This window comes from Herbaspirillum sp. GW822-FHT03A08, assembly GCF_058801885.1.
Map to the genome: position 1 here is coordinate 803547 of NZ_JBXANR010000003.1, position 56017 is coordinate 859563.

Below are 56017 nucleotides of genomic sequence, written 5' to 3' on the forward strand. Positions count from 1 at the left end.
ACACTGAATCGGCAGCGCCATGCCTTCCGGCGCGTGCTGCGAGGTCAGGATTCTGACCAGCTTGCCGTTTTGCAGATCATCTTTCACCACATGCTGCGGCATGTATCCCCAGCCCATGCCGGCGCGCAGCAGGGCGTGTTTGGTGCCGAGATCGCTCATGCGCCAGGACAGGCGGGAGTGCACCGAGAAGTCCTGGCGGGCCGTCAGCTCGCTGCGGTCGCTGAGCACCAGTTGCGTTTGTTGCGCCAGCAGCTTGTCCGGAATCCTTCCCTTGACTGCCGCCAGCGGATGCTGGGGCGAGACGACGCCGACCACCATCACACTGGGCAGGCTTACGCGCAGCAGATTGGGGGGCGTGGTGGGCAGGGTGCCGAGGATGCCGAGCATGGAGCGGCCGTCGAGTACACGTTCTGCCACTGCGCCCAGCGCTTCGATCTCAAGCCGCACCGTCACCGCCGGGAAGGCGTCGCGAAAGCGCCGCAGCAGATCCACCAGGCAGTCGGTGGGAAAGAATACGTCCACCGCCAGCGCCACTTCCAGTTCCTGCCCCTGCGCAAACGCGTTGGCGCGCACCTGCAGCGAATCCACCTGATCCAGTACCTGGCGCGCGTCGCGCAGCAAGGCTTCGCCGGCGTCGGTTAGTTGCGGGCGGTAGCCGCTGCGGTCGAACAAGGAGACATTGAGCTGGCTTTCCAGCGTGCCGATGGCGTAGCTGACCGCCGACTGGGCGCGGGCGAGGATGCGGGACGCCGCCAGAAAGCTGCCGCTGTCGGCAACCTGGACGAACACGCGCAACTGGTCGAGGGAGAAGCGTTCTATGTTCATGATGGCAACATTATCTATTTATTAGATATTGATTATAGAAAAATAATCAATTTCATGTGGCGCTTATTCGCATTATTCTGACTGTGCTTTCTGATTCATCTTAGTTTCAGAGTTTTAAAAGTTACTAACCAAACACATACGCCGTTATCCAAAACAATTTTTAGGGAGTTTTATCATGACCATTTCCAAATCCACTTATACCTTCGGCCGCATCCTGCTGGCTTCGCTGTTCGTCGTATCCGGCATCTTCAAGATCATTGGTTTTACCGGCACGGTCGGTTTCATGGCAAGCCTCGGCCTGCCGGTGCCGACACTGGCCGTCATCGTGACCATCTTCGTCGAAGTCGGCGCTGGCCTGGCACTGATGAGCGGCAGCCGTCTGGCGCGTCCAGCGGCCTTGCTGATCGCGATCTTCACCGTTGGCGCGACATTGGCAGCTCACCGCTTCTGGGCTGTCGATCCAGCCGCCATGCAAGGCCAGCTGACCAATTTCCTGAAGAATCTCTCGATCATCGGCGGTCTGCTGGTTTTCTGGTCGATCAAGCCAACCGAATAATTGAATCGGATAGTCCGATCGAGCAGTACCGCAGGTGTAGTTGAATAAGCAGTAAAAGCATTTTCAGACCATCAGGCGGCGGCAGTTGATTTCAACTGCCGCACCTCAACAGGAGAAATACCATGAGCACCACTTTTACCCGCCAGCTGGAACGGCTGGTCAACGGCATCCCGACTCAGGATGGCGCAGGTGTCAGCCTTACCCGCGTGCTGACCCATGATTTGCAACGCCGGTTGGATCCTTTCCTGATGCTGGATGCTTTTCACTCGGATAAGCCGGACGACTACCTGGCCGGTTTTCCCGACCATCCTCATCGCGGCTTTGAAACGGTGACCTACATGCTGCAAGGACGCATGCGTCACCGCGACAATGCCGGCAACGAAGGTTTGCTGGAGCCGGGCGGCATGCAATGGATGACCGCCGGCCGCGGTCTGGTGCATTCGGAGCTGCCGGAACAGGAAGACGGGCTCATGAGCGGCTTTCAGCTGTGGGTGAACCTGGCGGGGCGCGACAAGATGACGACGCCCGCCTATAGCGACATTCCGTCGGCTGGCATTCCGGAAGTCTCGCCGCAAGATGGCCTGCACGTGCGAGTGCTGGCCGGCGAAGCCTTCGGCACCAAGGGCGCGGTAGAGCGTCCGACCACGGCGCCGCTGTATCTCGACCTGCATCTGGAGGCCGACAAACAGGTAGCCTTGCCGATTCCTGCGACGCATAATGCCTTCCTGTATGTGTACGAGGGCGAGTTGCAGATAGGTCAGGGTGGTGAGCAAAATCGACGCGTGGCAGCCGCAGGCCGCATGGCGATCCTGAGCAATACGCCCGGCGCCGAAGGTGTGGAAATCCACGCCAGCAAGGACAGCCGTTTTCTGCTGATTTCCGGCCAGCCGTTGAATGAGCCGATTGCGCAGTGGGGACCGTTTGTCATGAACACGCGGGAAGAAGTCGAGCAGGCTATCGACGATTTCCGCGCCGGACGTTTTTAATTATTTCTGAAAAGGACCGCCATGAGCAGCATTCGTCATCTGATCCACGGCCTGGTGCGGGATATCGGTTTCCCGGTGCGCCGCCTGTTGCCGGCAGCAGCCGTCCGCACCGTCGGGCCCTTCGTGTTCTTCGATCACATGGGACCGGTGGAATTCGACAGCGACACCACTGAAGGCGACGTCCGTCCGCATCCGCATATCGGCCTGGCGACGGTGACGTATCTGTTCTCCGGCGCGATGATGCACCGCGACAGTCTCGGCGTCGTGCAGCGCATTACGCCGGGGGCTGTCAACTGGATGGCGGCCGGGCGCGGCATCGTGCATTCGGAACGTGTTCCCGAAGACATCCGCAATGACAAGGTGCCGGTGCACGGCTTGCAGATGTGGGTAGCGCTGCCTAAGGATCAGGAGCAGGGTGATGCCAGCTTCCATCACTATCCGGAAAACGACATGCCGCGCATCGAGCTGAATGGCGCCAGCCTGCATCTGCTGGCCGGCAAGGCCTTCGGGCAGCAGTCGCCGGTCAAGACGTCCAGCCCGACGCTGTATCTGTCGGGCCGCATCAAGGCCGGTGCGACACTGACGCTGCCGGCGGACTACAGCGAGCGCGCCGTCTATGTGGTGACCGGCGCCGCTTCGCTTGACGGCGAGGCGCTGGAAGCCGGCGTACTGGCGGTGCTGGAGCCGGGTGGTGAAGTGACGCTGACGGCGCAGAGCGACACGCTGTTCATGCTGCTCGGCGGCGAGCCGATCGACGGTCCGCGCTTTGTCTGGTGGAATTTTGTGGCCAGCAGCAAGGAAATGATCGAAAGTGCCAAGCTGTCCTGGCGGGCGCAGGATCGGTCGGTGTTTCCGGCGATACCCGGCGAAGTCGAATGGATCCCGCTGCCGGAGAAGTGAAACGGAGCGGTTCCATGTACGTAAAAAAGGCCTGATGTCGTCATCAGGCCTTTTTTGTTTTGAGATGCTGCTGTTTCTTATCCGGCGGGTTGCGTGCCGCGGATGATCCAGACCGGCAACGGACACTGATGCATGACTTTTTCTGCAACGCTGCCGAGCACCATCTTGCGGAAACCCTTTTGTCCGTGCGAGCCGATGACGACCAGCTCGGCGCTGCTTTCCTTGGCCGCGTGCAGGATGGTTGCGGAAATGTCGCCCGGCGCCACCGGGCTTTCGATGATGCGCGTGTTGCCCGGCAGGCCGGCGGCTTCCACGCGTTTTTTTGCGTCGTCGAGGATGTTTTGCCCGGCGCTGATGAAGTCGTTGTGCAAGCCGGCCGGTGGCTGATAGCCGGTGTCGTAGAGGATGTAGCTGTTGTCGACGACGTGGATGACCTCGATTTTGCTGCCTAGCGTTTTCGCCAGTCTGATGGCTTCATCCAACGCCTGGTTGGCGGTGGGGCTGCCGTCGACGGGGACGAGGATTTTTGCATACATTGCCGATATCCTTCTTTGAGAGAAACAGAAATTCAGATAATCAGATCATCCCCAGGATTCGGCCAAGTTCGGCGACATAAGGGCTGTCCTTGAGAATTGCGCCTTCCACCGAATCCATCAGGTTCATTGCAGAACTCTGGGTCTTGCCGATATGCTCGCGCAGGACGCCGGCCTCGACTTCAGGTGTATTCAGGTGACTTTTCAGGATGGCGAAATCGTTCTTCAGCGTTCTCGCTTCGGGATTGTCGACGTCGATGTTCTGGATTTCCAGCTCCAGTTCGGCCAGGATCTGTTTCAGCCGCACATGGTGGGAATCGTCTTGACGCAGGATGGGATCAGACATATCGGCTCCAGCGGTTAGGGGAGTTGGGGAAATTGGCAACCAGCACTGCCGCCTGGGCGGATGCTGCGATGGTATTCACTATTGTTGTGTTCACTATTGTTGTGTTCACTGCTGTTGTATTCACTGCTGTTATATTCAATATAACACCCTCATCATAAGAGAAGTTTCGATCTTCTGCAGGGGGCTGCTTCGGACATTTTGTTACACTGCGCCATGCAAAACCATAACGAAAGTAGCAGCATGAGCGATCACCCCCTTATAAGCTGGACCGAAGCAGGGGAAATTCGTTCCGCCCGCTGGCGTTCCGAAGCCGGCAATCCGGCTCCAAAAAACGTCACCGTGGCGGATGACCGCATGCCCGCTGATGTTGCCTACAAACTGGTTTGTGAAGGCACCGGCCTGCTGTGGCGCGGCGATTATCAAAACGCCCGTCAATTGCTGCAAGCCCTGGCCCGTCGCATCGACAAGAAATCCGAACGCAAGAGCGGCAAGGCGGCCGATAAAGCTGCCTCTGACAAAGCCGCAGGTAAAAGCGCTGCGAAAACGGCTGCCCAACCAGCAACTACCATCACGCAGGCATTTCACTTGCATCGCCAGGCGCAGGCGCAACGTGCGCGCATTCTCGGCATGCTGCTGCTGCCGCTGGAAGCCGATTACAGCGTTCCCTTGCGCCGTGCGCCCGATCTGGTACAGGCCTGCACCGAAGTGTACGGGCCGGGGGAAGAAGCCAGCGTCGTCTCTATGCGTGAAGTGCTGGGGCTGGTCGGCGCGCATGAGTGGCGCAAGAAGGGCGTGCCGATCCCTGCACTGGGCGGCAGCATTCATCCGTACTACGGCGTGTTCTCGCCGGTGCGCGGCGAATATGTGGACCTGATCGCGCAAGCGGTGTTGCCGACGGTCGATCTGGCCTTCGATATCGGTACCGGCACCGGCGTGCTGGCCGCACTGCTAGCCAAGCGTGGCGTTAAACGTATTGTTGCCACCGACCAGAGCGAGCGTGCGCTGGACTGCGCCGCCGAAAACCTGAAACGCCTGGGTGTGAACAAGCAGGTTGAGTTGACGAGCGCCGATTTGTTTCCGGCCGGACGCGCGCCGCTGGTGGTGTGCAATCCGCCCTGGGTGCCGGCCAAACCGACTTCGGCGATCGAGGCGGCCGTCTACGACCCCGACAGCCGCATGCTGCGCGGATTTATCGAAGGCTTGCCGGAGCATCTGACGCCGGGCGGCGAAGGCTGGCTGATCATGTCCGACTTTGCGGAACATCTGGGTTTGCGGCCACGCGGCGAAATACAGGCGCTGATCGACAAGGCGGGCTTGCAGGTAGTCGGCAAGACCGACATCAAGCCGCGTCATCCTCGTTCCAGCGATGCGGAAGATCCGTTGTCCGCCGCCCGCATGAAAGAAGTGACGTCGCTGTGGAAGCTGAAGGTGAAGAAGGCTTAAGCAGCATGAAGGGCACGGGAGCTATGCAAAAGGACTGTTTATGAAATCATCTCTTTCGTCCGTCTTTCCGTCTTTCGGCGCAATGCTCTTGCTGACCACGCTGTGGGTCGGCACGGCGTCGGCGCAGTTGATCGAGCGGCATCCTTTCGGCTATCCGCCGCCGGTGCCTGACAAGCCGGTGGTGACTACCAGCGCCAATACCTGCAAGTGCGAGGTAGCGGACACCAGCGGCAGCGCCTGCATGATTTATATGCGGACCAATGCCGCCGACTGGCTCGCCCAGAACGCACCGCAGACACGCTTGCGTTCTTCCAACGACGGCCGCTACTACGACACGCCGTTCGCGCTGGCCGCCAGTGCCTGCGCCGGTCGCAAGGTCAATGCATCGACCGTCAAAGTGCATTGGCTGGACAAGAAAAATGCCATTCTGGAGTGGAAGTAATTTCTCAGGTTTGGCTTCCAGTTACTTGATTTTGTTGATGTAATCCTGCCTGACTGAAGAGCCAGTCGCGGAAGCGGACGATGTTCTTGCTATTCTTCTCCGCTTCGCGATAGCTCAGAAAATGCGTTTCCCGCCAGACCGATTTCAGTGCGCCGCCGCTGAGCGGCACCAATTCTCCGCTGGCAATTTCCTGCTCCGCCAGCCGCGTACTTTCCAATGCAATGCCGACCTGATTGACCGCAGCCGCCAATGCCAGCGACGCGCGGTCGAAAGATGGCATGGGCCGTCCGGGAGGCAGCTTCATGCCGTTCAGGGCGAACCAGTCGCTCCAGCGCACCGGGTTCAGCGTCGACTGGATCAGTGTCATTGAGGCGATGTCGGCCAGCGCCGGCACTGCGCGGTCATGCAGCAAGGCCGGCGAGCACAGCGGGACGATGGTTTCCGATCCGATGGCTTCGCTGACGATGCCGGCCCGTTGCGGCGCGCTGCCGTAGGCAATGGTCAGGTCGAGTTCTTCGTGGCGCAGCAAGTCCATCGGCTCGGCGCCGGAGGACATGCTGATATTGATGTCTGGATACTGTTGCATGAAGCGCGGCAGGCGCGGCCCCAGCCATTTGGCGGCGAAGCTGGGCGAGCAATGCACCGCCAGCGCATCGCTGCGGCGGGCCGGACCGAGTTCTTCGCAGGCGGCTTCCATCAGGTCGAAGGCTGCCGATAACTGATCCAGCAGGCGGCGACCGTCGGCGGTCAGTTCGACGCGGCGGAAGGAGCGGGTGAACAGGGATTTGCCGAAGTAGGTTTCCAGGCCGCGCACCTGATGGCTGATCGCAGAGGGGGAAAGATGCAGTTCTTCGCTGGCGAGCGCAAAGCTTTGCAGGCGGGCGGCGGCTTCAAAGGCGCGCAGGGAGAAGAAACTCGGGAGTTTTCGCATCGCAGCCTTGGCATCCGCTCATGAGGTGAATCAGATTCATCATATTGTGAATACTCGTCATTTGTCAAAGCGCCGGGCTTCTTGGGATGATCTGCTCACCATAAAGATTCGATTTCTAATAAAGCAGGAGACCTAGCCATGATGATCGATGTCGCCGAACGTGCAGCCACCGCAACTTCAGCCAAATCCAGTTTCAGCGCCCTCAATCCCGCCGACCAGCGCGTGTCGGTCTACCAGCCGGAACAGCAAGGCCTGAAATTTCCTCAGGTTCCGGTGTTCGCCACGCACGCTGAAGAGCGCCAGCATCGCAAGGAGCGCCTGGTCGCAGCTTGCCGCGCCTTTGCCCTGCACGGTCTGGATTACGGCTTTGCCGGCCACCTGACGGTGCGCGACCCGGAATTCCCGGATCTGTACTGGACCAATCCGATGGCCGTGCATTTTTCGCAGGTCAAGCTTTCCAATCTCATCCTTGCCAATCACGCCGGGGAAGTGGTGCAGGGTTCGTATGCGCTCAATCGCGCCGGGTTTGTGCTGCATGCGGCAGTGCATGAGATGCATCAGGACATCGTCGCCATGTGCCACGCCCATACCGTCTACGGAACCGCCTGGTCGGCGCTGGGAAGGCCGCTGGATCCGATCACTCAGGATGCTGCCGTATTCTTTGAAGACCATGTGGTGATCACCGCCGAGGCCGGCGCCGTTGCGGTCAAGACTGAGGCCGGCAAGTCGGTCGCCGCCGCTTTTGGCAAGAACAAGGCGGCGATCCATCAGAGCCACGGGCTGTTTACCGCCAGCCGTCACAGCATTGAAGACGCCGCCTTCTGGTTCATCGCGCTGGAACGCTGCTGCCAGGTCCAGCTCATGGTGGAAGCCACCGGCATCAAACCAATCATGGTGCCGCCGGACCGCGCGCGCTACAGCCGCGAGAACGTTGGTAACTCCTTCATCGGCTGGCTGCATTTTCAGCCGATTTACGAGCAGCTGGTGCAGACCAGCCCCGATATGTTCGACTAGTTTTGCTCCATCGCCGCATTCGCATGGAGAGACAGAACGCCGGCCATTTCCATGGCTGGCGTTTGTTGTTGTCTCTTTGATTGTTGCATCGTTAATTTTTAACTTACTCATTAATTCATCCAGGGAGACCGCCACTCAAAACCATCCTCACCGCCGTCCTGATACGTCAAACCATATAACCGCGCCAACGCGGGCCCATCCGTTCTAACCGAAGGAGCAGGAGACATGACGAAGTTAAGCAGACGCGAATTTCTGATCGCCAGCGCGGCATCCGCCGCAGCCGCCTCGACCATGGGAGGCAGTGCATTCGCCGTCCCGACGGCGCCTGGCGGCATCGATTACCCGATAGAAAAAGGCGCGACCCTGCGCGTCTTGCGCTGGAAGCGCTTCGTCCAGGGCGATGAGGACTTGTGGAACGAGAACGTCAAGAAATTCACCGAGCTGACCGGCGTCCCCGTGCGTACCGACAGCGAAGGTTTTGAAGATGTGCGCCCCAAGGCGGCGGTGGCGGCCAATGTCGGCAGCGGCCCCGACATCGTGCTGGGCTGGTTCGACGACCCGCATCAGTATCCGACCAAGCTGCTCGACGTCACCGACCTGGCCAATTCGCTGGGCACGCGTTACGGCGGCTGGTATGACGTCTTTCAGAAATACGGCAAGAGCAACGGCAAGTGGATCGCCATCCCGCTGGGCGTGATCGGCATCTGCCTGGTGTATCGCGACAGCCAGCTCAAGGCTGCCGGTTTTGAGACGGTACCGAAGGATCTGCCCGGCTTCCTCAAGATGGCGCAGGCGCTCAAGGCCAAGAACACGCCGCTCGGTTTCGCCCACGGCAAGGCGGTCGGCGACGCCAACAATTACGCGCACTGGCTGCTGTGGGCGCATGGCGGCAAGCTGGTGGACGAGCATGGCAATGTCGTCATCAATTCGCCGGAGACCCGCGCGGCCTTGGAATACGGCAAGCAGATTTATCCCACCATGGCTCCGGGCACGCTGTCCTGGCAGGACCCATCTAACAACAAAGCTTATCTCGACGGCCAGATCAGTCTGACCAACAACGGCATCTCCATCTATTACGCCGCCAAGAATTCAACTGACCCCAAACTGCAGGAGCTGGCCAAGGACACCCAGCACGCGCACTATCCGATCGGTGTATCGGGCAAGCCGACCGAACTGATGCAGCTGACGCAGATGATGGCGTTCAAGCACACCAAGTATCCCAACGCAGCCAAGGCCTTCATGCAATTCATGATGGAGCCGGACCAGTTCAATCCCTGGATGAAGGCTGCGATCGGCTACGTCAGCCAGCCGCTCAAGGCCTATGAAAAGAATCCGGTATGGACTGCCGACCCCAAGGCTACGCCGTACCGCGATGCTGCTTCGCTGATGCTGGATCACGGTCATGCAGGTCCGCTGGGGCAGGCTTCGGCGGCATGTCTGGCGGATTATGTGCTGGTCGATATGGTGGCGGAAGCGGCGAGCGGGTCGAAGACTGTTCAGCAGGCGATCGACAGGGCTGCGGAACGCGCCAAGCGCTTCTATAAAACCTAGTCAACAGGTAACAAGCGCTGCGGTCCCGGCGAAAGCCGGGACCCGGTGCCGTCATGCCGCAGGCAGTGCTTCCGCCGGAAAACTCAGCACCACCATAAAACTCCCCGCGCCGCTGTAGCCAAACCGCAGCAGGCCGCCGTGCGTGCGCATGACTTCTTCCACAATCGACAGACCCAGACTGGCGCCGACGCGTTCGCCGCTGCGTGGGGCGAAGGGTTTGCGGATGCGTTCCCAATCGTTTTCCGGGATGCCGGGGCCGTCGTCGATGACGCGCAGCTCGAACAGGTTTTCCACTTGTTCCAGTTGCACGTGCAGGAAGCTTACGGCGCCGTATTGCAGCGCGTTGCCGAGTACGTTTTTGATCGCTTCGCGCAGGCTGATGGCGTCTCCCATGATCAGGCAGGGCTGCTCGGGCGCTTCCATGGCGAGATCGAGCTGGCGTTCCTGATGCGACAGCATGTCGGCCATTTCCTGGCGCACCAGTTCGCCGAGGTCGATTTTCTCGAAGGCGGCAGTGTCGCTGCGATGCTGCACCATGGCGTGATTGATCAGTTGATTGACCAGCGCGCCGAGGTGGCGGGTGCGGTCGCGCAGGCGGTCGAGATGATGGCGGCGGCCGGCCTCATCATGCTGGGCAGAGAGCAGTTCCATCTGTGAGATCAGCGCCGTCACGGGTGTGCGCAACTGATGCGCGGCGTCGCCGATGACGCGCCGCATGGTCGCGCGGTGCACCGCCAGCCGTTGCATGAAGGCGTTGATCGAACTCACCAGCGCATGGGTTTCCACAGGCACCGTGATCGACAGCGGCGACAGGTCGTTGAGGTCTCGTTCGCGGATGGCGGCCTCGATCTTCTTCAGCGGCGACAAGGCCTGATACAGCGTGAACATCGCCGCCACCAGCGTCAGCACGCCCATCGCCAGAATCACCAGCAGGGCGCGCGTGCCGACGCTTTTGGCAAAGGACAGGCGGGCATTGTTGGTCTGCGCCAGCACGATGACGGCCCACGGGTGCTCACTGGTGACCGGCATGCGGCGGCCGACGATGGCCATACGCACCGGCGTGTCGAGATAAGCGCCGTCTTGCAATAGTGGACCGTCCGTCAGTTTTTTCCACGGGATCTCGGGTTTGAAATCTGGATCGCCGGCAATCGTGCGGCCGTCCGGATCGACGACCACATAGAACACCTGGTCGCCCGCCGTCAGCATGGAGAAAGCCGCCAGCGGCACGTCGACGTTCACGGCGCCGTTCTGATACCAGGTGTTTTCCGCAATCTGCAGCGCGCTGCCGGTGAGGATGCGGTCATAGGCTTCATTGGCCGCCAGCTGGGTAGAGATCCAGATGGCGATCAGCAGGGCGATGGAACTGATCGACAGCACCAGGCCGACGCGCATGACCAGGCGCGTGTAGAGCGAACGTCCGGCGACGATCATGCCGGCCTCAGTGCGCTGGCGCCGATGACGGCGATGGCATACCGGCCGGCAGCAGCACCAGCTGGTAGCCGAGACCGCGCAGGGTGCGGATTTCGAAACCGGCGCCGGCCAGCTTCTTGCGCAGGCGGCCGATGTATTGTTCGACAGTATTGGCGTTGGGCGTGTCGTCGACGCTGAACAGGCGGTCGATCAGCTCGTCCTTGCCGAAGATGCGTCCGGGGCGCGCCGCGATGATTTCCAGCAGCGTCACTTCGCGCCGCGTGAGTTCCAGCGGCATGCCGTCGAGCGCGGCGGTGCGGCTCTTGCGGTCGATGGTGAGGTTGGCGCAGCTTAGCAGGTTGGTCGCTTCGCCGCCGTTGCGGCGCAGCAGCACACGGATGCGGGCATCCAGCTCACGGAAGTCGAAGGGTTTGATCAGGTAATCGTCGGCGCCGAGGTCGAGTGCGCGTACGCGCTCTTCGATTTCGGCGCAAGCGGTCAGCATCAGCACCGGCGTGGTCAGGCCTTTTTCACGCACGCGCGTGAGCAGCGAGAAGCCATCCTGCTGCGGCAGCATGACATCGAGGATCAGCAGGTCGTAGGGATCGGTCACCAGCTTGGCGGCTTCATTGCCTTTGCTTTGCCAGTCCACCGTATGGCCGATGCGCGAAAGGTGGGCGATGATCGCTTCGGCGACGTCGGCCGTGTCTTCGACCAGAAGGATGCGCATGATGATTCCGTGATGGTGTGTCTTGAGTCCGGGATGCTGACATATTCGCAAGATATCGGAAACCGTGTTCAACGGTATGTCAGTTTCATTACAGCTTCCGAGATTAGCATCCTTCACAGAACTACAGAACTCATTTCATCAGTATCCGTGAGATGCGTTCTTGTCCAAAGAGGCGCTGGCAAGGCGTGCGACGCGTCGCGTAGCGGTGCTACGCGCCTTGCACTACCTCCCAAACAGGATCGTTCGCACTCGCGGATACTGATGAAATGAGTTCTTAAAAAGTACCTAAAGGAGATTTTGTGAAAAACGATCTTGCGGCAACGCCGCAGTCTTCCTCCACGTCTGTGGATCCTTCCGTGCCTCTGCTGGAAATCGACAACGTCACCCTGCAATACAAGACTTCTGATTCGCTCGTTACTGCAACGCAGCAAGTCAGCTTCAACGTGCATCCTTCAGATCGCTACATTTTGCTCGGGCCTTCAGGCTGCGGCAAATCGACGCTGCTCAAGGCCATCGGCGGCTATTTGCAGCCGACCGGCGGCAAGATCCGTCTCAAAGGCAGGGAAGTCAGCCAGCCGGGACCGGACCGCATGATGGTGTTTCAGGAGTTCGACCAGTTGCTGCCATGGAAGACCGTGCGCCAGAACGTCGAGTTCGCGCTGCACGCCAGCGGCCGCCTGCAAGGCAAGGAAGCCTCGGACCGCGCCGCTTATTACATTGAAAAAGTCGGCCTTGCCAAATTCATCGACAGCTATCCGCACACCTTGTCGGGCGGCATGAAGCAGCGCGTGTCGATTGCGCGCGGCATGGCCATGGAGCCGGACGTACTCCTGATGGATGAACCGTTCGCCGCACTGGATGCGCTGACGCGCCGCAAGATGCAGGACGAGCTGCTGCGCCTGTGGGATGACACCAATTTCACGGTGCTGTTCGTCACTCACTCGATCGAAGAAGCGATCCGCATCGGCACCCGTATCCTGCTGCTGTCGCCGCATCCGGGCCAGGTCAGGGCGGAGCTCAACAGCATCCCGCCGGAAGAAATGGGTACCGCCAGCCAGGCCCAACTGGAACAGCGCATCAACGACATGCTGTTCGCGCATTAATAACGCGCCTTAATAACGATAAGTAAAGAGACATGCCATGAGCAAAAACAACACACTCTTCGTGCGTCCGGAAATCATCGTCGAGCCGAACCGCAACGCCGTCGCCGAAGTCCAGCGTCCGCTGTCGGCCTTTGAATCGATCTACCGCATCAGCTGGATCCGCAAGACCGCGATCCTGCTGGTATTGGCGCTGCTCTGGGAAGTCTATGGCCGCTGGCTCGACAACTCGCTGCTGTTTCCCAGCTTCAGCGAAACGCTGCACGCCTTCATGAGCGGCATCAGCAGCGGCGTGCTGCTGCAACGCGCGGCCGTGTCGCTGGAGACCCTGCTGATCGGCTATGGCCTCGGCATCCTGCTGGCAGGTCTGCTGACCACGCTGGCAATCAGCTCGCGCATCGGCAACGATTTCCTCGAAACCCTGACCTCCATGTTCAACCCGCTGCCGGCGATTGCTTTGCTGCCGCTGGCGCTGATCTGGTTCGGTCTCGGCACCGGCAGCATCATTTTCGTGCTGGTGCACTCGGTTTTGTGGGCGGTCGCCCTGAATACGCATGCCGGTTTCCGCTCGGTCTCGAATACCTTGCGCATGGTCGGACAAAACTACGGCCTGAAGCGTTTTTCTCTGGTGCGACTGGTGCTGATTCCGGCAGCTTTCCCCAGTATCCTGACCGGTCTCAAAATCGGCTGGGCTTTTGCCTGGCGTACGCTGATCGCGGCCGAGCTGGTGTTTGGCGTGTCCTCCGGCACCGGCGGCCTTGGCTGGTACATCTTTGAAAACCGCAACCAGCTCGAAACCGCAAATGTATTCTCGGGCCTGTTCTTTGTGATCATGATCGGCTTGTTTGTCGAGAACATGATTTTCGCGCAAATCGAAAAACGCACGATCCGCCGCTGGGGCATGCAACACTAAACCTGTCCGTGATCCTACTGCGAAGCCATGATCCTCACGTCGGCAATCCTTGGGCGGTGCTCGGAATCCTCATGTACTAAAGTACACTCCAAGGATTACACAACTGAGCTCCGCTCCGGCCGCCACCGGCTGATGGCTTCTCGCTACGGATCACAAACAGGTTCGGCTAAATAAATTAGAACCTTTTAAAGGAGACCAAATGAAACGCAGAAATTTCTCAACACTGATGATGGCTGCAACGCTCGGCCTGTCCATGCTGGCCGCGAGTGTTCCGGCACGCGCCGAAGCGCCGGTAGTGCGCCTGTCGCACGGCTACGGCCTGCTGTATCTGCCGCTGATGGTGATCCGCGACCAGGGCCTGATCGAAAAACACGCCAAGGCGCTCGGCCTGGGCGACGTCAAGACCAACTGGGTGCTGCTGGACGGCGGCAATGTGATCAACGACGCCATGCTGTCTGGTAACCTCGACATCGCCGGCACCGGCGCGCCGGGCTTCATCACCTTGTGGTCGAAGGCGCACGGCATACCACGTTCGGAAGTCATCGGCCTTGGCGCACTGAGCACCTCGCCGTTGTGGCTCAACACCAATAACCCGAACGTCAAATCCCTGAAAGATTTCACCGCCAAGGACAAGATTGCGATTCCTGGTATCAAGACGTCGCTGTCAGCCGTGTTGCTGCAAATGGCTGCCGCCAAGACTTTCGGCATCGACAACTACGCCAAGCTCGACCCGCTGACCGTCAGCCTGAGCCATCCGGAAGCGCTGGGCTCGCTGTTGTCCGGCAAGACGGAGATTACCGCGCACTTCACTTCACCGCCATTCTCGTATCAGGAAGTCAAGGATCCGAAGATCAAGCGCGTGCTGAATTCTTCCGACGTGCTGGGCCATATCACGATCGACGTCGTGTTCGCACTCAAGCAGTTCACCGACAAGAATCCGAAGCTGACGCAAGCTTTCATGGAAGCCCAGGAAGAAGCCAACGCCTATATCGCCAAGAACCGCAAGGGCGCGGCCGAGACTTTCCTCCGCGTGTCGAAGATGAAGCTGACGCAGGATGAAGTCGAGAAGATGCTGGCCGATCCGGACACGCAATTCACGACCACGCCGGAAGACATCATGCAATACGTGGTGTTCATGGACAAGGCCGGCACCATCAAGACCAAGCCGGCTGTGTGGTCGGATTTGTTTGTGCCGGTGTTCAAGACGCGTAAGGGAAGTTAAGCAGACGTTTCTGTTTCAGAATATCGAATGAAAAAACGGGGAGTGCACAGTGTGCCTCCCCGTTTTTTTTCAGCCGTATTGAAAATACTTCCCGTTTTCACTTCCTTGTCGTCCTGACGAAAGTCAGGAGCCGGCGTCGTATCGACGGCCTTAAAGATGCTGGGATGACGGTGAAGATATTCGGTGCGCTTGTTGGAAAACAAGCCTCAGCCGTAATACGGAAACTGCTCCGACCGGTCCATGAAGGCATGGTAATGCACCACCACGCCGGCATCGCGCAGACTCAACACGGCATAAGCGGGTGGCTCCATCGAAGTCGTCGCCGGGCCGGTCAGGGCGAAGTCGAGTGCATGCTGATGGTTGGTGCCAGGCACGGTGGCAAAGGGCGTGCCGTACCAGGTACCGCCTGACGGACGATGCACGTGGCCGGAAAACATGTAGCGCACGTTGCCGTGTTTCTTGACCAGTGCGCGCAGGTCGGCTTCTTCGCGCAGGCGGATCCAGTCCATCGACGGCAGGTCGAGTTCAAAAGGCGGATGGTGCGAGAACAGATAAACCTGGCGCTCGCCGGCTTCGGCCAGTGTGCGATCCAGCCATGCCAGGCGGTCGGCACATAGACGGCCTTCGTGCGTACCGACTTCTTTGGTATCGAGAAAAACCAGGCGCGCGGCGTCCGTGTCGTGCACGCCCTGGATGAAGCCGTTGCCGTCCACCGGCATGTCGGGAAAAATGCTGCGGAACACCGGGCGCTCATCGTGATTGCCGAGTAGCAGCCGCACCGGCAGTTTTAATTGTTTCAGGCAATCCGCCAGGATGCGGTAAGAGGCTTCATCGCCATCGTGGGTAAGGTCGCCGGTGATGACGCACAGATCAGCGTCGGCATGATGGGCATTGACGTGATCGATGCAGGTGCGAAAACGCGCTACCGAATCTTCGCCGAACAAGAGATTCCCATCCGGCACCAGGTGGATGTCGGTAATTTGTATGACTTTCATCAGGATGTGTTGTTGGTGTTGAATAAAGAGATTTATCGGATGCCGGCGCGCAGGAAGGCTTGAATGAACTGACGCTGGAACACCAGGAAGCCGATCATCAACGGGGCAATCGCCACCAGCGTGGCAGCGCTGATGATGGAGATGTTGACGCCGCTTTCAGGGGCGCCGAACAGCGACAGGCCGACCGTCAGCGGGCGCGTCATCGGCGAGTTGGTCACAATCAGCGGCCACAGGAAGTTGTTCCAGTGCGTTGCCACCGACACTAGCGCGTAAGCCAGATAGACCGGTTTGGCGGCGGGAACATACACGCGCCACAGCACGCCGAACCAGCCGCAACCTTCAATGCGCGCCGCTTCTTCCAGCTCGCGCGGAATCTGCATGAAAGCCTGGCGCAGCAAGAAGATGCCGAAAGCGCTGGCCATGTAAGGCACGGCCATCCCCAGCGGCGTATCGAACATGCCCAGGCGCGTCACCATGGCGTAGTTCTCGACAATCAGGATTTCCGGCAACACGAACAGTTGCAACAGCACCAGCACGAACAGCAGGTTCTTGCCGGCGAACTGGAAGCGCGCGAACGCAAATCCGGCCAGCGTGCATAGCGTGAACTGACCGGTCAGGATCAGGCTGACCAGCACAAAGGTATTGAAGAAATAGCGCAGCCACGGCGCCGCCTGCCACGCGTCGCGGAAATTCTGCACGATCAGCGGTGCGCGCCAGTCGAACGCCAGCGCTGCATGGGAGGTATGGAAGGCGGCCCACAGTGCGAACAGCAGCGGGGCGATCCACAGCAGCGCCAGCGCCCAGGCGCCGGCGGTGTCGACGATAGTCCAGAAGCGTTCGCCCGGAGCAGACGGTGCGGCTGCGACAGTGACGGCAGAGGGGGCAGATGCGTTGATGGTGGCGGTATTCATCGACAGTGTTTAGCGGTAATGGATGCGGCGGTCAAAGAACAGGAATTGCAGCGCGGCGATCAGGCCCAGTGCAGCGAGCACCATCACGGTCATCACGGCGGCGCCGGACTGATCGAGATAGGCGAAGGCCATTTCCCAGATCCAGTACAGGATCAGTTTGGATGCGTTGTCGGGACCACCCTTGGTCAGGATGAACAGGTGATCGATCAGGCGTACCGAGTTGATCAGCGCATTGATCGTCACGAACAGCGTGGTCGGCATCAGCAGCGGCAATACCACGCGGCGGGTATAAGCCCAGCGTCCCGCGCCTTCGATGCGGGCGGCTTCGCGCAGGTCGGGCGGGATCGCCTGCAGTGCGGCGAGATAGAAAATCATGAAGAAGCCGGACTCTTTCCAGATCGTCACCGCCATCACCGACCACAGGGCGGTGCCCGGTTGGCCGAGCCAGTTGGTCGGACCGACGCCGAACAGCGCCGTGATGTGGTCGAGCAGGCCGAGTCCCGGCGTATAGAAGAACAACCACAGGTTGGCTGCCGCAATCATCGGCAGCATGGTCGGCGTGAAGAAGGCGGTGCGCACCAGGCCGCGGCCGCCGATGCGGGCATTGGCCCACAGCGCCATGCCCAGCGCCAGCGCAATCGACACCGGGACGGTCACACCTGCATATAGCAGGTTGTTGCCGACGACTTGCCAGAAGGCCGGATCGGCCAGCAGGTCGCGGTAGTTGTCGATGCCGTTGAATACGCTAGGCCGGCGCGCTGTGCCGCGTGAGAAGAAGCTGGCCCACAAGGTCGCCAGCATCGGAAAGAAGGCGAACAGCGTCAGCAGAATCAGCGATGGCGTCAGCAGTCCCCAGCCGAACAGGTTGTGCAGGCGGCGTTCGGCGGGATTGGCAGGCGTCAGATTTGTTGCTTGGTTCATCAGGATTTTATGCAGTGATCGGACTGAGTCGGGTTGGTGATGCCGATGAAATTACGGTGATGCTGTTGAGTTTTTCGCTGTCGTCCCAGCGCATGCTGGGACCCAGTGTCTTGACGACTGTCGATACGACACTGGGTCCTGACTTTCGTCAGGACGACGGCGATATACGGCGATACACTGTGGATACACGGTGTGCAGCGTTCCCGCGATTAACGATAAGGCTTCAACAGACGTTCGGCAGTCGCTTGCGCTTCATCCAGCGCTTGTTTCGGCGTCTTGGTGCCGGTCAATGCAGCTTGTACGGCGTTCGACAGTGCTTCACGCACACGGGCGGTCTGCTCGGTCGAGAACTCCGGAATCGCTACCGCCAGCTGATCGCGAGCCACCAGTGCCTGCGGGAAAGTCTTGGCGTAATCGCGCAGGGCGGGCGTGTTGTACGAAGCAGGGCTGGTGCCGACATAGCCGGTGGCGATGGACCATTGCGCTGCGCGTTCCGGCGCCGTCATCCAACGTACGAAGGTGACCGAAGCGGCTTGCTGCGCAGGGGTTGAACCCTTGAACAGGTAGAAGTTGCCGCCGCCGACCGGCGAACCGGGTTGCTTGTTGGCAGGCAGCATGGCGACGCCGAAGTCGAACTTGGCTTCCTTCTTCACTGCAGTCAGGTTGCCGGTGGTGTGCCACATCATGGCAGTCTGGCCTTGTACGAATGCCTGGCGCAGCGTGCCCCATTCAATCGCGCCGGCCGGGCTGACCTTGTGCGTGGCCGCCAGCGAACGCCAGAATTCCAGCGCTTCGACGGCAGCCGGCGTGTTGAAATAGACCTGGGTGCCTTCCTTGTTCATCAGCGACACGCCGTTCTGGATCGCGAACGCCTGGAACATCCAGTATGGATAGCCGGTCGACGGCACCATCAGGCCGAACTTGTCCTTGCTGGTGAGCTTGGTGGCGGCGGCCAGCATTTCCTTCCAGGTTTTTGGCGGCACATCCGGATTCAGGCCGGCGGCGCGGAACATGTCCTTGTTGTAGAACATCACGATGGTCGAACGCTGGAACGGGATGCCCCAGACGTGGCCGCCGATGGTGCCGTTGGCCATCAGGCCAGGATAGAAGCTTTGCAGCCAGGCCTTGTCTTCGGCGCTGGTGGCGACCTTGTCGAAGGGCTCGATCAGGTTCTGGTCGATCAGGTCATAGGTGTCGAGCGCGCCCAGCACCGACAGCTGCGCAGGCTGGCCGCCCTTGATGGCCGACAATGCGCGCACGCGGGTCTCGTCGTAGTTGCCGGAGTAGACCGCCTTGACCTTGATGTCCGGGTTGGCTTTCTGGAAGTCGTTGATCATGCCATCGATCACATCGGTCAGCGGACCGCCGACAGCGATCGGGTAGTACATGGTCAGGTCGGTGGCTGCGCTTGCCAGCGAGGATGCTGTCAGGGCGCTTGCGAAGAGTGCCGCCAAGGTTGTTTTTCTGATGAGTTTGCTCAGCATTGCGTTTCCTTTGTGGGGGAGGTTCATGTTGAAAAGCACGGGATAAATTCTGTGAAATGCTGCTTACTGCACGGCTGCCAGTATGGGCAGGCGGTGGACGTTGGACGTGTCTGCCGTCACGGATATCGGCGCTGGCGCTGGAGATAAGCGGCGGCCATCGCCGGCGGCGAAGACATGCGCGTCTACCGGATCCCAGCCGAGACCGACGCGGTCGCCGAGTTTCAGCAGGCTTTTTTCGGGACTGCGCACGATGATGGCGTCGCCGCCCGGCAGGTCGAGATAGATGTAGGATTCCGCACCCTGGAATTCGACGCCGGTGACCGTCCCGAACAGTTCGGTAGATGAGGGGGCCACAATGCGGAAATGTTCGGGACGCACGCCGACCAGCTGTTTCTCGTCCGCCTCACTGACCGGCATGATGCTGGCGCGCAGTGCGGCCGGCAGCTTTTCGGCATCCATCAGCATCATCGGCGGGCTGCCGATGAAGGCGGCGGAGAAAGCGCTCGATGGCGTTTCATACAGCTCGGCGGGTGTGCCGCTTTGCACGATGCTGCCGGCATTCATCAAGACGATCTTGTCGGCCATACCCATGGCTTCGGTCTGGTCGTGGGTGACGTAGACGACTGTCATGTTCAGGCGCTGTTGCAGGGCGCGGATTTCGTGGCGCACCGAGTGGCGCAGCTTGGCGTCGAGATTGGAGAGCGGCTCGTCCATCAGGCAGATCGAATGACCGGCCACGACTGCACGCGCCAGCGCCACGCGTTGACGCTGGCCGCCGGACAGTTGCGCTGGCTTGCGTTGTTCCAGTCCCTGCAGATTGGTCAGCTCCAATGCTTCTTGCAAACGCTGGCGGCGTTCTGCCGCATGCACGCCTCGCACCTGCATGCCGAAGCAGATGTTTTCGGCCACGCTCAGATGCGGGAACAGCGCATACGACTGAAACACCATCGACAGTCCGCGCGCCGACGGCGTGGCTGTCGTGACGTCCTTGCCGTCGATTTCCACGTGGCCGCTGTCGGGCGTTTCCAGTCCGGCCAGCAGGCGCAGCAGAGTCGATTTGCCGCAGCCGGAAGGGCCGAGCAGGGCGACCAGCTGGCCGCGTTCGAATTCAAGATCGAGCGATTTGATGACCTGGTGCGTACCCCAGGACTTGCTGATGCCGGAGAGGCGGATAGCGATGTCGTTTTGCATATTCATTTTCCTGCGGCGGTGGCTGCCAGGGCGGATTCCAGTTCTTCCTCTGCGTCGCGACCGGCTTGCGAAGTGACGACGACTCGCGTGTTGCCTGCCAGCATGGCGGCCAGCGTCGGATTCAGGGGACTGTCGGTGACGAGGATGTCGGGATCGGAAAGATGGCCGCCGCGCACCGGCGCCTGACGGCCGAACTTGGAGTTGTCGGTGACCAGAATCTGGGTACGGCAGCTTTCGCGCAGCGCCTGGCGCGAGCTGGATTCCATGCGATCGAAATCCAGCAGCGTGCCGTCGGTGTCGACGCCGCCGACACCGTAGATGCCGAAGTCCGCGCGGAAATTGCGGAACAGTTTGTCGGCATCGTTGCCGAGGATTTCCGGATTGGGAAAACGCAAGGTGCCGCCCGGTACGATGACCTGGTTGTTCTGGTTGGTCGACAGCGCCAGCGCCGCGCGTAAATTGTTGGTGATGACGGTGAGATGGTCGTGCTTGGCCAATGCCAGCGCAACTTGTTCTGGTGTGGTGCCGATGCCGATCAGCACGCTGCAAGAGTTAGGAATCAGCTTGGCGACCGCAGCGCCGATCTCGGCTTTTTGTTCGAGATTGTTGATGCGGCGCATGTCGTAAGGCTGGTTGCGCGCAGACAGAATCAGCTCGGCGCCGCCATGCCTCCGGCGCAGGATGTCGGCGTCGCACAGGGCGTTGATGTCGCGGCGTATGGTTTGCGTAGTGACGGCGAAATGCTCCGCCAGCGCCTCCATGGTCATGAAGCCGTGCTGGCGGAACAGCGCAATGATTTCGTTGTGACGCAATGAGGCCGGCTTGACGATGGACTTGGCCGCGGTCCCTGGATTTGCAGACATGTTCACTTATCCATTCACTCGTTCATTTGAAAACGTGATGAATGTTATCGGGTGATTGTTACGGGATCGTGACGTTATTTGTTTTCATATGAACATTGAATTGCTTTCATATCGTCATAACGTCATGGCGATGTCATATATCGAGGGCATAGTTCGCAGCGTTTCACCACTGCTCGCAATTCCCTTTTCAACTTTCCTGAAAACCATTCATGAAAAAATATGCTCTCGCCATTTCGCTCTCCGCCGCCGGCATGTCCGTCTTCGGAGGCGCGTATGCGCAAACCAACGTCGCCTCATCGGGCGTCACCATCTACGGGATCATCAATCCCAGCCTGACCTATACCGACAAGGTCGCCAACGTCACGCCGGGCAATCCGACCGGTACCGGTTCGCGTCTGAGCATGGACACCGCTGTCGCGCAAGGTTCGCGCATCGGATTCAAGGGCGTGGAAGATCTGGGCGATGGATTGAAGGCGCTGTTCACGCTGGAGAACGGCTTCAACGCCGATACCGGCCAGCTGGCGCAGGGCGGCCTGTTCTTCGGCCGTACCGCCATCATCGGTCTGTCGGGCAAGGGCGGCACCATTTATCTCGGCCGCCAGAAAGATTACATCGATGATCTGGCGCCGTACAACGGCGCGCTCGATTTCGGCAGCCTGGTCAACAATATCCATGCGTTGAATCTGGACCGCACGCAAGGCTCGCGCATCAACAACTCGGTGCGCTACAACTCGCCTGTGATGGGCGGCGTTACCTTGAGCGCGTTGTACGGTTTCGGCGAACAGGCCGGGTCGACCGGCGCAGGCCAGTCTTTCGGCGTAGGCGGCAGCTACAACAACGGTCCGCTGTCGTTTGGCGCTGCCTACTTCCAGAACAAGCTGACGGGCAACAATATCTTCACCGGTTCCAGCGATTCCGGCATTGCACCGGGCGCCACCACCGGCAGCATTGCCAGTACTTCGCTGAAGACTTTCCTGATCGGCGGTTCCTATAAGCTGGGCGACGTGCGCATGTACGGTTCGTACTCGCAGGTCAAGCAACCGCTGGCCGTCGCGGCCGGTACGGCAATGACCGGATTCACCGGCGCCGCGGGCGCGGCCTTCACCTTTGGCGGCGTCAACAACAGCAAGGTCGACCTCATCGACTTCGGTGTCAACTACAACGTCACGCCGACAACGCAACTGCTGGCCAACTTCGTCGGTACACGCTCCAAGTTCGTCGGCACCAAAGACGGCAAGGCGTCGCAGGTATCGCTGGGCGTGGATTATTTCCTGTCCAAACGCACCGATGTGTATCTGTTCTACGCCAACATCCGTTCGTCGGACATGTTCAACCCGGGCTTGTACGTCGCGCCGGGTGGCAGCAATACGCAGAACGTGTTGACGGCCGGTATCCGTCACAAGTTCTGACCGGCTTGTTCGCCTGCAAGGAGAAACAGATGAACCTGTATAAGAACAAATTGAAACTGGCCGTCTGCACTGCGCTCTTGAGCGTGTCGCTGGCGGTCAGCGCCGACCCGCTGATTGCGGCTCACCGCGGCGGCACCGGCGACGGTCCCGAGAATACCATCCCGACATTGCAGAATTCGCTCAGGCATGGTGCGGATATCTTGTGGATGACGGTGCAGGTGTCCAGCGACGGCGTGCCGGTGCTGTATCGTCCGGCGGATGTGTCGGCGCTGACTGATGGCAAGGGACTGGTCAACACCCTGACGGCAGCGCAGCTGACCGAGCTCAATGCCGGCTACATGTACGGCGCGACGGATGCGGCCGGCAACAAGAGTTATCCCTATCGCCAGCAGCCGGTGCAAGTGCCGACGCTGCGCGACGCGCTGCGTGCCGTGCCGGTATCGGTGCCGATCATGATCGACATGAAGCAACTGCCTGCAGAAGTGCTGGTCAATGCTGTCGCCAAAGTCATCGCGGAAGAAAACGCATGGCAGCGCGTGCGCTTTTATTCCACTGATGCCGATGTAATTGCACTGATGGCGAAGCAGCCGAAGGCGCAGGTGTTCGAATCGCGCGATGCCACGCGTGATCGCCTGGCGCGCATTGCGCTCAATGGAGGTGCGTGCGATGTGCCGCCGGCGGCCGGTACGTGGTCGGGCATCGAGCTGGAGCGCAAAGTCAGCGTAGTGGAGAAGTTTACGCTGGGTGAGGGCGTCTCTGAAGTTGTGGCGCACTGGTGGACGCCGGCGGCGATGAAATGCTTCAAGAGTAATCCCGGCACCAGGGTGATGGTGTTCGGCGTCGACTCGGCGGCGGCTTATCGCAGCGCTCAGCAATTGGGCGTGGATGTGGTGATGACGGATTCGCCGTTGAAGATGAAGGCCTTGCGCGAATCAGCCAGATAAAGAGGGGCGACAGGTCCAGGTAGGGAGAAAGCCCGCTCGCGCGGGCTTTTTCTTTGGCCGGGATTCCCGCCTGAAAATGATAAGATGGCGGCGCTCCGGACATCGGCAATGAAGTCGCGTCTGCCGGGTTGACTGCCGCACTCAGGTTGCGGCTTGCGACCCGCACATATCCTCTCTTGAAAAATCAGATTTTCGTCTGTCGCCCTTTCTGCCCAAAGGCAGTCTCATGAGAAAAGAGCCGAGCGTATCCGGAACCTGCAACCATTACTTGAACACGATATAAATGAATAGCAAGAAGGCCACGCTTATCGGACTTACTGCAGTAGTCCTCTGGAGTTCGATTGTCGGACTGATTCGCGGGGTCAGCGAACATCTCGGCGCGACCGGAGGTGCTGCAATGATTTATAGCGTTGCGTCGGTGTTTCTGCTGTTCTCGGTCGGCTTCCCGAAGCTCGCTTCGTTTCCCAGAAAATATCTGTTGTGGGGAAGTCTCCTGTTTGTGTCTTATGAACTCTGCCTGTCGCTGTCCATCGGTTACGCCAACACCGGCAGGCAAGCAATTGAAGCCAGCATGGTCAACTATCTGTGGCCGGCTTTCACGCTCATCTCGGCCATTGCATTCAACAAGCAGAGAGCAGGATGGATGGTCGTTCCCGGATTCATTCTCTCGATTGTAGGGATCTGCTGGGTACTGGGCGGCGACCAGGGGCTGGACGTGGCAGGCATGCTCGTCAACGTACAAGACAATCCGCTCAGCTACGGGCTGGCTTTTCTGGGCGCCGTCATCTGGGCTGCCTATTGCACCGTAACGGCCCGCATCGCGAAGGGAAAGAACGGCGTGACGCTGTTCTTCATCCTCGTCGCATTGACGCTGTGGGTGAAATTTTTCTCCGGCGATCACGGACCGATGTCTTTCAGCCTGCCGGCAATTGTCTACCTGCTCCTGGCAGCGGCAGCGATGGGCTTCGGCTATGCCGCATGGAACGTCGGGATCCTGCATGGCAATGTGACCGTGCTGGCGGGAGTGTCTTACTTTATTCCGGTCTTCTCATCGGCGCTGTCGGCCATCGTATTACATGCGCCACTGCCCAAATCTTTTTGGGTGGGAGCGTCGCTGGTATGCGCCGGTTCGATCTTGTGCTGGCTGGCAACCAGAGCCGGGAAAGTAGTCGCCGGTCAAGAGAGTGCCGTGGCGGACTGTTCGTAGGCATTCAGCCATGAACTGATAGGGAGGTGCGAAAGCAATGGAAATGGAATTAGCGAAATTGGAAAAGCAGCTGAATTTTCTAAGAGAAATCGATCGGCTCAAGAGCGTTGTGCGGCAATCGCCGCTGCTCGACAAAAGCCGGAAAGAAAACTCCGCTGAGCATTCCTGGCATCTGGCCATGTACGCCTTGCTGCTGAGCGAGTATGCCAGCGGATACGTGAATGCAAATCGCGTGATACAGATGCTCTTGCTGCATGACATCGTCGAGATCGACGTCGGCGATTTTCCGATTCATGGCGGATCTTCCAAAGAGTTGCAGGCGGAACAGGAAGCAAGGGCTGCGGTGCGGCTTTTTGGCTTGTTGCCGCAACCTCAGGGCAATGAACTTCTGGCGTTGTGGCAGGAGTTTGAATGCGGAGAAACCGAGGATGCGAAATTCGCCAAGGCGCTGGATCGCTTTCAGCCTCTCATCATCAATATACATACCGATGGCGGCACCTGGACTGAGAACGGTGTTTCAGTGGAGCAGGTCTTTTCCCGCTACGGTCCCGTTATCAAAAAAGGTGCGCCGCTGCTGTGGGCTGCATGTGAGCAGTGGGTAACGCAGCACTTCGCACGGTAGTGTCAGGAGCATCAGGAGCCTTGCCAGACAGCAGTTGAAACCGCAAGTGTTGCCGGTCGGGAAAGTGTGTGAATAAATTACTGCTTGACTGGCTACCTACTAAAAGGTAGGCTTCGCCCATGGTCGATACATCCAATACATCCGACAGCATCTTGCGGTGCGCACAATCACTGATCATCGCCGGTGGCTATAACGGTTTCAGCTATGCCGACATAGCGAAGGTCATCGGGATCCGCAATGCCAGCATTCATCATCATTTCCCCAGCAAGGCGATTCTGGTGCGCACGCTGGTGGCACGGTATCGCGAGGAGATGCAGGCAGGCGTCGCGAATCTGGAACAGCATGTTTCCGATCCCCTGGAGCAGCTTCGTGCTTATGCCAAGTATTGGGAAGCTTGCATTGCAGACGCATCCTCTTCATTCTGCGTCTGCGCCTTGCTGGCGAGCGAAATGCCGATTCTTCCCGAAGAGATTGCGCTTGAAGTAAGAGCGCATTTTCGGGCGCTTTCGGCCTGGCTGTCTGCGGTTTTCGCACGCGGTGAAAAACAAGGCCGGCTTCTATTGACTGAGTCGGCTGAGATGGAGGCTGAAATATTCATGGCGGCCGTCCACGGCGCGATGCTTTCCGCGCGCGCTTACGGCGATGCCGGCATGTTCGGCGCCATTATTAAACCGATTTTGACGCGTATCGCTCGTCACGGGTAACGGGTGGAATAGTTGCGCCAACTTGCGGCTATTTTACCTACCGATTAGTAGGTAGTTTATTTTGTAAAAATTGCACGTCTGAAGCAAGAGGCGATGCTTCTTTGAATATTTCGTTTTTTTGATAAAAGGATAGCCCCATGTTTGGAATTTCTCCCCTCGGTTGGATTCATACGCTAGGCAGCTTGCCGGCGATTCCGGCAGCTGTGTATATGTTTGTGCGCTATGGACGGATCGTGCCTCGCTCGACCGTCGGCAGCATCTATTTCGTGTCGATGCTGATCGGTGCTGTCAGCGTTTTTGCCGTGGCCCATCAGCCGGCCAGCTACGGCATCGCTGTGGCGACTTTGTTCTTTCTTCTCGCCGGTTATGGCGTGGGGAGGTTGTTGAAGACGGGGAGTGCGGCCACTTACGTGGAGACCGTCTTCCTGACGTTGACGGCGTTTTTGCTGATGGTGCCAACCGTCACCGAAACCCTGCGCCGGGTACCGGACGGCCAGCCGTTTGTGACTGATTTGAAATCGCCGCTGCTGCTTGGATTTCAGGGGAGTCTTGTCGTTATGCTGATTGTCGGGCTGAGTATCCAGATTCTGTATTTGCGCAAGAAAGGCAAAACCGCCGTGGTATGAAACAACCTGACGTCGTCTGACGTCAGTAATTTTTGAAGGAGAGCTGGCATGGCACGCAATCCGGTAACACCCGTTCGTCCCGTCGACGCCGTTGTCAGTGCAAGGCCGGTGGACAGCGGGTCGACCTACTATCGTCATCTGGAGCTGTGGCGGATTACTTCGGAAGTAAACGCCGCCGCGCGGCGTGCGAAAGAACCGCGTGCCCGGGATCCCGATTTCGTCCGGGCCTTGGCTGATGCCACGAAGCCGGAGCTCGGATAAAAACAGCAGACGTAAAAAAAGCGGGAAGGGCCTAAGCCTCTTCCCGCTTTCTTATCTGTATTTCAATCAGGCGGTGACTGCAACCGGCACTGCTTTCTTGCGATACAGGATCAGGGTGGCGATCAGGCCGCAGACGGCGGCGAAGCTCATCCACAGGCCAGGCGCCGCCTTGTCGTGCGTCAGTTCGATCAGGCCGGTGGCGATCGCCGGTGTGAAGCCGCCGAAGATCGCGGTCGCCAGACTGTAAGCCAGCGAGAAACCGGCGGTACGCACATCGACCGGCATCACTTCCGTCAGCGCTACGACCATCGCGCCGTTATAGCTGGCGTAGAGGAAGGACAGCCACAATTCTACGACCAGCATCTTGCCGAAGGTGGCATCGCCGACCAGCCAGGTCATGGCCGGATACGCGGTCAGGATCGTCAGCACGGTAAAGATCAACAGCAAAGGACGGCGACCGATACGATCGGACAATGCGCCCATCACCGGCAGCCAGATGAAGTTGGAAATACCGACACAGAAGGTCACGATCAGCGCGCTTTCGGTGCTCAGCTTGAGCACGTTCTTGCCGAAGGTCGGGGTGTAGACGGTGATCAGGTAGAACGAGACGGTCGTCATCGACACCAGCATCATGCCGGCGATGACCAGCTTCCAGTTTTCCAGCATCGATCGGAAGATTTCACCCAGGCTAGGCTTGCGCTTGCGGGCCATGAATTCTTCCGTCTCTTGCAGTGAACGGCGGATGACGAACAGCACCGGCACGATCAGGCAGCCGATGAAGAACGGCACGCGCCAGCCCCAGTCGCCGACCTGATCCTTGGTCAGCCACATGTTCAGGCCATAGCCGATAGCGGCGGCAACGATGATGGCGACTTGCTGGCTGGCGGACTGCCAGCTCACATAGAAACCCTTGCGGCCCGGTGTTGCCATTTCGGCCAGGTAAACCGACACGCCGCCCAGCTCAACGCCTGCCGAGAAGCCTTGCAGCAAGCGGCCGATCAGGACCAGCGCCGGCGCGAGCAAACCGATGGATGCATAGCCGGGAACGAAGGCGATCAGCATGGTGCCGACCGCCATCAGCGCCAGTGTCACGATCAGACCCTGGCGACGGCCGACGCGGTCGACGTAAGCGCCGAGGATGATCGCACCCAGCGGACGCATCAGGAAGCCTGCGCCGAAGGTCATGAAGGTCAGCATCAGCGAGGCAAATTCGTCGCCGGCCGGGAAAAAGGCCTTTGAGATATAGCTGGCGTAGAAGCCGAAGAGGAAAAAGTCGAACATTTCCATGAAATTGCCACTGGTGACGCGCAACACAGTGACGAACTTCGAGGACGATGCAGATGTTTGAGATGTCATGATTTGTCTCTCTCTACCCGAGGTGATCAGGTTATGTGTTTTCTGAACAATACGTGCGACGCGGATTTTTTGTTATTGAGCGTCAGCGGACCGCAGTCTATCCCAAGCGCCGTCACCGTAGCTTTCGAACAGCTTTCATGATTTGTTTATTTTTACGGACGGAGAACGTCTTGATATTGCGTGCAGAACAATTCGCCATCGCGTCCTCAGGCGAGTTTGTTTCCTGATGGTGAATAAATGCAGCCGGAGGTTGGGAGTAATTTAGTCTGTTTTAGGGCTGTGAAACCATTTGCCGAAAATTTTTGTTTGTCAGTATTTTGTCAGCATATGCTCTGCAGAGCAGCGAAGTCCGGTGCGTTGCGGGCAGAAGCGCAAGGACAAAAAAATAAGCCGCAAAACCTTTGCAGGTTCAGCGGCCGAATCACCACAGGGAAGCTTGTTGTTATCTGAAAGTCTCAGCCGGGATAGCTGGCTTAGCTGGTCCTGGTCACCTTGCTCAGATGACGCGGCTTGTCCGGATCCATGCCGCGCGCGACCGCCAGTTGTGCAGCCATGACGTAGAAAGCCTGGATTGCGACGATAGGATCAAGGTCCGGCGTGACGGCTGTCGGCAAGGTCAGGTCGCGTTCGGCAATATCTTCCGGCGCCGCCAGCAAGACCTTGGCGCCGCGCTGGCGCATTTCGGCGGCCAGCTGCAGCATGCCGGCCTGGGTCGGGCCGCGGGTGGCGAACATCAGCAGTGGATAGCCTTCATTGATCAACGCCATCGGGCCGTGCTTGATCTCTGCACCGCTGAACGCTTCGGCCTGGATGGCGGAGGTCTCCTTGAATTTCAATGCGGCTTCCAGCGCCAGCGGGAAGCCGATACCGCGTCCGACAACCATGATGTTACCGGCCGGTGCCAGGACGTCGATGGCTTTGGACCAGTCGCTGTCCGCGGCGTGTTGCAGCGAATCCGGCAGGCTTTCCAGTGCGTGCAGGAAGCCGGCGTCGTTTTGCCAGTGGCCGGCGAACAGGGCGCCGGCAACCAGGCTGGCGATGAAGCTCTTGGTCGCGGCGACGCTGAGTTCAGGACCGGCGCGCAGCGGGATGGACCATTCGGCGGCCTTGGCCAGCGGCGACTCGGCGTCGTTGACCAGCGCCAGCGTCGTGGCGCCGCCATCGCGGAAGTAGCAGATCGGTTCGATCACGTCGGGGCTCTGGCCCGATTGCGAGATGGCGATCGCCAGCCGGTCGCGGGCAATCAGCGGCGCCTTGTTGAGCGTCACCAGCGACATCGGCAGCGAGGCAACGATGTGGCCAAGGCGTGCCATCGTGAGGTAAGCGCAATAGCTGGCGGCATGGTCGGAACTGCCGCGCGCCACGGTAACGATGCCCGCTGGCGGTGCGGTGCGCAACCAACGGCCCAGTTCGGCATAGCGGCCCTGGTCTTGCGCGAGCTGGTCGGCCACATGGGTGCCGGCCGAGCGCGCCTCCTTAAGCATGAGCGAGGTCAATCTTTTCTCCTTCTACATAGACTTCTTTTAATTTGAACTGGCGATCGAACACCAGAATGTCGGCAAAGCAGCCGGGCTTGAGGCGGCCGCGTTCCTTGACGCCGAGGTAGTCGGCGGGATAGGTCGAGGTACGCAGCGAGGCTTCGGAGACGTCGAGACCCATGGCGATCAGGTTGCGCAGCGCTTGGTCCATGGTCAGTGTGCTGCCGGCCAGCGTACCGTCGGCAAGGCGCACGCCGCCTGCACATTTGTGCACCACCTGGCGGCCCAGCGTGTAGTCGCCGTCGGGCATACCGGCGGCGGCGGTGGAGTCGGTCACGCAATACAGGCGCGGGATGGCGCGCAAGGCTGCGCGGATGGCGCCCGGGTGTACGTGCAGCATGTCGGGAATCAGCTCGGCGTATTCGGCATGCGCCAACGCCGCGCCGGCCATGCCGGGTTCGCGGTGATGAAAGCCGCTCATGGCGTTGAACAGATGGGTGAAGCCGGCGGCGCCGTTCTTGAGCGCGGCGACGCCGTCGTCGTAGGTGCCGAGCGTATGGCCGATCTGCACCAGCATGCCGCCGGTGGTCAGCGTGCGCACCAGTTCCAGATGGCCGTCGACTTCGGGGGCGATGGTGATCAGTTTGATCGGGGCGAAGCTGGCCAGCCAGTCGACTTGCTCCAGCGTCGCTTCGACGGCGAAGTCGGGTTGCGCGCCGAGCTTTCCGGGGTTGATGTAGGGGCCTTCCAGGTGCACGCCGAGGACGCATGCGCGGCCGCTGCCTGGTTCGCGCTTGCGGCTGGCGCTGCCGATGGCCTTGAGCGCGATTTCCAGTTCTTCCAGGGGTGCGGTCATCGTGGTGGCGAGCAGGCTGGTGGTGCCGTGCCGCGCATGCAGGCGGGCGATGACATCGACGGCGTCGCCGCCTTCCATGATGTCTTTGCCGCCGCCGCCATGCACGTGCAGATCAATGAAGCCGGGCAGAATATAGTCGCCGTCGTTGGCATGAGGCGAGCCGTCAACCGGTTCATGATCGAGCGGATGGCCATCGATATTGCAGATCAGTTCGCCGAAGTTGATGGCGCCGTTGATCCAGCCGTGCGGCGTGAGCACGTTGCCGCGGACCTGGGTGATGGAGGACATGGGTTTTCTCCGTTAAGAAAGTATCAGGCTCTTGCGCACCAGCAGCAAAGCGCCATCGGCGGAATCCGCCAAGGCCGGCGTGATGCGCTGTTGCAGCGCCGGTGAAAAATAATTCTGAAGGGCTCCCGCCAGACCGCCGCACAGGGCTAGCGGCAATTGCTTGCCAGGATCGAGCGTGTCGGCCATCAGCTCAAGCTCTGCCGCAGCCTGGATCAGAATGCTGCGTGCTGCGGGATCGTCTTCTGCGTGAGCAATCACCAGGCGCGCCAATCGCGCGAAGGCGGCCTGATCGGCTTGCGAGAGCCAGTCGAGTACTATGTCGCGTTCAGCGCGTCCGGGCGTGTTGGCCGCGCCGTCAGTTTCGCAAAACGCTACCGTTGCTGCCGACAGCGCGCCATGCGGCGCACGGCCGTCGACGACGTGCTGGACGTGATTGATGGCGCGCAAGCCCATCCATGCGCCGCTGGCATCGTCGCCGGAAGGAAAGCCCCAGCCGTCGACTACGCGTTCGCTGCCATCGGCATAGAGCGCCACACCGATGGTGCCGGTGCCGACCGCGATAATGGCGCCGGTCTTGCCCTGATGGGCGCCGAGCAAGGTTGTGGTAGCGTCGCTGGCAAGTTGCAGCGCGCCGAACGCCGGGGCTTTCTCGCGGAATGCCGTGGCCCATTGGGCTACATTGAATCCGGCGACGCCCATGCCGGCAGCAAGTTTGCTCAACGGCGGCATGGCAACGCCCGCATTTGCGAAGGCTCTTTGCAGCGTCGTCAGGATCGCGTCCCAGGCTGCCGCAGCGCCATTGCGCAATGCCGAGCCGGCGCCGACGGCTTCACCCAGCAGGCTGCCGTCGGCGTGGACCACGCGCACCAGTGTCTTGGTGCCGCCGCCGTCTACGCCGATCAGATAGTCGTACGCCTGCTCCATTCGCTGCTCCGTTATCTCAAATATTTTCGAGTGAATTGTCGATGTCCCTATCAGTGCTGCACTTGCTGACGCGACGACAAGAGGTTGCCCGGTTTCAGACGGCGCAGGGCTTTTCCATCGTTGTCGAAGACGTGGAAGACATGGCTGCTGGCCGATAGTTCAATGGCTTCGCCGATCTCTACATTGCGATTGCCATCGCCTCGGACCACGATGTCCTGGCCGCTGGAAAGCGTGACGTAGATGAAGTTGGCCTCGCCCAGGTGTTCCACCAGATTGACCTTGCCGCTGAAGTGTTCCGAACCGGATGCGTCCTCGTGGACGTGTTCTGCGCGCAGTCCCAGCGTGACCTTGTCGCCGACTTTCGCGGTACCCGGTACGACATCGACGCGGACTTGCTGGCCGCCGACGATGCCCACGTGCAGGCAGTCTTCGCCCACGGCGGATACCACGCCGGGCAGCAGATTCATCTTGGGCGAGCCGATGAAGCCGGCTACGAACAGATTCTGCGGATGCTGGTACAGCTCCAGTGGCGTGCCGGCCTGCTGGATGTGGCCGTCGTGCATGACCACGATCTTGTCGCCCAGCGTCATCGCTTCAACCTGATCGTGCGTGACGTAAACGATAGTGGCCGCCAGTTGCTTGTGCAGCTTGGCGATTTCCAGACGGGTCTGTACGCGCAGGGCGGCGTCGAGATTGGACAGCGGTTCGTCGAAGAGGAACAGCTTCGGCTTGCGCACGATGGCGCGGCCGATAGCGACGCGCTGGCGCTGGCCGCCGGAGAGTTCGCGTGGCAGGCGTTCCAGCAGGTGATCGATCTTGAGGATGCCGGCGGCGTGGCGGATGCGTTCGTCGATGTCGGCCTTGTTGCTGCCGGCGATCTTGAGGCCGAAGGCCATGTTCTTGTACACGTTCATATGCGGATAGAGCGCATAGCTCTGGAACACCATCGCAATGCCGCGCTTGGCCGGGGGCAGGTGATTGACGACTTCGCCGCCAATGGCCAGTTCACCGCCGCTGATCTCTTCGAGGCCGCAGAGCATGCGTAGCAAGGTCGACTTGCCGCAACCGGACGGGCCGACCAGCACGCAGAATTCGCCGTCGCGGATGTCGAGGTTCAGACCGGCCAGCACGTTCTGTTTGCCGTCGTAGGATTTTTTCAGTTCTTTGATGCTTACGTTTGCCATGATTGTTTACCTTGAAGGGATTGCTTCACTGCGGTTATTTCACCGCGCCGGCGGTCAGGCCGCGAATCAACTGGCGCGAGAACAGCGTGTACAAGATCAGGATCGGGATGACCGCCATCGACAGCGCCGCCAGCACCGAATTCCAGTCGGTGGCGTACTGGCCGATGAACTGCTGCACGCCGAGCGTCACGGTCTTGGTCTGGTCCCCGGGCGCGAGGATCAGCGGAAACCACAAGTCGTTCCACGCCGGGATCATCGTGAACACCGCCACGGTGGCGATGGCGGGGCGGATCAGCGGCAGGATCACCTGGAAGAAAATCCTGAATTCGCCGACGCCGTCGCAGCGTGCGGCATCCTTCAGCTCGGTTGGAATCTGGCGGATGAATTCGGACAGAATCATTACCGCCAGCGGCAAACCTTGCGCGGTATAGACCAGGATCAGCGCCGTACGGGTATTGATCAGATCCAGCGCCACCACGAGTTGCAGGATGGAGACTGTGCCGAGCCGGATCGGGATCATGATGCCGATCGCCATGAACAGCGTCAGCAGTCGGTTGCCGCGGAATTTGTATTCCGACAGCGCCCACCCGGCCATGGCGCCGAACAGCACGATCAGCACCAGCGAACCGAGTGTGACCAGCAGGCTGTTGCCGAAGTACAGCAGGAAGTTGGTGTTGGTCAGCACCTTGTGGAAACCGATCAGCGAGAAGGTTTCTACACTGGGGAAGGCCAGCGGGTTATCGAAGATCGCCTGGCGCGACTTGACCGAGTTGATCAGGATCAGCGCAATCGGAAACAGTGCAACCACGGCATACAGGCATAGCACGATATGCACCCAGATGTGGCCGGCCGGGCCGAAGCTGCGCTGGATCAGCGAAGGGCCGCCTTTGGTCGTGACCTTGCCGGCTTTGTTGTCTGCGCCGTTTACGTTGTCGGTTTCCGGGGCGATGGAGGAAGAAACAGAATTCATCGCGATTCCTTAAAGCTCATAACGGGTCAGCTTGCGCTGCACCAGATAAAAATAGGTACCGACGCCGGCCAGAATCACCAGGAACATCAGCGTCGCCACGGCCGCGCCCATGGTCGGGCTGCCGATCTGGGCCTGGTAGCCGAAGAAGGTGCGGTAGAAGAAAGTACCCAGCAAATCGCTGGAATAGTTCGGACCGGCCAGTGCACCCTTGACCGAATAGATCAGATCGAAGGCATTGAAGTTGGCGACGAAGGTCAGGATGGTGACCAGCCCCAGCGTCGGCCAGATCAGCGGCAGCTTGATTTGCCAGAAGATGCGCATGGCGCTGGCGCCTTCGGCATGGGCGGCTTCCAGAACTTCTTCCGGCACGGCCAGCAGCGCTGCGTAGATCAGCATCATCGGGATGCCGATGTATTGCCATACCGAGATCAGCGAGAGCGTGAACAGCGCAGTCGATTCCTGACCCAGAAAGGGTGCGAAGTAGTCGCCGAGGCCGACCAGCGTCATCAGTTTTTCACCGACGCCCCACAGCGGAGAAATGATCAACTGCCAGATGAAGCCGATGATCACCACCGATAACAAGGTCGGCAGAAAAATCAGCGTGCGGTAAGTGCGCGCACCACGCAGTCCCTTGAGACTGAACAAGGTCGCCAGCAGCAGGCCGATGGGATTTTGCAGCAGCATGTGGATGCAGAAGAACTTGACGTTGTTCCACATCGCGTTCCAGAACGCTGTCGACCAGTCGGCGTCGAACAGGATGGTGCGATAGTTGTCGAGGCCGACGAAGCTGTGCACGCCGGCGTCGTTGGCGGTGTAGAAACCAAGGCGCAGCGTGTCCAGCAAAGGCAGGGCGCTGAACAGGGAATAAATGATGACCGCCGGCGCCAGGAAGACGACGATGTGCCAGGGACGAGCTGTTTTCACTATGACTCCAAAAGTGAAGACCTGAAAGAGCTGAGACGGCGGCAGTACGGCGTAGAAATGCCGGCGCAGGCTTGGCTGCGCCGGTATCGCTACACTGTGCTACCGTTTTTTATTATTGCTGCGGCTTGTACCACTTCGCAAAACCGGTCTGGATCTTGGTGGCCGCGTCCTTCGGCGTCATCTTGCCGTTCAGCACCTGTGCATTGACGTTCCACATTTCGTTTTCCATGCTTGGCGTGCCGCGGTTCAGGATCTGCGAGTTGACGCGGATGGTCGACGAGCAGGACTTGCGCCAGTCGATCATCTGCTTGGCGATCGGATCCTTGACCGAGATCAGGTGGTTCGACAGCGAGAAGAAGCCGGTGACCTTGTTGGTGTAGATGTCGGCAAATTCCTGCGAGCCCAGCCAGGCCAGAAACTTGTAGGCGTCTTCCTTGTTCTTGGATTTCTTGTTCACGCCCATGCCGATGTCGTTGTGGTCGGAGATGTAGCATGCATCGCCGGCCTTAGGTACTGGCGGCGGGAACACGCCCAGTTCCAGCTTGGCGTTGGCATTGGCGTTGAAGTAGGCGATGTCCCATGAACCGGCGGCATACACGGCGCCCTGGCCGAGTGCGAACATGTTCTGGCTGTCGCCGTAGGTTTGTGCCGATGCGCCCTTGGAAAGATACTTGCCGAGCTTGGCTTCATATTCCCAGGCCGCCAGGAATTGCGGATCGGTGAACTTGGCCTTGCCGGCGATCAGCGCCTTGCGGCCGGTTTCGCCCTTCCAGTAGTTGGGGCCGACACCGGTGAACAGCACCTGGTGCGCTTCCCATTGATCGGCGGTGCCGAGCACCAGCGGGGTGTATTTGCCGCCGGCCTTGACGGTTTCCAGCAGCTTCAGGAATTCGGCTTCGGTCTTCGGCGGCTGCAGGTTCATCTCCTTGAAGATCTTCTGGTTGTACAGGAAACCGTGCATCACGGAAGCGATCGGCATACAGAAAGTGTCTTTGCCGTCATCGGTCTGCCATGCGACCTTGGACGATGCCGGGAAGGATTCCATGCCGGGCTTGCCGTCCAGTTTTTCCAGATGGCCCTTGTTATAGAGCGACAGCGAAACGTCGAACGGGCGGCAGGCAACCAGGTCGCCCGCAGTGCCGCCGGCCAGACGCGCGGTCAGGCTGGAGTCGTATTCGGTCGGTGCAGTCGGCGAGAATTTGACGGTGATTCCCGGGTTCTTTTTCTGGAAGGCCGGGATCAGGACGTTTTCCCACAGCGCCAGATCGTCGACGCGCCAGCTTTCAATCGTCAGCGTGCCGGCCTGCGCATTAGCGCCTGCCAGTGCGAGCAGCACGGCGCTGCTGAGGGTGGCGAGAGCGAGGGCTTTTTTTACGGTTTGCATCAAAGGTCTCCTGTTGGTTTTCTTGCATTGATGAGGGGGAAAGCCGCTCTGAGCTTCCGAAAAAAATCCGCAATTGCAGAGCCAGCGCCGCGACAGTAGCACCGGAGAAAATGTGATGCGAGCTTTCGAATTACAGCGTGAAATACTTGGTAAGTAATTGATTTAATTGGTGAATGATAAAAACTGCAACGATGTCGGATTACATATATTTACAGAGCATCGGAGGTGTTTCCGGATCGCGCCAATGGCGTGGCGGCATCCGGCTTTGTAAGGAAGGAAGTCGGGTAAACAGGAAACTAAATAAAACATTACATTTCTTTACAAAACGAGAATTCAATTAATGTTCTTATCGCGTGGTGACGGTGACTTGGGCTATAGTCACACGCGCTCTGGAGACGCAAGAAAACACAATGATAAAAATGACAAGGCTCATGTTGGGAGAGGCAAAGCTGCGCGCGGCAGGCGTCGCGGGCGTGGCATGCGTCCTGGCGCTTGCATTGCTGTCGCCGGCTTTTGCTGCGCCACCGATACCGGCTGCATTGCCCGCCACGCCTGCTGCATCTGCTGCCAGCAATACCGGTCCCTCGCTGCAAGTGCTGCACTGGTGGACATCCGCTGGTGAACGCAAGGCAGTCGGTGTGCTGATCAACAAGCTGGCCGAACAGAATATCCAGTGGCGCGACTTCGCCATCCCAGGCGGCGCCGGCATCGGTGCGGGCAAGGTGTTGAAGAGCATGGTGCTGGCCGGGCATGCGCCGGAAGTGACCCAACTGAATGGCGTTATCTTCGGCGAATGGGCCGACCTCGGGCTGCTGCTGGAACTCGACACCGTAGCGACGCAAGGCAACTGGCAAAAACTGCTGTTCCCGACGGCATGGTCGTTGCTGAACAATCACGGCCATGTGGTTGCCGCGCCGCTGGGCATTCACCGCATCAATAATCTGTACTACAACATCGCCGTTTTCAACCGGCTGGGATTGCGTCCGCCGCGCAGCTGGGACGAGTTCGAACAGATTGCCGCCAGGCTGAAGCAGGCCGGCATCACGCCATTGGCGCAGAGCAGCGAATCCTGGCAGGTGGCGACCTTGTTCGAGACGCTGGTGCTGGCTGAAAGCGGACCGGCGTATTACCGCGAATTATTTGTCGACCTTAGTCCGCGCGCTTTCGCCGATGCGCGCTTGCTGCATGCGCTCAAGCGTTTGCGCAACCTCAAGCAGGTGATGCAATTGCCGGTGCGTGAGCGACCCTGGACGGAAATAGCGCATCAGCTGGCCGATGGCGAAGCCGGCATGTTCATCATGGGCGACTGGGCCAAAGGGGATTTCAATGCCTGGGGGCTGAGCGCCGATCAGCAGTTCGGTTGTGCTGCCGTGCCGGGGACGGCCGATTATCATTTATATAGCATCGACACGCTGGCGATGTTCGCGGACGACTACTCCCATCAGCCTGCGCAGGAAGTGCTGGCGCAAATTGCGATGTCGCCGGCGGTGCAATCCGACTACAATAAATTCAAGGGCGCGATCCCTGTCTGGCGCGCGCCGGACACCAGCAAGATGGACAGCTGCTCGCTCAATTCATGGCGTACGTTCAGCAAGGGCGCTGCGTTTCAGGCGCCGAGCCTGGTACACCGGATGGCGACCGACGAAACCACCAAGGACGCCATCGTCGCCGAGCTGCGGCGATTCTTTATCGACGACCAGATTCCTGAAGCCGAGGTGCAGCGCAAGCTGGCCGCCATCGCACGGGCGCTGTCAAGGACAGGCAAAGTGGAATAGATTTAAGCAAACGAGCAACAATGACCCGCAAAATCCTCATCGTCGACGACGACCAGAAAACCCGGACTCTCCTGAAAACCTATCTGGAGAAGAACCAGTATGAAGTGCGCCTGGCGCACAACGGCGAAGCCTTTCTGGCGGAGTTTCAGCGCTACGCCGACGAGCTGTCGCTGGTAATCCTCGACGTCATGCTGCCGGACACCGACGGTTTTGCCTTGTGCAAGATCGTACGGCGCAAGTCGAACGTGCCGATCATCATGCTGACCGCCAGCTCGGACGAAACCGACCGGGTGGTCGGCCTCGAACTGGGCGCCGACGACTACATCGCCAAGCCCTACAGCCCCCGCGAACTGCTGGCGCGCATCAAGGCCATCCATCGCCGCACCGGCATCGACAACGCGGCGGCCCCGCGTTTCTACCGCTTCGTCGGGTTTACGCTCGACACCGTTGAGCGCACCTTGCTCGACAGCGCCGGGCAGGTGGTGGCGCTCACGGGCATGGACTATCAGTTGCTGAAATATTTCGTCGAACATCCCGGCGATGTGCTGGACCGCAATGTCCTCAGCGAAGAAACCCGCGGCCGCGATTCCGGCCCGCTGGACCGTTCGCTTGACGTGCAGATCAGCAAGCTGCGCCTGCGCCTGAATGACGGCGGCAAGCAGCCGCACCTGATCAAGACGGTGCGTGGCGCAGGTTATGTCTTCTCGGCCGATGTGACGGCGGCGTCGGTCTGACCATGTCCGGCATTCCATCTCCGGTGTCGCCGTCGCCTGTGCCGCACAAAGCCTTGCGCCGGCAGTATTTTCCTGCGGTGGCGCAGGTACTGGACTGGCTGCTGCCGAATTCCCTGTTGGGCCGGTTGTCGGTGGTGATGATCTTCGGCGTGCTGGTGACGCAATTGGCCGGCGGGCTGATCTGGGCGGCGCAGCTGCGCACCAAATCAGAGGCGGAAGCGCGCATCTCCGCGCAGCATCTGGCACATAGCGCCTCGGGTGCGATCCGCTATTTCATGAGCCTGCCGTCGAACTACCGTCCGATCATGATCCAGCAGCTGCGTGAAATGGGCGGCACGCGTTTCTTCGTCAACGCCAATACCGCGCTGGTGCCGATTCAGCCGATTGCCCGAAATTCATTGGCGGATATTGCCGTCGAGTCAGCTGAGGAAGCCTTGAAATCCGATTTGCCGTTCTTGCCGGAATTCCGTCTGGCCTTCGCCTGGCCGGACAACCTGCCGGTATCCGACGACGGCCTGAAAATCGGCGACCTGCCGGACAGCTGGGTGCAGCATATCTTGCTGATCAAGCCGAACCCGGCGCCGGTGCTGGTGATTCAGACGCAGATCGAATCCGGAAAATGGTTGTATCTGGCGGCGCTGATGCCTAATCCGTATTTCCTCGACAGCAGCAATCCCTTGTCGCTGGACCGCGTGGTCTTGCAAGGCTTGTCGCTGGCGGCGATTTTGCTGCTGACCATTCTGGTGGTGCGCTGGACCACACGTCCATTGGCGGCGCTGTCGGATGCGGCCGAAGCTTTCGGCAAAGGGGAGACCGTGCCGGAGTTGCCGGAGACCGGCAGCCGCGAATTCGTCAAGACCGCGCGCGCCTTCAGCGGCATGCGCGAGCGCATCAAGCGTTACCTGGAAGACCGCGAGCGCCTGTTCGTCTCGATTTCGCATGACTTGCGCACGCCGATCACGCGCCTCAAGCTGCGCACGGAATTGCTCGACGACGACGACATGCGTACCGAATTCCATGACGACCTTGACGAACTGGACATGATGGTGAAGGGCGCATTGCAATCCGTCAAAGACAGCGACATCCACGAAAATCGCACCGAGGTCCGGCTCGATGCGCTGGTGGCCCGGATGATCCGCGATGCCAGCATGGCGGGGCATGAAGTGGCGTTCGAGCCGTCCGGCATCAACGTCATGGCCAAGCCGCTGGCCTTGAAACGCGCCATCGGCAACCTGTTCGACAATGCGCTGTTTTATGGCCAGAAGGTGGAGATCGCGATCCGGCAGTCGCAAGGCGTTGACGGCGACATGGTCGAGATCGAGCTCCGCGACCACGGTCCCGGCGTGCCGGAGGACGCCATGGGAAGCCTGTTTCAACCTTATCTGAGGCTGGAACACGGACGCAACCTGAACAGTGGCGGCATGGGGCTGGGGCTAGGGATTGCGCGCAATATCGTGCAGGCGCACGGCGGTGAACTGTTGTTACGCAATCATCCCCAGGGCGGCCTCATTGCGACGATCATTCTTCCGGCGAAGTGAACGTTCCGTGTCGTTATTGAGAACCTTTCGCAAATCCCTGTGAAGAAATGTCAATAGAGGTCTACAATGCTGACTATTCGACATCATCGTAATTCTGTATCGCATGGACCAGAGCGCACGTACCGAACATTTACAGGAAAGGCATCAAGAGCGGCAGCGGGATCATGCCGTCATTTTGTTGCATGGGCTGTGCGGCTCGAGCCTTGAACTGGGCACCATCCCCAAGGCCCTGAAGAAGGCCAACTGCACCGTTGTCGAGATGCAGATTCCCAATTATTCCGCAGCACTGACCGATCACACCATCACACCCAACTGGATGGACTGGTGCGCCATGGTCGAAAGCAAGATCGTCAAGCTCAAGGAAGATCACAAGACCGTCTCACTGTGCGGCCTGAGCATGGGCGCCACGCTGGCGCTGGCGGTGGCGACTTTCAGCCGGGAAATCCTGAGCGTGGTGCTGTTGTCGCCGGTGTTGAAATATGACGGCTGGTCGATTCCCTGGTATCACCGCTGGATGAACCTGCCGTACATGCTCGGCTATCGCAACTGGACGTACAAGGAAAGCGATCCTTACGGCATCAAGAACTTCGAAATGCGTCGCCGTGTAGCCAATGCCCTGAAAAAAGACGGCGTGGCGGCGGTCGGCGCCGCGGCAATTCCCGCGCGCCATCTGTGGGCTGCGCAAAAACTGATGGCTTATGTGCGCCAATCCTTGCCGCTGGTGCGCGCCAGCACGCTGGTGATTCATTCCATCGACGATGAAACCGCTGCGCCGCGCAACGCCGAAATGATCCTGGAAAACGTTAAGTCGGAAGTCCGCAAGGTTGTCTGGCTGGGTGATTGCTACCATATCATCACCGTCGACAACGAGCGCGAGATCGTGACCAACGAGGCCGTGCAGTTCATCAAGCGCAATATAGAAATGCACAGCAATGATATTTCGCTCAAGTATCTCTTGCACAACTCGCCGCTGAAAGACCGCAGAACGGTATCCGCATCATGACCATGATGAACAGGGAGCTTCTTGTGAACTTCATCAAATTGCGAAATGCGAAGCGCTGGAAGGCCGTCAATCTCAATCCCACGCTGGTGTGCATGTTCGGCTTTCTGGTTGCGTTCGGGTTGCGTTATGTCCTGAGCCCGTTCGTCGATGAATCGATGTCGATGTTTTTATTCGCGCTCAATTGCATCGTTATGAGTTATCTGTTCGGCTATGTGCAGTCGCTCATTTTGCTGGTCATCAGTATTCCGACGGCGCTGTTCTTCTTCCGCAAACCGTATTTCATGATGGATGGTCTGGGAAGCAAAGATGTCTTTCTGATCGTGGTCTACGGCGCAATCGTCATGCTGGCATCCATCATTATCGAATGGCTCCAGCGCGAGCGTTATTCTGCCGTGTTGCAGCAGCGGGTATCGGAGACGCGCTATCAGATGCTGATCGAGTCGGATCAGGCGCGTCGCGCCGAGTACGCGGAGCATTTCGCCGCCGTGAGCAAACGCCAAAGCGAAGAAGCCGCTGCAACAAGCGCCGGCGTGGCTCCTCAGTAAGGCAAACCGATATCGTTGCAGGTGAGGGTATAGACAATGCGAGCCGCAATGGCTCGCATCGTTATATTGACTAAGCGGTAATCTCCTGGCGCTTAATGTGCGGCGGCAGTCTGGTGTTGCAGCAGTTGGCGCAAGGTCTCGATGGTGTAGTCGATTTCCGCTTCTGTTGTATAGCGTCCCAGTGAAAAACGAATTGCGCTGCGCGCCAGCGCAGCCGGGCGGCCGATTGCAGACAGCACATAGGACGGCGCCGCGTTGGCCGAATTACAGGCCGAACCGGCCGACACGGCGATATCCAGCAGTTGTCCCGCCACCGATACATCTCCACCCAGATCGAAACTCACATTCAGGTTGTGCGGAATGCGCGCCTGCTCGCAGCCGTTCATGACTACCCCCGGCAGCACGCGCAGGCCGTTCCACAAGCGGTCGCGCAGGACGCGGATGCGCGCGCTTTCTTCTTCCTGCAGTTGCGCCGCCAGGGCGAAGGCTTCGCCCATGCCGACGATCTGATGCGTTGCCAGCGTGCCGGAGCGCATGCCGTTCTCGTGTCCGCCGCCGTCGATCTGGGCTTCCAGTTTCAGTTCGGGATTGTGGCGGACGAACAGGGCGCCGATGCCTTTGGGGCCGTAGATCTTGTGCGCACTGAACGACATCATGTCGACTTTCAGCGTCTGCAGATCGATGGTGATTTTGCCGGCGGCTTGCACGGCGTCGACATGGAAGACAATGCCGCGTTCGGCGCAAATCTCGCCCAGTTCCGCGATCGGCTGGATCACACCGATTTCATTGTTGACCATCATGACCGACGCCAGGATGGTGTCGGGGCGCAACGCCGCCTTGAATTGCTCGACCGTGATCAGGCCGTTGGGCTGCGGTTGCAGGAAGGTCACGTTGAAGCCGGCGCGCTCCAGCGTGTGCATGGTGTCGAGTACGGCTTTATGTTCGGTGGCGACTGTAATCAGATGCTTGCCGCGGCCCGCTTCGCGCAGGACATGCGCTGCGCCTTTGAGCGCCAGGTTGTTGGATTCGGTCGCGCCGGACGTCCACACGATTTCTGCCGCCTTCGCGCCGACCAGGGAGGCAACCTGCTTGCGCGCCTTTTCCACCGCCGCCTTGGCTTCCCAGCCGAATGAATGAGAGCTGCTGGCCGGATTGCCGAACTTTTCCGTCAGATAGGCGCACATCTTGACTGCAACCGCCGGGTCGACCGGTGTCGTTGCCGAATAGTCCAGATAGATGGGAAATTGCAGCGCAGCCTTGTCGACGACGGAGCTGGCGGAGGAATCACAGGCGGAGGAAGCATTCATGGCAATGAATCCGTAATAGAGAAGTGCTTACGTTACGATGAAATCAATAGAAGAAAAACGAATATAAATTAATTTCAATATGCATTTTTTGATGCATTTGTGAAAAGTCGCCGCACCAGTCCTCAATCTGGGGACCGGACGCGCAAACAAGCGGCTGAAGGTGCTCATCCCGGTTTATGCAGTTTTTTCGTATTAACTTATGCAAAATGATTATACTTAAATGGAATGAACATATGTCTATAATCCGAAAATCATATAAACCATAATAATATGGACCTGAATCAACTGGAAGCGTTTTCGGCGGTGATGACAATAGGCAGCGTGACCGGAGCCGGGCGCAGCCTTGGCCGCTCGCAGCCGGCCGTCAGCAAGGCGATTCAGGATCTGGAGAGTGAGCTCGGCTATCCCTTGTTCGACCGCAACGGCCCGCGGGTGACGCCGACCGACAAGGCTTTCCTCTTGTATGAAGAAGTCGAGCGCTCGCTGGTCGGCTTGCGCACCATCCGCGAACGCGCGCTGGAAATCGGCCGCGAAGAGCTGCAGCCGATTCACTTGGTGGCGACCCCGGCGCTGGCATCGACCATCGCGCCGGCAGCGCTCAAACTGATCGAAAAACACGGCTTGCCGGAACATATTCATCTGCGCAGCGCTTCGGCGGAACAGGTCGTGCACTCGGTACTGCACCGTACCGTCAGCCTCGGCCTGACCAGTTTGCCGGTGGCGCATCGCGGCCTTGATCTGCACTGGATCGGCCAGGCTCCCTGCGTAGCAGTGCTGCGCGCCGACAGCCCGCTGGCCAAAGCGGATGTAGTGACAGTCGACGCCTTGCGCCATGAACGCGTGATCACGATGTCAAACCGCTATCGCCTGCGCCAGCGCATCGACATGGCGCTCGGGCACGACAAGCCGCTGAACGTGGCGATCGAAACCAATACTTCTTTTAACGCCATCATGGCCGCACACGCGGGTCTCGGCGTAGCGCTGGTGGAGCCGATCACCGCGCTGGGCATGCCGATTGAAGGCCTGGCGGTGCGTCCGCTGGCGGAGAACATTCCTTTTTATTTCGGTGTGGTTACGCCATTCGGCAAGCCGGTCGACGGCATCACCCAGGCACTGATCGGCGCGATTGAAACGGCAGCAAGAGACATCCTGCATGGCTTCGTCAAACGCGATGCGAGCGACCACGACGATTTGCTGTAACGGATGCGGGATGGCTTGCTTCCCGCGATGCAAGAACATTGACAGAACAACAGAATGAAGCAGCAGGCATGTACATGATTTTTTATATTCAGCCGACAGGGAAGGGGCGCTCATCGTGAGTGAAACTACACAGGCCGGAAACGCCACAAACGCAGCTGCCGGCACCGGAGCGATTGGTCTGGCTGCGCTGGAAGCGCGTTTGCAGCAAGACCTGGCCTGGCTGGAACTGCCGGCCAAATCCTGGGTGCCGCCCAAGTCCGTGGACGGTCGGCAGGTGCTGGATGTTGCTGTCATCGGCGGCGGCCAGGCCGGCATGGCGGCTGCGGTGTCGCTGCTGCATCTGGGTATCAACGCAGTCATTTACGATCAGTCGCCGGCAGGTTTTGAAGGTCCGTGGGCGACGACGGCGCGCATGGAAACTCTGCGCTCGCCCAAGAAGCTGACCGGGCCCGCGCTGGGCTTTGCCGCGCTGACTTTCCGCGCCTGGTTTGAAGCGCAGTTCGGACTCGAAGCCTGGGATGCGCTGGATAAAATCCCGCGTCTGCAATGGATGGATTATCTGCGCTGGTACCGCAAGGTCATGGCGCTGGACATCCGCAACGATCATCGCATTGATGCCATCCTGCCGCGCGCTGACGGCGTCGTGGAACTGCATATCGACGCACCGGCGGGCAAGTCGGCGGTGCTGGCGCGCCGCGTGGTGCTGGCGACCGGTCGCGACGGTCTTGGCGGCGCGTATCTGCCGCCTTTGGCTGAGAGCCTGCCGCGCGCGCTGTGGGCGCACTCTTCCGACGACATGGATTACAGCAAACTGGCGGGTAAGCGCGTGGGCGTGATCGGCGCCGGCGCTTCGTCCATGGACAGCGCTGCAACTGCGCTGGAGTCCGGCGCAGAACGCGTCGATCTGCTGATCCGCCGCAAGGAACTGCCGCGCATCAACAAGGGTAAGGGTGCCGGCAGCCCGGGCCTCACCAACGGCCACGTCAATCTGCCGGATGAATGGAAATGGCGCATCCGCCATTACATCAACGTGCAACAGACGCCGCCGCCGAGCGGCAGCGTACAGCGCGTGTCGAAGTTTGCCAACGCGCGCTTCCTGTTCGGTGCGTCCATCGACAAGGTCGAGGTGGTCGGCGACAGTCTGCGCATCACCACGCCGCGCGGCCTGTTCGAGATCGATTTTCTGATTTTCTCAACGGGCTTTCGCATCGACTGGACCGTGCGTCCGGAGTTCGCGGCTATCGCGCCGCACATCCGCAACTGGCGTTCGCGCTACATGCCGCCAGTCGGTGACGAAGACATGGAGTTGTCCGATTCGCCCGATCTCGGGCCGGCATTCGAATTCCAGCAAAAGCATCCGGGCGGCTTGCCCGGCCTGGAACGCGTACATTGCTTCTGCTATCCGGCGGCATTGACTCATGGCACGCTGTCGGGCGACATTCCTGCGATCAGCGATGGTGCACAACGGCTGGCGCAGGGTATTGCGTCCTTGCTCTATGGCGAAGACGTCGATACGCATTACAAGAATATTCAGGCCTATGCCGAGCCCGAACTGATCGGCGATGAGTGGACGCCTTCCGAGCCAACCGAACAGGAACGCCGGGGAGCCAGCCGATGAGCGGGGCGATTCTGCGCAGCGTCTTGCAGGCGCTTGCGGTGCTGCTGTTGATGACGGTCATCGTCTTCTTCGGCCTGCACATGATCGGCAATCCGGTCGACATCCTGATCGGTCAGGATGTCGACCAGGTCGACCGCTTGCGCATCATCAAGGAACTCGGCCTGGATCAGCCGATCTGGCGGCAGTATCTGGCCTTCCTCAATGGCGCGCTGCATGGCAATCTGGGCAACAGCTTCGTCTACAACGAGCCGGCCATCAAACTGATCTTCCAGCGCCTGCCGGCTACGCTGGAGCTGGCCTTCGCTGCGCTGATCCTGGCGGTGCTGGTCGGTATTCCGCTGGGTCTGCTGGCCGGACTGTTTCCGGAAAACGTCTTCTCGCGCATGATCATGACCGGCAGCATCCTCGGCTTTTCGCTGCCGACATTCTGGATCGGCCTGATGCTGATTATGGCCTTCAGCGTGTCGCTGGGCTGGTTGCCCTCAGGCGGACGCGGCCAGACCGCGGGCTTGTTCGGCATTCAGTGGTCGTGGCTGACAGCTGATGGTCTGCGCCATCTCATCCTGCCGGCGCTGAACTTATCGCTGTTCAAGATTTCGCTGGTGATTCGCCTCACGCGCGCCAATGTGCGTGAAGTGCTGCCGATGGATTTCGTCAAGTTTGCGCGCGCCAAAGGTCTGGCGCCGCTGCGCGTGGTACTGATGTACGTGCTGCGCAATACGCTGATTCCGCTGGTGACGATTCTCGGTCTGGAGTTCGGCTCGACGATTGCCTTCGCCGTCGTGACGGAAAGCATCTTTGCCTGGCCCGGCGCCGGTAAATTGATCCTCGACAGCATCAATGCGCTGGATCGTCCGGTGATCGTGGCGTACATGATGGTGATCGTATGCCTGTTCGTGACGCTGAACCTGATTGTCGACGTTTTGTATAAAGTACTGGATCCGCGCGTGCGGGTGGAGGTCAAGGCATGAGCGAGATTTCTGCACCCAAGCCCGTACCCGCGGCACCAATGACGCAGGAAGAAGTACGCGCCAGAGTCGCCGCGTTGTCAGCGTTCCAGCCGCCGCGCCGCGAATCGCCGTGGCGGCGCGTGATGCGCGGATTTTTGATGTCGAAGACGGCCATGTTCGGCCTGGCTGTCGCCGTACTGCTGATGGTCGCCGCGCTGGCTGCGCCCTGGCTGACGCCGCAAAATCCCTATGACCTGATGCAGCTGGACGTACTCGATGCGCGCTTGCATCCCGGCAGCGCCAACGGTCTCGGCACGTTTACCTACTGGCTCGGAACAGACGGGCAGGGGCGCGATTTGTATTCCGCGATTCTTTACGGCCTGCGTATCAGTGTCGGTATCGGCGTCGGCTCGGCCTTGCTGGCTGGCGTGATCGGCACCCTGATTGGTTTGCTGGCCGCGTATGCCGGCGGCAAGGTCGATGCGTTGCTGATGCGGCTGGCGGATCTGGTGCTGTCGTTTCCGTCGATTCTGGTGTCGATGCTGATACTCGCCTATCTGGGCAAGGGCATCTTCAACGTCATGGCGACACTGGTGGTGCTGGAGTGGGCTTACTACGCTCGCACTGCACGCGGCCAGGCGCTGGTCGAACGTCAGAAGGAATACGTCGAGGCTGCGCGCGGATTGGGTGTATCGGGCTGGCGCATCATGGTGCGCCATATCCTGCCGAACTGCCTGCCGCCGCTGATCGTCATCGGCACGCTGCAGATCGCACGCGCCATCACGCTGGAGGCGACCCTGAGCTTCCTCGGCCTCGGCGTGCCGATCACGGAACCATCGCTGGGCCTGCTTATTTCCAACGGCTATCAATACATGCTGTCCGGCGAATACTGGATCAGCTTCTATCCCGGCATCGCCCTGCTGGTGGTGATCGTGGCGATCAATATGGTCGGCGATCGTCTGCGCGATGTCATGAACCCAAGGTGGCAGAAATGAGTACACCCAACTCTGCGCCGACACTTGAAGTGCGCAATCTGCGTACGCACTTTTTTACGCCTGGAGGCGTGTTGCCGGCGGTTGACGATGTCTCGCTGACATTGGAGCGCGGTCGCATTCTTGGTCTGGTCGGCGAGTCCGGATCGGGCAAGACCGTGACCGGTTTTTCTATCCTGGGCTTGCTGGATGCACCGGGCCGCATCGTCGGCGGACAGATTCTGTTCAAGGGACAGGATCTGGTGACGCTGGACAAGAAGTCGCTGCGCAGTCTGCAGGGCAACCGCATCGCGATGATTTTTCAGGATCCGATGATGACCCTGAATCCGGTGCTGCGCGTCGAAGCACAGATGATCGACGCCGTGCTCGCCCATAGCAAAGTCAGCCGCGACCAGGCACGTCAACTGGCGCGCGACACGCTGGGCATGATGGGCATTGCCAGCCCGGACGAGCGCCTGCAAGCCTATCCGCATCAACTGTCCGGCGGCATGCGCCAACGGGTGGCGATCGCGATTGCGATGCTGCACAAGCCGGACCTGATCATCGCCGACGAGCCGACCACAGCATTGGACGTGACGATTCAGGCGCAGATTCTGTCGGAAGTGCAAAAGCTGGCGCGCCAGCACGGTACTGCGCTGATCTGGATCACGCACGATTTGTCCGTCGTAGCGGGGCTGGCCGACGATGTCGCCGTGATGTATTCCGGCCGCATCGTCGAGCAGGGCAAAGTATCCGACGTGCTCGACCAGCCGTTGCATCCTTATACGCAAGGCCTGATCGGCAGCTTGCCGAGCAACAACCGTCGCGGCGAACGTCTGCGCCAGATTCCCGGCCTGACACCGAATCTGCTGCACCTGCCGCCGACTTGCGCATTTGCGGCGCGTTGCGAGCGCGTCAGCGAGCAATGCCTCACACGTCCGGAAATCACGGAGCCGCTGAAGGCGCATTTCGTGCGCTGTTTCCATCCGGCGGTGCCACTGAATGCCGGGAATGCAATGGAGCTGCGCCATGGATAAAGCACTGGAGCAAGTACAACCGCAGGCGCCACAGCAGACAATGGAAAAAGTGATCCCTCTGGTGGAAGCGCGCCAGGTCGGCAAACGTTTCGGCGAGCGCAAACCGCGTCCGTTTGAATCGCAATTGATCGCGCGCGGCTGGATGCGTCCGGCGGCGGTCACGCAAGCACTCGATGCGGTCGACCTGCACGTCATGCCGGGCGAGGTAGTCGGACTGGTGGGCGAGTCAGGTTGCGGCAAGTCGACGCTGGGACGCATCGTCAGCGGCTTGCTGTCGCCGTCGTCCGGGCAGGTGCTGATCGATGGCGTCGACCGCAACCAGCTCAGCGCGCGGGAACAGCACATCACGCGCCGCAAAGTGCAGATGATTTTTCAGAATCCTTACGCCAGCCTCAATCCGCGCCTGCGCGTCGATGAAATCGTCGGCGAAGCGGCGCTGATCCACGGCATGGTGGACAAGGCCGGACTCGACGACTACGTCAGCGCGCAACTGCTGCGCGCCGGGCTGGATCCCGAATTGCGCGACCGCTATCCGCATCAGTTCAGCGGCGGCCAGCGCCAGCGTATCGGTATTGCCCGCGCTTTGGCGGTGCAGCCGCAGATGCTGGTGGCGGACGAAGCGGTGGCGGCGCTGGATGTATCGATTCAGGCGCAGATCCTCAACCTGTTCAGCGATTTGCGTGAACAGCTTGGGCTGACTTATCTGTTCATCAGCCACGACCTGGGCGTAGTCGAACATGTCTCCGACCGTGTGGTCATCATGTATCTGGGACGTATCGTCGAGAGTGCCGCAGTCGATGAATTGTTTGCGCGGCCGAATCATCCGTACACCCAGGCTTTGTTGGCGGAAGTGCCGCGCTTGCAGGCGCGCAACAAGTCGTTCACGGCGATCAAGGGCGAGATTCCGAGTCCGCTGAATCCGCCGCAAGGCTGCCACTTTCACCCGCGCTGTCCGCATGCGATGGCGCGCTGCCGACAGGAGACGCCAGCGCTGAAGGAAGTCGCTCCGGGCCACATGAGCGCATGTCATTTGAATGATCAGTAAAGCATTGCAGCAAGCAACACCGATAACAAGCTTATTCCATATCCACCACTACCGAGGATGATGAACATGAAGAAAACCGTACTTTCCAGCCTGCTGGCCGTTGCGCTTCTGGGAGCCGCAGCCGTCAATTCAGCCGGCGCGCAGACGCTGAACATCGCATTCGCCGATCCGCTGTCGTCGCTCGATCCGCAACTGAACAACCACGCCGGCGACCGTTCCGTCGACCTGCATTTCTGGGATCTGCTGGTCGAGAACAACTACAACAAGCTGCAACCGGGCCTGGCTGCCAGCTGGAAGAACATCGATCCCAAGACCTGGGAATTCAAGCTGCGTCCCAACGTCAAGTGGCAGGACGGCAAGCCGTTCACCGCCGATGACGTGATCTTCTCGTATCAACGCGCACGCGCCGTGCCGGGCAGCGTGGCGACCTTTGCCGGCTACCTGCGCACTGTGGAATCGGTCACTGCCAAGGATCCGCTGACGCTGATCATCAAGACCAATATCGCCAATCCCGACCTGCCGCTGAACCTGGCGTCGGTGCATATCGTCAGCAAGCACGTCGGCGAAAAATCGCAGACTGAAAACTACAATAGCGGCGCCGCCATGGTCGGCAGCGGTCCGTACAAATACGTGTCTTACACGCCGGGCGACCGCGTCGTCATGGAACGCAACAACGACTACTGGGGCCAGAAGCAGATCTGGGAAAAGGTCAATTACCGCTACATCAACAACGCCGCCGCGCGCACCGCAGCGCTGCTGTCGGGCGACGTCGACGTGATCGACAAGGTCTCGGTGTCCGATCTCGCCAAGCTCAAGCAATCGCCGAACGTCAAGGTGTTCCCGTACAACGGCCTGCGCGTGCTGCTGCTGCAACCGTCTTTCCACGAAGGTCCGAGCCCGTACATCACCGACAACAACGGCAAGCAGCTCGACAAGAACCCGCTGCTCGACGCGCGCGTACGCAAGGCCTTGTCGCTGGCGATCAACCGCAAGGCGCTGGTCGACCGTATTCTGCAAGGCGCCGCAACCGAAGCCAATCAATGGATGCCGGCCGACACCTTCGGCTACAACCCGGATATCAAGAACATTCCGAACGACGTCAACCAGGCCAAGAAACTGCTGGCAGATGCCGGCTTCCCGCAGGGCTTCAAGCTGACCATTCACGTGCCGAACGACCGCTATCCGCAAGCTCCGGAAACCATGCAAGCCGTGGCGCAGTTCTGGACCCGCATCGGCGTGAAGACTCAGGTGGAAGTGTTGCCATGGGCCTCGTACTCCGCACGCGCCAACAAGAATGAGTTTGCCGTCAGCGTACTGGCGTGGGGCAACGGCACCGGCGAAGCCAGCTATGCGATGGTAAACGTACTGGCAACCGTCGACGCCAAGAAGGGCCTGGGCGCTTCCAACTGGAATCACTACAGCAACCCGGCCATCGACAAGGCGCTGGCCGATTCGACCGCCGAATTCGATGCCGCCAAGCGTGAAGCGATCCTGCGCAATGCCGCCAAGATCGTTTCCGACGACGCCGGCATCATTCCGCTGTATCACTATCAAAACATCTGGGCGGCAAAGAAGGGCCTGAAGGTAACGCCGGCCAGCAGCGATCGCACCACCGCGATGATGGTGACGCAGGACAAGAAGTAACTTTGCAATCGAGGAAGTAACAGTATGGCTACCTTGAATGTCACCGTGACGCCCACTGATGACCTGATCGACGTGCCGCGCCGCATCGTCGTCACCGGTGCGGCGCCGGGCGAGCTGGTGCAGGTTTCCAGCAGCACTTTGCGCGCCGGCGCCAACTGGCAGAGCAGCGCGCGCTTTGTCGCGGATGAGGCGGGTCACGTCGATCTGTCGCTGGCGCCGGCAGTGGAAGGCGGAGGCAGCTATGCCGGGATTTCGGCGATGGGCTTGCTGTGGTCCCAACAGCCGGAGCAAGAGGGCAAGCGCGAGCAGTTTCATCCGGATGTGCAACAGCCGTTGATGACAACCGTGCACGTCAGCGCCGCCAGCGGAGAGACCGATGCGGTTCTGGTGCAGCGGCTTTGTGCCGACGGCGTGACACGTAGGGAAGTGCGCGAGCAGGGATTGGTAGGAACGCTGTTCTTGCCGCCGGCATCTGCCGGTCCAGGACCTTATCCTGCCCTCATGATCCTCAACGGTTCCGGCGGCGGCATCAACGAGCCGCGCGCGGCTTTATATGCGTCGCGTGGCTATGCGGCTTTTGCGCTGGCATATTTCAAGGCGCCGGGTCTGTCGGACTACATCTCCAATACGCCGCTGGAGTATTTTGAAAAAGGTCTGGACTGGCTGCGCGCCACCGTCAAGCCTCTGCACGATTTCGTCGCCATCAGCGGCCAGTCGCGCGGCGGCGAGCTGGTGCTGTTGCTGGGCGCCACCTTCCCGGAAAAGGTCTCGGCCGTACTGGCCTATGTGCCGAGCGCACTTGTGCACAGCGGTCAGAACGCCTGCGATCCGGCCATCGGACGGGAAGGCCCGACCTGGCTCCTGAACGGCAAGCCCTTGACCCATCAATGGGAAAACAACCGTCATGCCAGTTGGGCGCCGTTTGACGAAGGCCCGCCGCCGCACCGTCACGCACTGGCCATGCTGACCGCCTTGCAAGACAAGGAAGCTGTGGCAAAGGCGCGCATCCACGTGGAAAAAATTCAGTCGCCGGTGCTGCTGTTTTCGGCGAGTGACGATGGCTCCTGGCCGTCCAGCGTGTACGCGCGCATGGTCAGCGACAAGCTGGCCGAAGTCGCACATCCGCATGCGGTGGAGTGGCACGACTATCAGGATGCCGGTCACGCGATTCTGTTTCCCTATGTGCCGACGACGCAGACCAGCTACGCTCATCCGGTTTCCAAACGGATCAGCACAGGCGGCGGACTGCCTGCCGCCAATGCGCATGCCGACCATCACTCATGGCAGCATGCGCAGCAATTTTTACGGAATGCCATTGCCCGGAAAGAGCAGGAGCAGGCATCCCTCACTCGAAAGGAAATTTCATGACAACGCAAGTGGAATACAACATCGACAACGATGTCATCGACAAGCTGGCCGGCTTGCAGGCCGGCAGCGGTCTTTACGCCTTGCGCCATCAGCGCGAGAAAGTCGCGGTGGCAACCCAGGGCAGCTACGACACGCTGTTTGATCCGGCGCTGGAAGGCATCGACCTCGACGAACGCTTGCTGGTCGCGCTGTACGCCTGCCGTCTGGCCGGTGCGGCGGACGTTGCTGCGCATTACCGCGCGCGTCTGGATGCGCTGCCTGCGGATGCCGTACAACTTGCGGTCGCTGCCTCCGGCGACCCGGAGCAATTGCCCGAAGGCCGCCTGCGCGCGATGCTGATCTTTACCCACGCCTTGACCGAACGTCCGGTCGAAGGCGACAAAGCTGCGCTGCATACACTGCCTGCCGCCGGCATCAGCACGCCGGCCGTGGTGGCCTTGTCGCAACTGATCGCCTTCATCTCTTATCAGATCCGCGTCGTCGCCGGTCTGAAGGCGATGAAACCGGCAAGCAACTAAGACGGGGGACATCATGAGCACCATCATCAAATCGCACGGCTTCACCAACGAAGTACTCGAGTGGGACGCCTGGCTCGATGTCATTGATATCGAGAAAGCGACCGAAGATCAGATCAAGGTTCTGGAAGAAAGCCATCCCAAGGCCAAGACCTCGGACTACTACCTGTTCCTCGGCCATCAGCCGGAGATACTGCGCCAACGCTCCGCCGCATTCAACGCCATCATGTATGCGCCGGGCGGCATGTCGCGCGCCGAGCGTGAACTCGGTTCGATGGTCGTATCGCGCATCAACGGCTGCGTCTACTGCGCGTCGGTGCATGCCCAGCGTTTCGAACAACTGGCCAAACGCAACGACACCGTGCAGCAGGTCTTCGACGATCCCTACACGGCCGGCACAGATGCGCGTGAAAAGGCGATCTCGCAGTTTTCCATCGATCTGACCAAGAACCCCAACGACGTCAATGCTGCCAGCATCCAGGCGCTCAAGGACGTCGGTCTGAACGAGCAGGAAATCCTTGACCTGATCCATTCAGTCGCTATCTTTGCCTGGGCCAACCGCCTGATGCTCAACCTGGGCGAACCGGTTTTCCCGGCCGCAGAATAAGCAAAAGCACATCACTACAGGAGACGGACATGCTGATACCCGACACGCTGGTTTATGCCGATACACACGAGTGGATCAGACAGGAAGACGATGGCACGCTGACGATCGGCATCACCGATTTCGGTCAGGACCAATTGGGACCGCTGGTGTATGTGCAGACGCCGGAGGTTGGCAGCGTGCTCAAGCGCGGCGCCGACGCCGGCGTGGTTGAGTCCAACAAGACCGCATCCGACGTGCATGCACCGGTCGACGGCGAAGTGATTGCCGTCAACACGCTGCTGGCCAATACGCCGGAAGCGATCAACGAAGCGCCGTACGAGCAATGGATCTTCAAGCTGCGGCCGTTGACGGCATTCGATGAGTCGGCATTTCTGGATGCCGCTGCTTATACCAAGATGATCGGCTGATACCTTGTCCGCTTTAGAAAAAGCCCCGCAGAGACGGGGCTTTTTTATTGCGGATGTGACTTCCACGATGTCAGCGAGAATCCTTGCGGAAAGCCGCACCGACAAGCAACTTTGGCAAACGGAGGATGATACTGTAAAATGCGAACAATTCTCATTTAATAATCCCGTTCCTCGCCTTGGATACCGCTGCGAAATCACCGCTGGGCGCCGACATCGGTACGCTTTACTCGGATCACCACAGCTGGCTGCAAGGCTGGCTGCGGGGGAAGCTGGGTAACGCGTTCGATGCCGCCGATCTGGCGCAGGATACCTTCGCCCGGATTCTGGCGGGACGCACCGTCAGCGACATCAGTGAGCCGCGCGCTTATCTGACGACAGTCGCCAAAGGCATTCTGGTCAATTGGTATCGGCGTCAGGCACTGGAACAAAGCTTCCTGGAGGCGTTGGCAAACTTGCCTGAACCGCAGGCGCCATCTCCCGAGCAGCAACACATCATTCTGGAAACCTTATGCCAGATCGATCGTGTACTCGATGCCTTGCCGAAGAAGGTGAAACGCACTTTCCTGCTGTCACAGATCGAAGGCCTCAGATATGAAGAGATCGCCGAAGAACTCGATTGCTCGCTGATTTCCGTCAAACGCTACATGAAGCAGGCTTTCCTTGAATGCCTCAAGCTGATGGATTGAGCGGTATGAGCATATCCAATTCCGTCAATCCGGCTGCACTGGATCAGGCCGCCGACTGGCTGATGCTGTTGAATGACAGTGCTGCTACCGACGCCGATCGCGTCGCGTGCAAGCGCTGGCAGGAAGCATCTCCCGACAATGCGCGTGCCTGGGCGCGTGCCGAGTTGCTGATGAATCGTCTGGGCGGTTTGCCGCCGGATTTGGCGATGCCCGTGCTGGATCGGCCGGCACGTTTGCATCGCCGCCATGCGATCGCCAAACTCGCCAGTCTGCTGGCAGTGTTGCCTGCGGCGTGGCTGGGATGGCGTGTTGTTGATGAGCGCGGCTGGACCGCGGATCATCACACCGCCACGGGCGAGCGCCGCACCATCAGTCTGGCGGACGGCAGCAGAATCACGCTTAATACCGCAACGGCGATCGATGTTTCCTACGACGATCATCAGCGATTGGTGCGACTGCGCAGCGGCGAAATCTTCATTGAGACGGCCAGGGATACTTCATCCATGCGCAGACCGTTTTATGTCGACACTGCGGAGGGACGTCTGGAAGCGCTCGGCACGCGTTTCAGCGTCAGGCAGGATGAGGGAAAGACCCGGCTGGCAGTGTTTGAGAGCGCAGTGCGCATTGGGCCGCGAAAAATGTCGCCTGCGCAATTCCGCATCG

56 protein-coding genes (2 of these 56 only partly in view) are annotated in these 56017 nt (G+C 59.8%); 35 read left to right on the forward strand and 21 right to left on the reverse strand.

Features of this window, described 5'->3' with window-relative positions; translation table 11 throughout:
• On the reverse strand, positions 1-825 hold the 5' portion of the coding sequence (locus AC1RN6_RS12840) for a LysR family transcriptional regulator (RefSeq protein ID WP_493005776.1). Its footprint begins 99 nt before the window's first position; the window shows 825 of its 924 coding nt (coding positions 1-825); it begins with the start codon at positions 823-825; the stop codon falls past the left edge of the window.
• A 175-nt stretch (positions 826-1000) separates the two neighbouring features.
• Here AC1RN6_RS12840 and AC1RN6_RS12845 point away from each other — a divergent pair, with 175 nt between their 5' ends.
• The 3 genes from AC1RN6_RS12845 (at position 1001) to AC1RN6_RS12855 (ending at position 3267) form a co-directional block, all read left to right on the forward strand.
• The gene (locus tag AC1RN6_RS12845; RefSeq protein WP_493005778.1) at positions 1001-1381 is read left to right on the forward strand and encodes a DoxX family protein; all 381 of its coding nucleotides are present in this window, start codon (positions 1001-1003) and stop codon (positions 1379-1381) included.
• Between the two features lie 122 nt (positions 1382-1503).
• Positions 1504-2367, forward strand: coding sequence for a pirin family protein (locus AC1RN6_RS12850; RefSeq protein WP_493005781.1), 864 nt, complete (start codon positions 1504-1506; stop codon positions 2365-2367).
• 21 nt (positions 2368-2388) lie between these two features.
• The gene (locus AC1RN6_RS12855; protein ID WP_493005782.1) at positions 2389-3267 is read left to right on the forward strand and encodes a pirin family protein; all 879 of its coding nucleotides are present in this window, start codon (positions 2389-2391) and stop codon (positions 3265-3267) included.
• A 77-nt stretch (positions 3268-3344) separates the two neighbouring features.
• On the opposite strand, the gene AC1RN6_RS12860 is transcribed toward AC1RN6_RS12855, so the two are convergent.
• Complete coding sequence (locus AC1RN6_RS12860) at positions 3345-3803, reverse strand: universal stress protein (protein ID WP_493005784.1); 459 nt, start codon at positions 3801-3803, stop codon at positions 3345-3347.
• A 40-nt stretch (positions 3804-3843) separates the two neighbouring features.
• On the reverse strand, positions 3844-4146 hold the full coding sequence (locus AC1RN6_RS12865; protein WP_493005786.1) for a hypothetical protein: 303 nt from the start codon (positions 4144-4146) through the stop codon (positions 3844-3846).
• A gap of 240 nt (positions 4147-4386) precedes the next feature.
• On the opposite strand from AC1RN6_RS12865, the gene AC1RN6_RS12870 reads away from it, so the two are divergent.
• Both AC1RN6_RS12870 and AC1RN6_RS12875 read left to right on the forward strand, forming a co-directional pair.
• Positions 4387-5589, forward strand: coding sequence for a methyltransferase (locus tag AC1RN6_RS12870; protein ID WP_493005787.1), 1203 nt, complete (start codon positions 4387-4389; stop codon positions 5587-5589).
• Positions 5590-5629: 40 nt separating this feature from the next.
• The gene (locus AC1RN6_RS12875) at positions 5630-6031 is read left to right on the forward strand and encodes a hypothetical protein (protein ID WP_493005788.1); all 402 of its coding nucleotides are present in this window, start codon (positions 5630-5632) and stop codon (positions 6029-6031) included.
• Positions 6032-6035: 4 nt separating this feature from the next.
• Here the strand turns inward: AC1RN6_RS12875 and AC1RN6_RS12880 are convergent, their stop codons facing one another.
• Positions 6036-6962 carry a LysR substrate-binding domain-containing protein gene (locus AC1RN6_RS12880; protein ID WP_493005790.1) on the reverse strand — a complete coding sequence of 309 codons (927 nt, stop codon included), beginning with the start codon at positions 6960-6962 and terminating at the stop codon, positions 6036-6038.
• 141 nt (positions 6963-7103) lie between these two features.
• On the opposite strand from AC1RN6_RS12880, the gene AC1RN6_RS12885 reads away from it, so the two are divergent.
• Together AC1RN6_RS12885 and AC1RN6_RS12890 are read left to right on the forward strand one after the other, a co-directional pair.
• Positions 7104-7976 (forward strand): class II aldolase/adducin family protein, encoded by an 873-nt coding sequence (locus AC1RN6_RS12885; protein WP_493005901.1) that lies wholly within the window; start codon positions 7104-7106, stop codon positions 7974-7976.
• 225 nt (positions 7977-8201) lie between these two features.
• Positions 8202-9527: an ABC transporter substrate-binding protein gene (locus AC1RN6_RS12890; protein ID WP_493005791.1), complete on the forward strand. Its 1326-nt coding sequence runs from the start codon at positions 8202-8204 to the stop codon at positions 9525-9527.
• A gap of 51 nt (positions 9528-9578) precedes the next feature.
• On the opposite strand, the gene AC1RN6_RS12895 is transcribed toward AC1RN6_RS12890, so the two are convergent.
• Together AC1RN6_RS12895 and AC1RN6_RS12900 are read right to left on the reverse strand one after the other, a co-directional pair.
• Positions 9579-10958 carry a sensor histidine kinase gene (locus tag AC1RN6_RS12895; RefSeq protein ID WP_493005793.1) on the reverse strand — a complete coding sequence of 460 codons (1380 nt, stop codon included), beginning with the start codon at positions 10956-10958 and terminating at the stop codon, positions 9579-9581.
• A gap of 7 nt (positions 10959-10965) precedes the next feature.
• Positions 10966-11667: a response regulator transcription factor gene (locus AC1RN6_RS12900; protein ID WP_493005794.1), complete on the reverse strand. Its 702-nt coding sequence runs from the start codon at positions 11665-11667 to the stop codon at positions 10966-10968.
• A gap of 299 nt (positions 11668-11966) precedes the next feature.
• On the opposite strand from AC1RN6_RS12900, the gene AC1RN6_RS12905 reads away from it, so the two are divergent.
• The 3 genes from AC1RN6_RS12905 to AC1RN6_RS12915 all read left to right on the forward strand — a co-directional run bounded on the left by AC1RN6_RS12905 (position 11967) and on the right by AC1RN6_RS12915 (position 14902).
• Entirely contained in the window at positions 11967-12770 is an 804-nt protein-coding gene (locus AC1RN6_RS12905) for an ABC transporter ATP-binding protein (RefSeq protein ID WP_493005795.1), read from the forward strand.
• Positions 12771-12807: 37 nt separating this feature from the next.
• Complete coding sequence (locus AC1RN6_RS12910) at positions 12808-13680, forward strand: ABC transporter permease (RefSeq protein ID WP_493005796.1); 873 nt, start codon at positions 12808-12810, stop codon at positions 13678-13680.
• Positions 13681-13879: 199 nt separating this feature from the next.
• Positions 13880-14902, forward strand: a complete 1023-nt coding sequence (locus AC1RN6_RS12915; RefSeq protein WP_493005798.1) for an ABC transporter substrate-binding protein — start codon at positions 13880-13882, stop codon at positions 14900-14902.
• A 206-nt stretch (positions 14903-15108) separates the two neighbouring features.
• Here AC1RN6_RS12915 and AC1RN6_RS12920 read toward each other — a convergent pair whose 3' ends face one another.
• The 6 genes from AC1RN6_RS12920 to AC1RN6_RS12945 form a co-directional block, all read right to left on the reverse strand.
• Positions 15109-15897 (reverse strand): phosphodiesterase, encoded by a 789-nt coding sequence (locus tag AC1RN6_RS12920; RefSeq protein WP_493005799.1) that lies wholly within the window; start codon positions 15895-15897, stop codon positions 15109-15111.
• 32 nt (positions 15898-15929) lie between these two features.
• Complete coding sequence (locus AC1RN6_RS12925) at positions 15930-16808, reverse strand: carbohydrate ABC transporter permease (protein WP_493005801.1); 879 nt, start codon at positions 16806-16808, stop codon at positions 15930-15932.
• A 9-nt stretch (positions 16809-16817) separates the two neighbouring features.
• On the reverse strand, positions 16818-17729 hold the full coding sequence (locus AC1RN6_RS12930) for a carbohydrate ABC transporter permease (RefSeq protein ID WP_493005803.1): 912 nt from the start codon (positions 17727-17729) through the stop codon (positions 16818-16820).
• A 209-nt stretch (positions 17730-17938) separates the two neighbouring features.
• Positions 17939-19213, reverse strand: coding sequence for an ABC transporter substrate-binding protein (locus AC1RN6_RS12935; RefSeq protein WP_493005804.1), 1275 nt, complete (start codon positions 19211-19213; stop codon positions 17939-17941).
• A 63-nt stretch (positions 19214-19276) separates the two neighbouring features.
• Positions 19277-20404 carry an ABC transporter ATP-binding protein gene (locus AC1RN6_RS12940; RefSeq protein WP_493005806.1) on the reverse strand — a complete coding sequence of 376 codons (1128 nt, stop codon included), beginning with the start codon at positions 20402-20404 and terminating at the stop codon, positions 19277-19279.
• A gap of 2 nt (positions 20405-20406) precedes the next feature.
• The gene (locus AC1RN6_RS12945; protein ID WP_493005808.1) at positions 20407-21267 is read right to left on the reverse strand and encodes a DeoR/GlpR family DNA-binding transcription regulator; all 861 of its coding nucleotides are present in this window, start codon (positions 21265-21267) and stop codon (positions 20407-20409) included.
• A 209-nt stretch (positions 21268-21476) separates the two neighbouring features.
• Between AC1RN6_RS12945 and AC1RN6_RS12950 the strand changes: the two genes are divergently transcribed.
• The 7 genes from AC1RN6_RS12950 (at position 21477) to AC1RN6_RS12980 (ending at position 27040) form a co-directional block, all read left to right on the forward strand.
• Entirely contained in the window at positions 21477-22676 is a 1200-nt protein-coding gene (locus AC1RN6_RS12950) for a porin (protein WP_493005810.1), read from the forward strand.
• A gap of 29 nt (positions 22677-22705) precedes the next feature.
• The gene (locus AC1RN6_RS12955) at positions 22706-23620 is read left to right on the forward strand and encodes a glycerophosphodiester phosphodiesterase family protein (protein WP_493005812.1); all 915 of its coding nucleotides are present in this window, start codon (positions 22706-22708) and stop codon (positions 23618-23620) included.
• A gap of 283 nt (positions 23621-23903) precedes the next feature.
• A complete protein-coding gene (gene yddG / locus AC1RN6_RS12960) occupies positions 23904-24827 on the forward strand; it encodes an aromatic amino acid DMT transporter YddG (RefSeq protein ID WP_493005814.1) in 924 nt (307 codons plus the stop codon).
• 43 nt (positions 24828-24870) lie between these two features.
• Complete coding sequence (locus tag AC1RN6_RS12965; RefSeq protein ID WP_493005815.1) at positions 24871-25449, forward strand: HD domain-containing protein; 579 nt, start codon at positions 24871-24873, stop codon at positions 25447-25449.
• 119 nt (positions 25450-25568) lie between these two features.
• Positions 25569-26153 (forward strand): TetR/AcrR family transcriptional regulator, encoded by a 585-nt coding sequence (locus tag AC1RN6_RS12970; protein WP_493005817.1) that lies wholly within the window; start codon positions 25569-25571, stop codon positions 26151-26153.
• Between the two features lie 137 nt (positions 26154-26290).
• Positions 26291-26779 carry a hypothetical protein gene (locus AC1RN6_RS12975; protein ID WP_493005818.1) on the forward strand — a complete coding sequence of 163 codons (489 nt, stop codon included), beginning with the start codon at positions 26291-26293 and terminating at the stop codon, positions 26777-26779.
• A gap of 48 nt (positions 26780-26827) precedes the next feature.
• Entirely contained in the window at positions 26828-27040 is a 213-nt protein-coding gene (locus AC1RN6_RS12980) for a hypothetical protein (protein ID WP_493005820.1), read from the forward strand.
• 66 nt (positions 27041-27106) lie between these two features.
• On the opposite strand, the gene AC1RN6_RS12985 is transcribed toward AC1RN6_RS12980, so the two are convergent.
• The 8 genes from AC1RN6_RS12985 to AC1RN6_RS13020 form a co-directional block, all read right to left on the reverse strand.
• Entirely contained in the window at positions 27107-28396 is a 1290-nt protein-coding gene (locus tag AC1RN6_RS12985) for an MFS transporter (protein WP_493005821.1), read from the reverse strand.
• A 473-nt stretch (positions 28397-28869) separates the two neighbouring features.
• Complete coding sequence (locus tag AC1RN6_RS12990) at positions 28870-29880, reverse strand: SIS domain-containing protein (protein WP_493005902.1); 1011 nt, start codon at positions 29878-29880, stop codon at positions 28870-28872.
• Positions 29873-31018, reverse strand: a complete 1146-nt coding sequence (gene nagA, locus AC1RN6_RS12995; RefSeq protein WP_493005822.1) for an N-acetylglucosamine-6-phosphate deacetylase — start codon at positions 31016-31018, stop codon at positions 29873-29875. The genes AC1RN6_RS12990 and nagA overlap by 8 nt, the downstream gene beginning before the upstream one ends.
• 12 nt (positions 31019-31030) lie before the next feature.
• Positions 31031-31942 (reverse strand): glucosamine kinase nucleotide-binding domain-containing protein, encoded by a 912-nt coding sequence (locus tag AC1RN6_RS13000; RefSeq protein ID WP_493005823.1) that lies wholly within the window; start codon positions 31940-31942, stop codon positions 31031-31033.
• A gap of 50 nt (positions 31943-31992) precedes the next feature.
• On the reverse strand, positions 31993-33126 hold the full coding sequence (locus AC1RN6_RS13005; protein ID WP_493005825.1) for an ABC transporter ATP-binding protein: 1134 nt from the start codon (positions 33124-33126) through the stop codon (positions 31993-31995).
• A gap of 34 nt (positions 33127-33160) precedes the next feature.
• Positions 33161-34096, reverse strand: coding sequence for a carbohydrate ABC transporter permease (locus AC1RN6_RS13010; RefSeq protein ID WP_493005826.1), 936 nt, complete (start codon positions 34094-34096; stop codon positions 33161-33163).
• Positions 34097-34105: 9 nt separating this feature from the next.
• Positions 34106-35020, reverse strand: coding sequence for a carbohydrate ABC transporter permease (locus AC1RN6_RS13015; protein WP_493005828.1), 915 nt, complete (start codon positions 35018-35020; stop codon positions 34106-34108).
• 112 nt (positions 35021-35132) lie between these two features.
• Positions 35133-36404, reverse strand: a complete 1272-nt coding sequence (locus tag AC1RN6_RS13020; RefSeq protein WP_493005829.1) for an ABC transporter substrate-binding protein — start codon at positions 36402-36404, stop codon at positions 35133-35135.
• 431 nt (positions 36405-36835) lie between these two features.
• On the opposite strand from AC1RN6_RS13020, the gene AC1RN6_RS13025 reads away from it, so the two are divergent.
• The 5 genes from AC1RN6_RS13025 (at position 36836) to AC1RN6_RS13045 (ending at position 41999) form a co-directional block, all read left to right on the forward strand.
• Entirely contained in the window at positions 36836-38179 is a 1344-nt protein-coding gene (locus AC1RN6_RS13025) for an ABC transporter substrate-binding protein (RefSeq protein ID WP_493005831.1), read from the forward strand.
• Between the two features lie 20 nt (positions 38180-38199).
• Positions 38200-38913 (forward strand): response regulator, encoded by a 714-nt coding sequence (locus AC1RN6_RS13030; RefSeq protein ID WP_007883659.1) that lies wholly within the window; start codon positions 38200-38202, stop codon positions 38911-38913.
• Positions 38914-38915: 2 nt separating this feature from the next.
• The gene (locus tag AC1RN6_RS13035) at positions 38916-40451 is read left to right on the forward strand and encodes an ATP-binding protein (protein ID WP_493005833.1); all 1536 of its coding nucleotides are present in this window, start codon (positions 38916-38918) and stop codon (positions 40449-40451) included.
• A gap of 103 nt (positions 40452-40554) precedes the next feature.
• Positions 40555-41454 (forward strand): alpha/beta hydrolase, encoded by a 900-nt coding sequence (locus AC1RN6_RS13040; protein WP_493005835.1) that lies wholly within the window; start codon positions 40555-40557, stop codon positions 41452-41454.
• Complete coding sequence (locus AC1RN6_RS13045; protein WP_493005837.1) at positions 41451-41999, forward strand: DUF4118 domain-containing protein; 549 nt, start codon at positions 41451-41453, stop codon at positions 41997-41999. The genes AC1RN6_RS13040 and AC1RN6_RS13045 overlap by 4 nt, the downstream gene beginning before the upstream one ends.
• 92 nt (positions 42000-42091) lie before the next feature.
• Here AC1RN6_RS13045 and AC1RN6_RS13050 read toward each other — a convergent pair whose 3' ends face one another.
• Positions 42092-43306 (reverse strand): IscS subfamily cysteine desulfurase, encoded by a 1215-nt coding sequence (locus AC1RN6_RS13050; protein WP_493005838.1) that lies wholly within the window; start codon positions 43304-43306, stop codon positions 42092-42094.
• A 270-nt stretch (positions 43307-43576) separates the two neighbouring features.
• On the opposite strand from AC1RN6_RS13050, the gene AC1RN6_RS13055 reads away from it, so the two are divergent.
• From AC1RN6_RS13055 to AC1RN6_RS13115, 13 genes are all read left to right on the forward strand, one after another.
• On the forward strand, positions 43577-44506 hold the full coding sequence (locus AC1RN6_RS13055; protein ID WP_493005840.1) for a LysR family transcriptional regulator: 930 nt from the start codon (positions 43577-43579) through the stop codon (positions 44504-44506).
• A 115-nt stretch (positions 44507-44621) separates the two neighbouring features.
• Entirely contained in the window at positions 44622-46124 is a 1503-nt protein-coding gene (locus AC1RN6_RS13060; RefSeq protein WP_493005841.1) for an NAD(P)-binding domain-containing protein, read from the forward strand.
• Entirely contained in the window at positions 46121-47095 is a 975-nt protein-coding gene (locus AC1RN6_RS13065) for an ABC transporter permease (protein ID WP_493005843.1), read from the forward strand. Before AC1RN6_RS13060 ends, AC1RN6_RS13065 begins: the two co-directional genes overlap by 4 nt.
• Before the next feature lie 38 nt (positions 47096-47133).
• Positions 47134-48069 (forward strand): ABC transporter permease, encoded by a 936-nt coding sequence (locus AC1RN6_RS13070; protein ID WP_493005903.1) that lies wholly within the window; start codon positions 47134-47136, stop codon positions 48067-48069.
• Positions 48066-49082 (forward strand): ABC transporter ATP-binding protein, encoded by a 1017-nt coding sequence (locus AC1RN6_RS13075; protein WP_493005845.1) that lies wholly within the window; start codon positions 48066-48068, stop codon positions 49080-49082. Before AC1RN6_RS13070 ends, AC1RN6_RS13075 begins: the two co-directional genes overlap by 4 nt.
• 40 nt (positions 49083-49122) lie before the next feature.
• Entirely contained in the window at positions 49123-50127 is a 1005-nt protein-coding gene (locus AC1RN6_RS13080) for an ABC transporter ATP-binding protein (RefSeq protein WP_493005904.1), read from the forward strand.
• A gap of 66 nt (positions 50128-50193) precedes the next feature.
• Positions 50194-51771 carry an ABC transporter substrate-binding protein gene (locus AC1RN6_RS13085; RefSeq protein ID WP_493005846.1) on the forward strand — a complete coding sequence of 526 codons (1578 nt, stop codon included), beginning with the start codon at positions 50194-50196 and terminating at the stop codon, positions 51769-51771.
• A 24-nt stretch (positions 51772-51795) separates the two neighbouring features.
• Positions 51796-53139: an acyl-CoA thioesterase/bile acid-CoA:amino acid N-acyltransferase family protein gene (locus AC1RN6_RS13090; RefSeq protein ID WP_493005847.1), complete on the forward strand. Its 1344-nt coding sequence runs from the start codon at positions 51796-51798 to the stop codon at positions 53137-53139.
• Entirely contained in the window at positions 53136-53657 is a 522-nt protein-coding gene (locus AC1RN6_RS13095; RefSeq protein WP_493005848.1) for a CMD domain protein, read from the forward strand. Before AC1RN6_RS13090 ends, AC1RN6_RS13095 begins: the two co-directional genes overlap by 4 nt.
• 13 nt (positions 53658-53670) lie before the next feature.
• The gene (locus AC1RN6_RS13100; RefSeq protein WP_493005849.1) at positions 53671-54261 is read left to right on the forward strand and encodes a peroxidase-related enzyme; all 591 of its coding nucleotides are present in this window, start codon (positions 53671-53673) and stop codon (positions 54259-54261) included.
• Positions 54262-54290: 29 nt separating this feature from the next.
• On the forward strand, positions 54291-54668 hold the full coding sequence (gene gcvH, locus AC1RN6_RS13105; protein WP_493005851.1) for a glycine cleavage system protein GcvH: 378 nt from the start codon (positions 54291-54293) through the stop codon (positions 54666-54668).
• A gap of 176 nt (positions 54669-54844) precedes the next feature.
• A complete protein-coding gene (locus tag AC1RN6_RS13110; RefSeq protein ID WP_493005853.1) occupies positions 54845-55354 on the forward strand; it encodes a sigma-70 family RNA polymerase sigma factor in 510 nt (169 codons plus the stop codon).
• A gap of 5 nt (positions 55355-55359) precedes the next feature.
• Positions 55360-56017 carry the 5' portion of a FecR domain-containing protein gene (locus AC1RN6_RS13115; protein WP_493005854.1) on the forward strand. Its footprint extends 314 nt past the window's final position, so the window shows 658 of its 972 coding nt (coding positions 1-658); its start codon is at positions 55360-55362; its stop codon lies beyond the right edge, outside the window.

What these genes read in the sequence shown, in the direction of transcription:
- AC1RN6_RS12845 (WP_493005778.1), top strand. Translation starts at nt 1,001, where the DNA reads ATGACCATTTCCAAATCCACTTATACCTTCGGCCGCATCCTGCTGGCT.
- AC1RN6_RS12850 (WP_493005781.1), top strand. Translation starts at nt 1,504, where the DNA reads ATGAGCACCACTTTTACCCGCCAGCTGGAACGGCTGGTCAACGGCATC.
- AC1RN6_RS12855 (WP_493005782.1), top strand. Translation starts at nt 2,389, where the DNA reads ATGAGCAGCATTCGTCATCTGATCCACGGCCTGGTGCGGGATATCGGT.
- AC1RN6_RS12860 (WP_493005784.1), bottom strand. Translation starts at nt 3,803, where the DNA reads ATGTATGCAAAAATCCTCGTCCCCGTCGACGGCAGCCCCACCGCCAAC.
- AC1RN6_RS12865 (WP_493005786.1), bottom strand. Translation starts at nt 4,146, where the DNA reads ATGTCTGATCCCATCCTGCGTCAAGACGATTCCCACCATGTGCGGCTG.
- AC1RN6_RS12870 (WP_493005787.1), top strand. Translation starts at nt 4,387, where the DNA reads ATGAGCGATCACCCCCTTATAAGCTGGACCGAAGCAGGGGAAATTCGT.
- AC1RN6_RS12875 (WP_493005788.1), top strand. Translation starts at nt 5,630, where the DNA reads ATGAAATCATCTCTTTCGTCCGTCTTTCCGTCTTTCGGCGCAATGCTC.
- AC1RN6_RS12880 (WP_493005790.1), bottom strand. Translation starts at nt 6,962, where the DNA reads ATGCGAAAACTCCCGAGTTTCTTCTCCCTGCGCGCCTTTGAAGCCGCC.
- AC1RN6_RS12885 (WP_493005901.1), top strand. Translation starts at nt 7,104, where the DNA reads ATGATCGATGTCGCCGAACGTGCAGCCACCGCAACTTCAGCCAAATCC.
- AC1RN6_RS12890 (WP_493005791.1), top strand. Translation starts at nt 8,202, where the DNA reads ATGACGAAGTTAAGCAGACGCGAATTTCTGATCGCCAGCGCGGCATCC.
- AC1RN6_RS12895 (WP_493005793.1), bottom strand. Translation starts at nt 10,958, where the DNA reads ATGATCGTCGCCGGACGTTCGCTCTACACGCGCCTGGTCATGCGCGTC.
- AC1RN6_RS12900 (WP_493005794.1), bottom strand. Translation starts at nt 11,667, where the DNA reads ATGCGCATCCTTCTGGTCGAAGACACGGCCGACGTCGCCGAAGCGATC.
- AC1RN6_RS12910 (WP_493005796.1), top strand. Translation starts at nt 12,808, where the DNA reads ATGAGCAAAAACAACACACTCTTCGTGCGTCCGGAAATCATCGTCGAG.
- AC1RN6_RS12915 (WP_493005798.1), top strand. Translation starts at nt 13,880, where the DNA reads ATGAAACGCAGAAATTTCTCAACACTGATGATGGCTGCAACGCTCGGC.
- AC1RN6_RS12920 (WP_493005799.1), bottom strand. Translation starts at nt 15,897, where the DNA reads ATGAAAGTCATACAAATTACCGACATCCACCTGGTGCCGGATGGGAAT.
- AC1RN6_RS12925 (WP_493005801.1), bottom strand. Translation starts at nt 16,808, where the DNA reads ATGAATACCGCCACCATCAACGCATCTGCCCCCTCTGCCGTCACTGTC.
- AC1RN6_RS12930 (WP_493005803.1), bottom strand. Translation starts at nt 17,729, where the DNA reads ATGAACCAAGCAACAAATCTGACGCCTGCCAATCCCGCCGAACGCCGC.
- AC1RN6_RS12935 (WP_493005804.1), bottom strand. Translation starts at nt 19,213, where the DNA reads ATGCTGAGCAAACTCATCAGAAAAACAACCTTGGCGGCACTCTTCGCA.
- AC1RN6_RS12940 (WP_493005806.1), bottom strand. Translation starts at nt 20,404, where the DNA reads ATGCAAAACGACATCGCTATCCGCCTCTCCGGCATCAGCAAGTCCTGG.
- AC1RN6_RS12945 (WP_493005808.1), bottom strand. Translation starts at nt 21,267, where the DNA reads ATGTCTGCAAATCCAGGGACCGCGGCCAAGTCCATCGTCAAGCCGGCC.
- AC1RN6_RS12950 (WP_493005810.1), top strand. Translation starts at nt 21,477, where the DNA reads ATGAAAAAATATGCTCTCGCCATTTCGCTCTCCGCCGCCGGCATGTCC.
- AC1RN6_RS12955 (WP_493005812.1), top strand. Translation starts at nt 22,706, where the DNA reads ATGAACCTGTATAAGAACAAATTGAAACTGGCCGTCTGCACTGCGCTC.
- yddG (WP_493005814.1), top strand. Translation starts at nt 23,904, where the DNA reads ATGAATAGCAAGAAGGCCACGCTTATCGGACTTACTGCAGTAGTCCTC.
- AC1RN6_RS12965 (WP_493005815.1), top strand. Translation starts at nt 24,871, where the DNA reads ATGGAATTAGCGAAATTGGAAAAGCAGCTGAATTTTCTAAGAGAAATC.
- AC1RN6_RS12970 (WP_493005817.1), top strand. Translation starts at nt 25,569, where the DNA reads ATGGTCGATACATCCAATACATCCGACAGCATCTTGCGGTGCGCACAA.
- AC1RN6_RS12975 (WP_493005818.1), top strand. Translation starts at nt 26,291, where the DNA reads ATGTTTGGAATTTCTCCCCTCGGTTGGATTCATACGCTAGGCAGCTTG.
- AC1RN6_RS12980 (WP_493005820.1), top strand. Translation starts at nt 26,828, where the DNA reads ATGGCACGCAATCCGGTAACACCCGTTCGTCCCGTCGACGCCGTTGTC.
- AC1RN6_RS12985 (WP_493005821.1), bottom strand. Translation starts at nt 28,396, where the DNA reads ATGACATCTCAAACATCTGCATCGTCCTCGAAGTTCGTCACTGTGTTG.
- AC1RN6_RS12990 (WP_493005902.1), bottom strand. Translation starts at nt 29,880, where the DNA reads ATGCTTAAGGAGGCGCGCTCGGCCGGCACCCATGTGGCCGACCAGCTC.
- nagA (WP_493005822.1), bottom strand. Translation starts at nt 31,018, where the DNA reads ATGTCCTCCATCACCCAGGTCCGCGGCAACGTGCTCACGCCGCACGGC.
- AC1RN6_RS13000 (WP_493005823.1), bottom strand. Translation starts at nt 31,942, where the DNA reads ATGGAGCAGGCGTACGACTATCTGATCGGCGTAGACGGCGGCGGCACC.
- AC1RN6_RS13005 (WP_493005825.1), bottom strand. Translation starts at nt 33,126, where the DNA reads ATGGCAAACGTAAGCATCAAAGAACTGAAAAAATCCTACGACGGCAAA.
- AC1RN6_RS13010 (WP_493005826.1), bottom strand. Translation starts at nt 34,096, where the DNA reads ATGAATTCTGTTTCTTCCTCCATCGCCCCGGAAACCGACAACGTAAAC.
- AC1RN6_RS13020 (WP_493005829.1), bottom strand. Translation starts at nt 36,404, where the DNA reads ATGCAAACCGTAAAAAAAGCCCTCGCTCTCGCCACCCTCAGCAGCGCC.
- AC1RN6_RS13025 (WP_493005831.1), top strand. Translation starts at nt 36,836, where the DNA reads ATGTTGGGAGAGGCAAAGCTGCGCGCGGCAGGCGTCGCGGGCGTGGCA.
- AC1RN6_RS13030 (WP_007883659.1), top strand. Translation starts at nt 38,200, where the DNA reads ATGACCCGCAAAATCCTCATCGTCGACGACGACCAGAAAACCCGGACT.
- AC1RN6_RS13035 (WP_493005833.1), top strand. Translation starts at nt 38,916, where the DNA reads ATGTCCGGCATTCCATCTCCGGTGTCGCCGTCGCCTGTGCCGCACAAA.
- AC1RN6_RS13040 (WP_493005835.1), top strand. Translation starts at nt 40,555, where the DNA reads ATGGACCAGAGCGCACGTACCGAACATTTACAGGAAAGGCATCAAGAG.
- AC1RN6_RS13045 (WP_493005837.1), top strand. Translation starts at nt 41,451, where the DNA reads ATGACCATGATGAACAGGGAGCTTCTTGTGAACTTCATCAAATTGCGA.
- AC1RN6_RS13050 (WP_493005838.1), bottom strand. Translation starts at nt 43,306, where the DNA reads ATGAATGCTTCCTCCGCCTGTGATTCCTCCGCCAGCTCCGTCGTCGAC.
- AC1RN6_RS13055 (WP_493005840.1), top strand. Translation starts at nt 43,577, where the DNA reads ATGGACCTGAATCAACTGGAAGCGTTTTCGGCGGTGATGACAATAGGC.
- AC1RN6_RS13065 (WP_493005843.1), top strand. Translation starts at nt 46,121, where the DNA reads ATGAGCGGGGCGATTCTGCGCAGCGTCTTGCAGGCGCTTGCGGTGCTG.
- AC1RN6_RS13070 (WP_493005903.1), top strand. Translation starts at nt 47,134, where the DNA reads ATGACGCAGGAAGAAGTACGCGCCAGAGTCGCCGCGTTGTCAGCGTTC.
- AC1RN6_RS13075 (WP_493005845.1), top strand. Translation starts at nt 48,066, where the DNA reads ATGAGTACACCCAACTCTGCGCCGACACTTGAAGTGCGCAATCTGCGT.
- AC1RN6_RS13080 (WP_493005904.1), top strand. Translation starts at nt 49,123, where the DNA reads ATGGAAAAAGTGATCCCTCTGGTGGAAGCGCGCCAGGTCGGCAAACGT.
- AC1RN6_RS13085 (WP_493005846.1), top strand. Translation starts at nt 50,194, where the DNA reads ATGAAGAAAACCGTACTTTCCAGCCTGCTGGCCGTTGCGCTTCTGGGA.
- AC1RN6_RS13090 (WP_493005847.1), top strand. Translation starts at nt 51,796, where the DNA reads ATGGCTACCTTGAATGTCACCGTGACGCCCACTGATGACCTGATCGAC.
- AC1RN6_RS13095 (WP_493005848.1), top strand. Translation starts at nt 53,136, where the DNA reads ATGACAACGCAAGTGGAATACAACATCGACAACGATGTCATCGACAAG.
- AC1RN6_RS13100 (WP_493005849.1), top strand. Translation starts at nt 53,671, where the DNA reads ATGAGCACCATCATCAAATCGCACGGCTTCACCAACGAAGTACTCGAG.
- gcvH (WP_493005851.1), top strand. Translation starts at nt 54,291, where the DNA reads ATGCTGATACCCGACACGCTGGTTTATGCCGATACACACGAGTGGATC.